Source organism: Aeromonas veronii bv. veronii, assembly GCF_000820225.1.
Lineage (GTDB): Bacteria > Pseudomonadota > Gammaproteobacteria > Enterobacterales > Aeromonadaceae > Aeromonas > Aeromonas veronii.
Genome location: NZ_CDDK01000044.1, coordinates 1 through 57,671, shown reverse-complemented (window position 1 = coordinate 57,671; position 57,671 = coordinate 1). Strand labels below are relative to the sequence as shown.

The 57,671-nt window shown below is 58.6% G+C and carries 52 protein-coding genes and 1 other annotated feature (1 of these 53 running past the window's edge); of the genes, 25 read left to right on the top strand and 27 right to left on the bottom strand.

Translation table 11 applies throughout. The features are described from left to right. The 7 genes from pheT to BN1139_RS19420 form a co-directional block, all read right to left on the bottom strand. On the bottom strand, positions 1–1,090 hold the beginning of the coding sequence (gene pheT / locus BN1139_RS19450) for a phenylalanine--tRNA ligase subunit beta (protein WP_005351970.1). It extends 1,298 nt beyond the left edge of the window; the window shows 1,090 of its 2,388 coding nt (coding positions 1–1,090); the start codon lies at positions 1,088–1,090; its stop codon lies beyond the left edge, outside the window. A gap of 12 nt (positions 1,091–1,102) precedes the next feature. After that, positions 1,103–2,086: a phenylalanine--tRNA ligase subunit alpha gene (gene pheS / locus BN1139_RS19445; RefSeq protein WP_005351972.1), complete on the bottom strand. Its 984-nt coding sequence runs from the start codon at positions 2,084–2,086 to the stop codon at positions 1,103–1,105. A gap of 379 nt (positions 2,087–2,465) precedes the next feature. Continuing rightward, positions 2,466–2,822 carry a 50S ribosomal protein L20 gene (gene rplT / locus BN1139_RS19440; RefSeq protein ID WP_005336687.1) on the bottom strand — a complete coding sequence of 119 codons (357 nt, stop codon included), beginning with the start codon at positions 2,820–2,822 and terminating at the stop codon, positions 2,466–2,468. 15 nt (positions 2,823–2,837) lie between these two features. Next, on the bottom strand, positions 2,838–3,035 hold the full coding sequence (gene rpmI, locus BN1139_RS19435) for a 50S ribosomal protein L35 (RefSeq protein WP_005336688.1): 198 nt from the start codon (positions 3,033–3,035) through the stop codon (positions 2,838–2,840). 86 nt (positions 3,036–3,121) lie between these two features. Beyond that, positions 3,122–3,652, bottom strand: coding sequence for a translation initiation factor IF-3 (gene infC, locus BN1139_RS19430; protein WP_196783562.1), 531 nt, complete (start codon positions 3,650–3,652; stop codon positions 3,122–3,124). A 21-nt stretch (positions 3,653–3,673) separates the two neighbouring features. Beyond that, positions 3,674–5,602, bottom strand: coding sequence for a threonine--tRNA ligase (gene thrS, locus BN1139_RS19425; RefSeq protein WP_005336690.1), 1,929 nt, complete (start codon positions 5,600–5,602; stop codon positions 3,674–3,676). Positions 5,603–5,834: 232 nt separating this feature from the next. Next, on the bottom strand, positions 5,835–6,422 hold the full coding sequence (locus tag BN1139_RS19420; protein WP_005352112.1) for a tetratricopeptide repeat protein: 588 nt from the start codon (positions 6,420–6,422) through the stop codon (positions 5,835–5,837). A 172-nt stretch (positions 6,423–6,594) separates the two neighbouring features. Here BN1139_RS19420 and BN1139_RS19415 point away from each other — a divergent pair, with 172 nt between their 5' ends. Beyond that, positions 6,595–7,650 carry a PA0069 family radical SAM protein gene (locus BN1139_RS19415; protein WP_005352114.1) on the top strand — a complete coding sequence of 352 codons (1,056 nt, stop codon included), beginning with the start codon at positions 6,595–6,597 and terminating at the stop codon, positions 7,648–7,650. A 158-nt stretch (positions 7,651–7,808) separates the two neighbouring features. On the opposite strand, the gene BN1139_RS21690 is transcribed toward BN1139_RS19415, so the two are convergent. Next, positions 7,809–7,964, bottom strand: coding sequence for a hypothetical protein (locus BN1139_RS21690; protein ID WP_005345370.1), 156 nt, complete (start codon positions 7,962–7,964; stop codon positions 7,809–7,811). Positions 7,965–8,225: 261 nt separating this feature from the next. On the opposite strand from BN1139_RS21690, the gene BN1139_RS19410 reads away from it, so the two are divergent. Then, the gene (locus tag BN1139_RS19410; protein WP_005352116.1) at positions 8,226–9,653 is read left to right on the top strand and encodes an alpha-amylase family protein; all 1,428 of its coding nucleotides are present in this window, start codon (positions 8,226–8,228) and stop codon (positions 9,651–9,653) included. Between the two features lie 77 nt (positions 9,654–9,730). Here BN1139_RS19410 and gyrA read toward each other — a convergent pair whose 3' ends face one another. Then, complete coding sequence (gene gyrA, locus BN1139_RS19405) at positions 9,731–12,478, bottom strand: DNA topoisomerase (ATP-hydrolyzing) subunit A (RefSeq protein ID WP_005352118.1); 2,748 nt, start codon at positions 12,476–12,478, stop codon at positions 9,731–9,733. Positions 12,479–12,676: 198 nt separating this feature from the next. Here gyrA and ubiG point away from each other — a divergent pair, with 198 nt between their 5' ends. The 5 genes from ubiG (at position 12,677) to yfaE (ending at position 18,513) form a co-directional block, all read left to right on the top strand. After that, positions 12,677–13,393, top strand: a complete 717-nt coding sequence (gene ubiG, locus BN1139_RS19400; RefSeq protein ID WP_005352120.1) for a bifunctional 2-polyprenyl-6-hydroxyphenol methylase/3-demethylubiquinol 3-O-methyltransferase UbiG — start codon at positions 12,677–12,679, stop codon at positions 13,391–13,393. After that, complete coding sequence (locus BN1139_RS19395) at positions 13,393–14,088, top strand: HAD family hydrolase (protein WP_005352122.1); 696 nt, start codon at positions 13,393–13,395, stop codon at positions 14,086–14,088. Before ubiG ends, BN1139_RS19395 begins: the two co-directional genes overlap by 1 nt. A gap of 623 nt (positions 14,089–14,711) precedes the next feature. Next, positions 14,712–16,979, top strand: coding sequence for a class 1a ribonucleoside-diphosphate reductase subunit alpha (gene nrdA, locus BN1139_RS19390; RefSeq protein ID WP_005352124.1), 2,268 nt, complete (start codon positions 14,712–14,714; stop codon positions 16,977–16,979). Between the two features lie 80 nt (positions 16,980–17,059). Next, positions 17,060–18,193 (top strand): class Ia ribonucleoside-diphosphate reductase subunit beta, encoded by a 1,134-nt coding sequence (gene nrdB / locus BN1139_RS19385; RefSeq protein ID WP_005336708.1) that lies wholly within the window; start codon positions 17,060–17,062, stop codon positions 18,191–18,193. Next, complete coding sequence (gene yfaE, locus BN1139_RS19380; protein WP_005352126.1) at positions 18,190–18,513, top strand: class I ribonucleotide reductase maintenance protein YfaE; 324 nt, start codon at positions 18,190–18,192, stop codon at positions 18,511–18,513. Before nrdB ends, yfaE begins: the two co-directional genes overlap by 4 nt. 127 nt (positions 18,514–18,640) lie before the next feature. Here yfaE and mltA read toward each other — a convergent pair whose 3' ends face one another. Beyond that, positions 18,641–19,792: a murein transglycosylase A gene (gene mltA / locus BN1139_RS19375; protein WP_005352128.1), complete on the bottom strand. Its 1,152-nt coding sequence runs from the start codon at positions 19,790–19,792 to the stop codon at positions 18,641–18,643. 150 nt (positions 19,793–19,942) lie between these two features. Here mltA and BN1139_RS19370 point away from each other — a divergent pair, with 150 nt between their 5' ends. Further along, entirely contained in the window at positions 19,943–20,194 is a 252-nt protein-coding gene (locus BN1139_RS19370) for a DUF1289 domain-containing protein (RefSeq protein ID WP_005352130.1), read from the top strand. A 132-nt stretch (positions 20,195–20,326) separates the two neighbouring features. Here BN1139_RS19370 and BN1139_RS19365 read toward each other — a convergent pair whose 3' ends face one another. The 4 genes from BN1139_RS19365 to apbC form a co-directional block, all read right to left on the bottom strand. Continuing rightward, positions 20,327–21,796, bottom strand: coding sequence for an inorganic phosphate transporter (locus BN1139_RS19365; RefSeq protein WP_005336717.1), 1,470 nt, complete (start codon positions 21,794–21,796; stop codon positions 20,327–20,329). A gap of 377 nt (positions 21,797–22,173) precedes the next feature. Then, positions 22,174–22,755, bottom strand: a complete 582-nt coding sequence (gene dcd, locus BN1139_RS19360) for a dCTP deaminase (RefSeq protein ID WP_005336719.1) — start codon at positions 22,753–22,755, stop codon at positions 22,174–22,176. Between the two features lie 63 nt (positions 22,756–22,818). Further along, the gene (udk, locus tag BN1139_RS19355) at positions 22,819–23,463 is read right to left on the bottom strand and encodes a uridine kinase (protein ID WP_005352133.1); all 645 of its coding nucleotides are present in this window, start codon (positions 23,461–23,463) and stop codon (positions 22,819–22,821) included. A 110-nt stretch (positions 23,464–23,573) separates the two neighbouring features. Then, entirely contained in the window at positions 23,574–24,656 is a 1,083-nt protein-coding gene (gene apbC, locus BN1139_RS19350; protein WP_005352136.1) for an iron-sulfur cluster carrier protein ApbC, read from the bottom strand. Between the two features lie 186 nt (positions 24,657–24,842). On the opposite strand from apbC, the gene metG reads away from it, so the two are divergent. Beyond that, positions 24,843–26,876 (top strand): methionine--tRNA ligase, encoded by a 2,034-nt coding sequence (gene metG, locus BN1139_RS19345; RefSeq protein WP_026034905.1) that lies wholly within the window; start codon positions 24,843–24,845, stop codon positions 26,874–26,876. Positions 26,877–26,986: 110 nt separating this feature from the next. On the opposite strand, the gene BN1139_RS19340 is transcribed toward metG, so the two are convergent. Next, on the bottom strand, positions 26,987–27,448 hold the full coding sequence (locus tag BN1139_RS19340; protein WP_005352139.1) for a CHAD domain-containing protein: 462 nt from the start codon (positions 27,446–27,448) through the stop codon (positions 26,987–26,989). Positions 27,449–27,463: 15 nt separating this feature from the next. Beyond that, positions 27,464–27,736: an acylphosphatase gene (locus tag BN1139_RS19335; protein WP_005345583.1), complete on the bottom strand. Its 273-nt coding sequence runs from the start codon at positions 27,734–27,736 to the stop codon at positions 27,464–27,466. An 82-nt stretch (positions 27,737–27,818) separates the two neighbouring features. Here BN1139_RS19335 and BN1139_RS19330 point away from each other — a divergent pair, with 82 nt between their 5' ends. The 3 genes from BN1139_RS19330 to BN1139_RS19320 all read left to right on the top strand — a co-directional run bounded on the left by BN1139_RS19330 (position 27,819) and on the right by BN1139_RS19320 (position 32,086). Continuing rightward, positions 27,819–29,249 (top strand): methyl-accepting chemotaxis protein, encoded by a 1,431-nt coding sequence (locus BN1139_RS19330; RefSeq protein WP_005352141.1) that lies wholly within the window; start codon positions 27,819–27,821, stop codon positions 29,247–29,249. A gap of 113 nt (positions 29,250–29,362) precedes the next feature. Further along, positions 29,363–30,556, top strand: coding sequence for a class I SAM-dependent methyltransferase (locus BN1139_RS19325; RefSeq protein WP_005352143.1), 1,194 nt, complete (start codon positions 29,363–29,365; stop codon positions 30,554–30,556). A gap of 345 nt (positions 30,557–30,901) precedes the next feature. After that, the gene (locus BN1139_RS19320; protein ID WP_005352145.1) at positions 30,902–32,086 is read left to right on the top strand and encodes an acyltransferase family protein; all 1,185 of its coding nucleotides are present in this window, start codon (positions 30,902–30,904) and stop codon (positions 32,084–32,086) included. A 34-nt stretch (positions 32,087–32,120) separates the two neighbouring features. Here the strand turns inward: BN1139_RS19320 and BN1139_RS19315 are convergent, their stop codons facing one another. Next, on the bottom strand, positions 32,121–32,549 hold the full coding sequence (locus BN1139_RS19315) for a GNAT family N-acetyltransferase (RefSeq protein WP_005352148.1): 429 nt from the start codon (positions 32,547–32,549) through the stop codon (positions 32,121–32,123). A 405-nt stretch (positions 32,550–32,954) separates the two neighbouring features. Between BN1139_RS19315 and selD the strand changes: the two genes are divergently transcribed. The 3 genes from selD to BN1139_RS19300 are packed head-to-tail and all read left to right on the top strand — an operon-like array spanning position 32,955 to position 35,771. After that, entirely contained in the window at positions 32,955–33,992 is a 1,038-nt protein-coding gene (gene selD, locus BN1139_RS19310; protein WP_005352150.1) for a selenide, water dikinase SelD, read from the top strand. Then, positions 33,989–35,104, top strand: coding sequence for a tRNA 2-selenouridine(34) synthase MnmH (mnmH, locus tag BN1139_RS19305; protein ID WP_013723740.1), 1,116 nt, complete (start codon positions 33,989–33,991; stop codon positions 35,102–35,104). Before selD ends, mnmH begins: the two co-directional genes overlap by 4 nt. Positions 35,105–35,126: 22 nt before the next feature. Then, on the top strand, positions 35,127–35,771 hold the full coding sequence (locus BN1139_RS19300) for an MBL fold metallo-hydrolase (RefSeq protein WP_005352154.1): 645 nt from the start codon (positions 35,127–35,129) through the stop codon (positions 35,769–35,771). A 189-nt stretch (positions 35,772–35,960) separates the two neighbouring features. Here BN1139_RS19300 and rnd read toward each other — a convergent pair whose 3' ends face one another. The 7 genes from rnd to BN1139_RS19265 all read right to left on the bottom strand — a co-directional run bounded on the left by rnd (position 35,961) and on the right by BN1139_RS19265 (position 43,602). Next, positions 35,961–37,073, bottom strand: coding sequence for a ribonuclease D (gene rnd / locus BN1139_RS19295; protein ID WP_005352156.1), 1,113 nt, complete (start codon positions 37,071–37,073; stop codon positions 35,961–35,963). Between the two features lie 108 nt (positions 37,074–37,181). Further along, entirely contained in the window at positions 37,182–38,858 is a 1,677-nt protein-coding gene (gene fadD, locus BN1139_RS19290) for a long-chain-fatty-acid--CoA ligase FadD (RefSeq protein WP_085942148.1), read from the bottom strand. A 198-nt stretch (positions 38,859–39,056) separates the two neighbouring features. After that, positions 39,057–39,935 (bottom strand): alpha/beta fold hydrolase, encoded by an 879-nt coding sequence (locus BN1139_RS19285; protein ID WP_005352159.1) that lies wholly within the window; start codon positions 39,933–39,935, stop codon positions 39,057–39,059. An 8-nt stretch (positions 39,936–39,943) separates the two neighbouring features. After that, a complete protein-coding gene (locus tag BN1139_RS19280) occupies positions 39,944–40,459 on the bottom strand; it encodes a Slp family lipoprotein (protein WP_041202708.1) in 516 nt (171 codons plus the stop codon). 118 nt (positions 40,460–40,577) lie between these two features. Next, a complete protein-coding gene (gene tsaB / locus BN1139_RS19275; RefSeq protein WP_005352165.1) occupies positions 40,578–41,279 on the bottom strand; it encodes a tRNA (adenosine(37)-N6)-threonylcarbamoyltransferase complex dimerization subunit type 1 TsaB in 702 nt (233 codons plus the stop codon). 90 nt (positions 41,280–41,369) lie between these two features. Continuing rightward, entirely contained in the window at positions 41,370–43,289 is a 1,920-nt protein-coding gene (locus BN1139_RS19270) for a DNA repair helicase YoaA (protein ID WP_005352168.1), read from the bottom strand. Positions 43,290–43,356: 67 nt separating this feature from the next. Then, complete coding sequence (locus BN1139_RS19265) at positions 43,357–43,602, bottom strand: hypothetical protein (protein ID WP_005352171.1); 246 nt, start codon at positions 43,600–43,602, stop codon at positions 43,357–43,359. Between the two features lie 188 nt (positions 43,603–43,790). Beyond that, positions 43,791–43,919 (top strand) — a sequence feature (His leader region). Positions 43,920–43,944: 25 nt separating this feature from the next. On the opposite strand from BN1139_RS19265, the gene hisG reads away from it, so the two are divergent. The 8 genes from hisG to hisIE are packed head-to-tail and all read left to right on the top strand — an operon-like array spanning position 43,945 to position 51,213. Next, the gene (hisG, locus tag BN1139_RS19260; RefSeq protein WP_005352174.1) at positions 43,945–44,841 is read left to right on the top strand and encodes an ATP phosphoribosyltransferase; all 897 of its coding nucleotides are present in this window, start codon (positions 43,945–43,947) and stop codon (positions 44,839–44,841) included. Between the two features lie 12 nt (positions 44,842–44,853). Continuing rightward, positions 44,854–46,179 carry a histidinol dehydrogenase gene (hisD, locus tag BN1139_RS19255; protein WP_005352176.1) on the top strand — a complete coding sequence of 442 codons (1,326 nt, stop codon included), beginning with the start codon at positions 44,854–44,856 and terminating at the stop codon, positions 46,177–46,179. After that, the gene (gene hisC, locus BN1139_RS19250) at positions 46,176–47,246 is read left to right on the top strand and encodes a histidinol-phosphate transaminase (RefSeq protein WP_005352181.1); all 1,071 of its coding nucleotides are present in this window, start codon (positions 46,176–46,178) and stop codon (positions 47,244–47,246) included. Before hisD ends, hisC begins: the two co-directional genes overlap by 4 nt. Before the next feature lie 15 nt (positions 47,247–47,261). Further along, positions 47,262–48,386, top strand: a complete 1,125-nt coding sequence (hisB, locus tag BN1139_RS19245) for a bifunctional histidinol-phosphatase/imidazoleglycerol-phosphate dehydratase HisB (RefSeq protein ID WP_005352185.1) — start codon at positions 47,262–47,264, stop codon at positions 48,384–48,386. After that, entirely contained in the window at positions 48,386–49,030 is a 645-nt protein-coding gene (hisH, locus tag BN1139_RS19240; protein WP_005352187.1) for an imidazole glycerol phosphate synthase subunit HisH, read from the top strand. The genes hisB and hisH overlap by 1 nt, the downstream gene beginning before the upstream one ends. Positions 49,031–49,035: 5 nt before the next feature. After that, entirely contained in the window at positions 49,036–49,797 is a 762-nt protein-coding gene (hisA, locus tag BN1139_RS19235; RefSeq protein WP_005352189.1) for a 1-(5-phosphoribosyl)-5-[(5-phosphoribosylamino)methylideneamino]imidazole-4-carboxamide isomerase, read from the top strand. Further along, complete coding sequence (gene hisF, locus BN1139_RS19230; protein ID WP_005352191.1) at positions 49,797–50,570, top strand: imidazole glycerol phosphate synthase subunit HisF; 774 nt, start codon at positions 49,797–49,799, stop codon at positions 50,568–50,570. Before hisA ends, hisF begins: the two co-directional genes overlap by 1 nt. Next, the gene (hisIE, locus tag BN1139_RS19225) at positions 50,563–51,213 is read left to right on the top strand and encodes a bifunctional phosphoribosyl-AMP cyclohydrolase/phosphoribosyl-ATP diphosphatase HisIE (RefSeq protein WP_005352195.1); all 651 of its coding nucleotides are present in this window, start codon (positions 50,563–50,565) and stop codon (positions 51,211–51,213) included. Before hisF ends, hisIE begins: the two co-directional genes overlap by 8 nt. 39 nt (positions 51,214–51,252) lie before the next feature. Here hisIE and BN1139_RS19220 read toward each other — a convergent pair whose 3' ends face one another. After that, on the bottom strand, positions 51,253–52,740 hold the full coding sequence (locus BN1139_RS19220; protein ID WP_005352198.1) for a KAP family P-loop NTPase fold protein: 1,488 nt from the start codon (positions 52,738–52,740) through the stop codon (positions 51,253–51,255). A 363-nt stretch (positions 52,741–53,103) separates the two neighbouring features. On the opposite strand from BN1139_RS19220, the gene BN1139_RS19215 reads away from it, so the two are divergent. Then, positions 53,104–54,393: a sensor domain-containing diguanylate cyclase gene (locus BN1139_RS19215; protein WP_005352201.1), complete on the top strand. Its 1,290-nt coding sequence runs from the start codon at positions 53,104–53,106 to the stop codon at positions 54,391–54,393. Positions 54,394–54,478: 85 nt separating this feature from the next. Here the strand turns inward: BN1139_RS19215 and BN1139_RS19210 are convergent, their stop codons facing one another. After that, entirely contained in the window at positions 54,479–56,101 is a 1,623-nt protein-coding gene (locus tag BN1139_RS19210) for an acyl-CoA synthetase (RefSeq protein WP_005352204.1), read from the bottom strand. Positions 56,102–56,335: 234 nt separating this feature from the next. After that, a complete protein-coding gene (locus tag BN1139_RS19205) occupies positions 56,336–56,524 on the bottom strand; it encodes a hypothetical protein (protein ID WP_005352208.1) in 189 nt (62 codons plus the stop codon). A 500-nt stretch (positions 56,525–57,024) separates the two neighbouring features. Here BN1139_RS19205 and BN1139_RS19200 point away from each other — a divergent pair, with 500 nt between their 5' ends. Continuing rightward, entirely contained in the window at positions 57,025–57,564 is a 540-nt protein-coding gene (locus BN1139_RS19200; protein WP_005352211.1) for a glycine zipper 2TM domain-containing protein, read from the top strand. Positions 57,565–57,671 lie beyond the last annotated feature (107 nt).

Below are 57,671 nucleotides of genomic sequence, written 5' to 3'. Positions count from 1 at the left end.
CCCCACGCTCGAAGCGGTGGGAAGAGTCGGTGTGCAGACCGTAGGCACGGGCACGGCCGGTGATGGAGAGCGGCGCGAAGAAGGCGCACTCCAGCAGGATGTCGGTAGTGGTCTCGGAAACACCGGTGCGATTGCCACCGAAGATACCGGCCATGCAGGCAGGACCTTTGGCATCGGCAATCACCAGGGTGGTCTCTTTGAGCTTCACTTCGTTGCCGTCGAGCAGGGTCATCGGCTCGTCAGCGTGGGCGCGACGCACCACCAGTTCCCCTTCCAGGGTAGCCAGATCGAAGGCGTGCATCGGCTGACCGTATTCCAGCAGCAGATAGTTGGTGATGTCGACGATGGCGTCGATGGAGCGAATGCCGCCACGGCGCAGCTTCTCTTGCATCCAGAGCGGGCTCTGGGCCTGCAAGTTCAGCCCCTTGATGACGCGGCCCAGATAACGGGGGCAATCAGCTGGTGCTTCAACCCGGATCGGGAAAGTTGCATCAATGGTGGCAACAGCTGGTGCCCAAGTCGGCTCGACCACGTCGACGCTGTTGAGCACGCCGATTTCACGGGCCAGACCGGCGATACCGAGGCAATCGGCACGGTTCGGAGTCAGATCCACGTCGATGGAGACGTCGTTCAGATTGAGGTAGTCACGAATATCGGTACCGATGGGGGCATCGGCCGGCAGCTCGATGATGCCATCGGCTTCAACGTCGATACCCAGCTCGCTGAAAGAGCAGAGCATGCCGTGGGACGGTTGGCCACGCAGTTTGGCTTTCTTGATGGTGAAATCACCAGGCAGGGTCGCCCCTACTTTGGCCACGCACACTTTCAAGCCCTGACGGCAGTTCGGCGCGCCACAGACGATGTCCAGCAGTTCGGCCTCGCCCACGTTGACCTTGGTCACCCGCAGCTTGTCGGCGTCCGGGTGCTGGGCGCACTCGACCACTTCACCCACCACCACATTGTTGAACTGGCCGGCAACCGCTTCCACGGCGTCCACTTCCAGACCGGCCATGGTGATCTGCTCGGCCAGTGCATTGTCACTCAACTCGGTGCGGACCCACTCCATCACCCAGGATTTACTGAATTTCATGTTCTCTCGCCCTTACTTGAACTGCTTGAGGAAGCGCAGGTCGTTTTCGAAGAAGGCACGCAGGTCGTTGACCCCGTAACGCAGCATGGTCAGGCGCTCAACGCCCATGCCGAAGGCAAAGCCGGAGTATTTTTCCGGATCGATACCAACCGAACGCAGTACGTTCGGGTGCACCATGCCGCAGCCCAGCACTTCCAGCCACTTGCCGTTCTTACCCATCACGTCGACTTCGGCACTCGGCTCGGTGAACGGGAAATAGGAAGGACGGAAGCGAATGGTCAGGTCTTCCTCGAAGTAGTTGCGCAGGAAGTCGTGCAGAATGCCCTTCAGCTCGGTAAAGCTGGCATGCTCGTCAACCAGCAGACCTTCAACCTGATGGAACATCGGGGTGTGGGTCATGTCGTAGTCGTTACGATAGACGCGGCCCGGTGCAATGATGCGGATCGGCGGCTGTTGCTGCTGCATGGTGCGGATCTGCACACCGGAGGTGTGGGTACGCAGCATCAGATCAGGATTGAAGTAGAAGGTATCGTGATCGGTACGCGCCGGGTGATGAGCCGGAATGTTCAGTGCATCGAAGTTGTGGAAGCCATCTTCAATCTCGGGACCACGGGCAACCTTGAAGCCCATCTCGCCAAACAGGCGCTCGATGCGCTCGATGGTGCGGGTTACCGGATGCAGACCACCATTCTCGATGCGACGGCCCGGCAGGCTGACATCGATGGTCTCGGCGGCCAGCTTCTGGTTCAGCACGGCGACTTCGAGCGCTTCACGACGCTCGTTCAGCGCATCCTGAACCTGTTGTTTTGCCTGGTTGATCACGGCGCCCGCGGCGGGACGCTCTTCGGCAGACAAGGCACCCAGGCCCTTCATCTGCTCGGTAAAAAAGCCCTTTTTACCCAGATATTTGACCCGGATTTCGTCGAGGGTCGCGATATCGCTCACGCCCTCAATTTCGGCTCTGGCTTGGCCGACTACTTCTTCAAGCTGTTGCATGTCTTCCTCGTCACCACTCCCGGTACAGGAGCCTTTAGGCTAAATAAGGTCAAGGGGGGAATAATACAAAAAAAGCCCCTTCGCTGACCATAGCTAAGGTTGGCTTTTCTCCCTACAAATCATTTTGTTATATCAAGCGAGTCTTATCGGTTCACCGTAACTCCTGAAATAATGGAACAAACATCTAGTTTGTTGGCATATAAACTATTTGTAGAACAGGTCATCTCGCACATATCACCTTGTGTGGAGAAAACTGTAGCGCGTGTAAAACAGTGGACAAAATATGGATGGGAGAAAGGGGAAAGTAATGTGAAACCGTGAATGACAAACACAAAAAAGGAGGCCTGAGCCTCCTTTTAGCGTTTATAACAGAACTGGATTAAACCAGAGCTGCTTTAGCTTTTTCAACCAGGGCGGTGAAAGCCATTTTGTCGTGAACGGCGATATCGGACAGGATCTTGCGATCGATCTCGATAGAAGCCTTCTTCAGACCGTTGATCAGACGGCTGTAGGACAGACCGTTCTGACGGGCTGCAGCGTTGATACGCGCAATCCACAGCTGACGGAACTGACGCTTTTTCTGGCGACGGTCACGGTAGGCATACTGACCAGCTTTGGTTACCGCTTGTACCGCTACGCGGTAAACACGGGAACGGGCGCCGTAGTAACCTTTGGCGGCTTTCATTACTTTCTTGTGACGAGCTCGAGCAGTCACACCACGTTTAACTCTTGGCATTTTTCACATCCCCCCTTATGCGTACGGCAGACAAGCGACAACACGTTTGTGGTCGGCAGCAGAAACCATGAATTTCGGCCCCAGCTGACGCTTACGCTTGCTGCTCTTCTTGGTCAGGATGTGACGCAGGTGGTTGTGCTTGCACTTGAAGCGACCCGAGCCAGTCTTCTTGAAGCGCTTTGCAGCACCCCGGTTGGTTTTCATCTTCGGCATTTCATACTCCGCATTGTGAGTGACAACAAAATCGCAAGGCGAACCAACTCATGGGGCAAGCCCCATGAGTCAATTTCTTGTGGGCCTTAAGATTTCTTCTTAGGTGCGAGAACCATCACAGCTTGACGGCCTTCGACTTTCGGGAACGACTCGACTACGGCCAACTCTTCCAGATCGTTCTTGACGCGCTCCAGAACCTTGATACCAAGATCCTGGTGGGCCATTTCACGACCACGGAAGCGCAGGGTGACCTTAGCCTTGTCCCCGTCTTCCAGAAAGCGAACCAGGTTGCGTAGTTTTACCTGATAGTCGCCTTCGTCAGTGCCAGGACGGAATTTGATTTCCTTGACCTGGACGACTTTCTGCTTTTTCTTCTGTTCTTTGGTTGTTTTGCTCTTTTCGTAGAGGAATTTGCCGTAATCCATGATCCGGCAAACGGGCGGCTCAGCATTTGGACTGATCTCTACCAGATCAACTCCGGCCTCTGCGGCCAAGTTCAGAGCATCCTGAATGGAGGTGATGCCAATGGCTTCACCATCCAGACCAGTCAGACGAACTTCTTTCAGACGGATCTCTTCATTGATCCGGTGAGCGCGGGCTTGCGGTTGCTTGCCCAGTTTTTTTCCGCCTTTTATAGCTTATTCCTCCACTTTCTTTTGTCCGCGGGTCTGAACTTCCTGGGTCAACAGAGCGATGAACTCTTCAACAGGATAAGTGCCCAGGTCAGCCCCTTTACGAGTCCGTACTGCAATCTTACCGGCTTCAACTTCTTTATCGCCGCAGACCAGCATGAAAGGTACTCGCTTCAAAGTATGCTCGCGGATTTTAAAGCCAATCTTCTCATTTCTCAAGTCCGCTTTTGCGCGAAGGCCCGCATCATTCAATGCTTTGGCTACTTTCACCGCATAATCGGCCTGATTGTCCGTGATATTCATGACCACAGCCTGAGTCGGTGCCAACCAGGTCGGGAACAGACCGGCGTACTCTTCAGTCAGAATACCGATGAAGCGCTCGATAGAACCCAGGATGGCCCGGTGGATCATCACAGGTACATGGCGATCGTTGTTTTCGCCCACATAAGTGGCACCCAGACGACCAGGCAGGGCAAAGTCGAGCTGCACGGTACCACATTGCCACGCACGATCAAGGCAATCGTGCAGGGTAAATTCAATTTTGGGACCGTAGAACGCCCCTTCACCCGGCTGCAGATCGTACTTCAGACCGTTGAGTTCCAGCGCTTCGGCCAAGGCTTTCTCGGCACGATCCCACATCTCGTCGGAGCCGATACGCTGCTCGGGACGAGTGGAGAGCTTGACCACGATGTTCTCGAAGCCAAAGGTACCGTAGACGTCATAGACCATACGAATACAGCCGGAGACCTCTTCCATGATCTGCTCTTCGGTACAGAAGATGTGAGCGTCATCCTGAGTGAAGCCGCGCACCCGCATCAGACCGTGAAGGGAACCGGACGGCTCGTTGCGGTGGCAGGAACCAAACTCGGCCATACGCAGCGGCAGATCGCGGTAGGACTTCAGACCCTGGTTGAAGATCTGGACGTGACCCGGGCAGTTCATCGGCTTGATGGCGTACTCGCGGTTCTCGGACTGGGTAGTGAACATGGCCTGAGCGTATTTCTCCCAATGACCTGAACGCTCCCACAGAACGCGATCCATCATGAACGGACCTTTCACTTCCTGATAGTCGTACTCTTTGAGCTTGCCGCGGATAAAGGTTTCCAGCTCACGGAAGATGGTCCAGCCATCGTTGTGCCAGAACACCATACCGGGTGCTTCTTCCTGCATGTGATACAGGTCGAGCTGCTTGCCGATCTTGCGGTGATCGCGCTTGGCGGCCTCTTCCAGACGCTGCAGATAGGCCTTGAGCTGCTTCTTGTCAGCCCAGGCGGTACCGTAGATACGCTGCAGCATCTTGTTGTTGGAGTCACCGCGCCAGTAGGCGCCGGACATCTTCAGCAGCTTGAAGTGGTGGCAGTGACGCATGTTGGGCACGTGCGGGCCGCGACACATGTCGATGTACTCTTCGTGATGATATAGACCTGGCTGGTCATCACGGGCAATGTTCTGATCCAGGATTTCGACTTTGTAAGACTCGCCGCGCGCCTCGAATACATCACGAGCTTCTTGCCAGGAGACTTTCTTCTTGATGACGTCGTAATCCTTGGCTACCAGCGCCAGCATGCGCTCTTCCAGGGCAGCCAGATCTTCATCGGTCAGGGTACGGTCAAGATCAACGTCATAGTAGAAGCCGTTGTCGATGACAGGACCGATGGCCATCTTGGTCTGGGGCCAGAGTTGCTTGATAGCATGACCCAGCAAGTGGGCGCAGGAGTGGCGCAGGATGTCCAGACCTTCTTCGTCTTTGGCGGTGATGATGGCCAGCGCAGCATCGGCTTCGATCAGCTCGCACGCATCTACCAGTTCACCGTTTACCCGACCGGCAATGCACGCCTTGGCGAGGCCGGGACCGATGTCCGCAGCCACATCCATGACGGAAACAGAGTGGGCAAATTGACGTTGGCTGCCGTCAGGCAGAGTAATGATTGGCATTATGTGTTTCCTTATACAGTGGTGACCCCTACCAAAGGTCACATGCGGGATGGAAAAGAGATTCAAAAAGGTGATGTTTTGGTTCTCCACAGCACTTTGCGAAGACGGCCTGACACGTAAACCACATGTCTAACGTGACAAACCAAGCCAAAACGGTCCCATGCTACCAGAAGTTGGGCGTGCTGTATCGGATTTGCAGATATTTTCTACAGTCAAATGAGTCGCCTGCCGACTATTCGCCAAGCAGGGATTGCCAGTTGAAGTCAAAGTCACTGCTCCCCTCCTCTGCCAGCGCCAGCTCTTGCAGCACCTGAAGCGCCAGCTTGTTGCCCTTTTGTGCCGCCTGATAGAGCCACTGTTTCGCCTGAGGCAGATCGACCCTGCCGCTGACCCCCATCAGATGAAGGACGCCGACTTTCAGCATGGCCGGGACATCACCATTGCGGGCAGCCTGATCCATCCAGTGAAAAGCTTGGCGCAGATCTCGCTTGACCCCGACACCGCGCAGATAGAGCTCTGCCAGCCGATATTGGCCGAAGGGATCCCCTGCCTGCGCCGACTGGCGATAGAGGCTGATGGCCTGATGGATATCCTGCTCGCTCCCCTGCCCCACTTCATGGCTCCAGCCCATGAGTGCCTGCGCCCGAGGTTGGCCTTGATCGGCCAGTGGCAACCAGATCCGGGTCGCCTCATCGAAGTGACCGGTACGCCAGGCACGGTTGGCGGCAGCCATCTCCTGCTCGGTGGAGAGCGGAAGCAGACGCCAGATAACGAGGGCAAGCAGACAGATAAACAGCCAGCGGGAAGTGGTGGGGCTCATGATGATTTCCGTGATCCAGTTCTCATTTCGTCTATGTAAACGAAATGTAGCGTTGCGATCAAGCAAGAGATCCCTGCGACAACCCTTTTGCACCCGGTCGATCAGCAGTAGTTGTCATTTATCCGGGGCACCTGCAAAATAACTGTATGTATAAACAGTATTGGTGCACACCATGGCAGGACGAGGCAGCCCCCACAATATCGATCACCGTTTTAGCGGCCCCCTTGTTGAAGCGGTCGATGACGGCTGGCAATCGTCCGATTGGGATGCCGCATTCACCCCCTCTGTGCCTGGCACCGAGGTGCGGGAGATCGATGCACGCAGCATTATCAGCTACAACAACTCGCCGGATGTGCCTTTTGGTCGCTCCATCAACCCCTATCAGGGGTGCGAACACGGCTGCATCTACTGCTATGCCAGACCCAGCCATGCCTATCTGGAGCTCTCCCCCGGTCTCGATTTCGAGAGCAAGCTGTTTGCCAAACGCAATGCAGCCGACCTGTTGCGCCGGGAGTTTGCCAAACCGGCCTATCAGCCACAGAACATCTTCATTGGCGCCAATACCGACCCCTATCAACCCATCGAGCAGCGCTATCGCCTCACCCGCCAGTTGTTGGAAGTGATGCTGGCACACCGCCACCCGGTCGGACTCATTACCAAGAGCGCCATGATCTTGCGCGACCTCGATCTGTTGACCGAGCTGGCCAGGGAGGGGCTTTGTCAGGTGATGGTGTCGGTGACGACCTTGAACGAAACCCTGCGCCGACAGCTGGAGCCCCGCGCCAGCACGGGTGCAGGCCGCTTGAAAGTGATCGAGAAGCTGGCCAACGCTGGCGTGCTGGTGGGGGTACTGGCCGCCCCCATGATCCCGCGGCTCAATGAGCCGGAGCTGGAGCAGATCATCAAATCGGCGGCCGAGGCAGGCGCCAGTTGCGCCGATTACATCCTGCTGCGGTTACCCCACGAACTGGCGCCGCTATTTGGGGACTGGCTCGATACCCACTATCCGGGCCAGAAGGAAGCTATTTTGAATCAGTTGCGAGCCAGCCGCGGTGGCGGGCTCAACAGTACCGCCTTCGGTACCCGCATGCGCGGTGAGGGGCACTTTGCCGATCTGCTGGCCCAGCGCTTTCGCCTCATCAGCAAGCGCCTCGATCTGGGCAAACGTCATATTCAGCTCAGGCTGGATGGGTTTATCCGCCCCGGGGAGCAGCTGTCGCTCTTCTAATCCCCCTGCTCACGCCCTTCACACATCAGGCGTGCCAAGAGGTTGAGAGGAAGGCCTGCCGCAACACATCCTGTGGAAACCCCGCTTTTCAGAATTTTCCAACGAAGTAGCCATGTCGCGACAAGAAAGCGCTACCCGGTAAAGAGAGGGCTAACGCCTTAGCCTGCGCGCTGATCCCGACCCTGCTGCACCATTTCAACCGGTAGTCGCGAGGGTTCATGGGCCACTTCGTGCTCATCCTCTTCATACAGCGGCACCTCTGACTCGCCCCATACCCGGCTCCACCAAATTTCCCACGTGATCCAACTGGTCATATGCAGCTCCTGACGGTGAAGGTGATGGCAACAACGCACCACTCGCCTGGCAGGATAGCGGCTGGGAATGACAGGGAAATGACAAAAAATCACTTGTAAAAAGGCAACTGGCGGTGGTGAGGAAAAGCCGAAACAGTTCACATATTCGGCGAAATCATCCTGAAATCGGTCACAAATCTGCAGGTTGTGGATTGCAGCTCACTCTGTTCCCGCCAAAGCTGGCTTGCCCATTCAGGCATCTATAAAAACAGGGACACAATAATGAAACACACAGCGGGAATATGGGCGATCGCAGGCATGCTGATCGCCCCCTTGGCGCACGCCGACGTCATACTTCACGCCTTCAACTGGAAGTACAGTGAAGTGACCGCCAAAGCCGACCTTATCAAGTCGGCCGGTTACAAACAGGTACTCATCTCGCCGCCTCTCAAGTCATCAGGCAACGAGTGGTGGGCTCGTTACCAGCCGCAGGATCTGCGTCTTGTCGACTCCCCTCTTGGCAACAAGCAGGATCTCGATCAGCTGATCACCGCCATGAAGGCGCGAGGTATCGCCGTCTATGTCGATGTGGTGCTCAACCACATGGCCAACGAAAGCTGGAAACGCAGCGATCTCAACTATCCCGGCAACGAGCTGCTGCAGAGCTACGCCAGCAACCCGGCCTATTTCGAGCGCCAGAAACTGTTTGGCGATCTCGGGCAAAACTTCCTCTCCGGTCAGGATTTTCATCCCAAAGGATGCATCAGCGACTGGAATAATCCAGGCCATGTCCAGTATTGGCGTCTCTGTGGCGGTGCCGGTGACAAGGGGCTGCCGGATCTGGATCCCAACAACTGGGTGGTAAGCCAGCAACAGACCTATCTCAAGGCGCTCAAGGGGATGGGGATCAAGGGTTTCCGGGTCGATGCGGTCAAACACATGAGCGATTACCAGATCAATGCCGTGTTCACCCCCGAAATCAAACAGGGGATGCATGTGTTTGGCGAGGTGATCACCACTGGGGGTGCTGGCAGTACCGATTACGAGCGCTTCCTCAAACCCTACCTCGACAGCAGCGGCCAGGGAGCCTATGACTTTCCGCTGTTTGCCTCCCTGCGCGGCGCGCTGGGGTATGGCGGCAGCATGAACCTGCTGGCGGATCCGGGCGCCTACGGTCAGGCACTGCCGGGCAGTCGTGCCGTCACCTTTGCCGTGACCCACGACATCCCCACCAACGACGGCTTCCGCTATCAGATCTTAAGCCAGACTGACGAGAAGCTGGCCTATGCCTACCTGCTCGGCCGCGATGGTGGCTCGCCGCTGGTCTACTCCGATCACGGCGAGACCCAGGCCAAGGATGGACTGCGCTGGCAGGATTACTACCAGCGCGCCGATCTCAAGGGGATGATCCGCTTCCACAATGCTGTGCAGGGCCAACCGATGCAGTTGGTCGGCAGCGGTGACTGCTTCGTGCTGTTCAAACGGGGCAAACAGGGGCTGGTCGGCATCAACAAGTGCGACTATGAGCAGGAGTACTGGCTCGATACCGCCAGGTTCGAGATGAACTGGTATCGCAACTATCGGGACGTGCTCGACCAAGGCGCCGTGGTCAACGTGCAGAGCCAGTGGGTACGGGTCGCCATTCCCGCCCGCAGCGCCAGAATGTGGCTGCAGGAGTGCTCCAGCCGTAAGATCAGCGGAGAGTCATAAAAAGCAGACAAATAAAAAGAGCGACCACCAGGGTCGCTCTTTTTGCTCAGAGACGTTGCTCGGGTAACAGGTGACGATTACTCGTCGCCCGCTTCCCCAGCATCGACTGCATCAGTGCCGGTCGCGGTATCGGTACCTTCAGATACCTCACCGTCAACGGCCAGCGCGTCGTTCTCGTCTTCGTCGCTCTCGGCGATGCGCTGCAGGCCAACCACGGTCTCGTCTTCACCGGTACGGATCAGACGGACACCGCCGGTGTTACGGCCAATAACGCTCACCTCGGCAACACGGGTACGCACCAGGGTGCCGCCGTTGGTGATCAGCATGATCTGGTCAGTATCTTCGACCTGGATCGCATCGATCACCTTGCCATTGCGCTCATCCACCTTGATGGAGATAACGCCCTGGGTACCACGGCTCTTGGTCGGGTATTCGGCCAACGCAGTCCGCTTGCCGTAACCGTTCTCGGTGGCGGTGAGGATGGCACCTTCGCCGCGCGGAACGATGAGGGAAACCACCTTGTCACCGGCGCCCAGCTTGATGCCACGGACACCGGCGGCGGTACGACCCATCGGGCGCACGCCCTTGAAGGTGCCCTTGCTTTCGGTGCCTTCGCCGTTGTCGCTGCCATCATCGTCATTGCCGGCATCGTCGTCGGTTTCAACGTCATCGCTGACATCAGCATCAGCGCGACCGCTGCCTTCCGCGAAGCGAACGACTTTACCCGCGTCGGAGAAGAGCATGATCTCGTTGCTGCCATCGGTGATATCCACCCCGATCAGCTCATCACCCTCTTTGAGGTTGATGGCACGAATACCGGAGGAGAGCGGACGGCTGAAGTCAGAGAGGCTGGTCTTCTTCACGGTACCGTTGGCGGTGGCGAAGAACACATACTTCTCGGCGTCATATTCCTTCACCGGCAGGATAGCGGTGATACGCTCACCCTCTTCCAGCGGCAGCAGGTTGATGATCGGACGACCACGGGCGCCACGGGAGGCTTCCGGCAGCTGGTAAACCTTGAGCCAGTAGACCTTGCCACGGGTGGAGAAGCACAAAATGGTGTCGTGGGTGTTGGCCACCAGCAGACGCTCCACAAAGTCCTCTTCCTTGATCCGGGTGGCCGACTTGCCACGACCACCGCGGCGCTGGGCCTCGTAGTCGGAGAGCGGCTGATACTTCACATAGCCCTGGTGAGACAGGGTAACCACCACATCTTCCGGGGTGATCAGATCTTCGATGTTGATCTCGGCACTGGACATGCTGATCTCGGTGCGACGCTCGTCGCCATACTGCTCACGCACGGCCAGCAGTTCATCGCGGATCACTTCCATCAGACGAGCCGGGCTCGCCAGGATGTGCAGCAACTCGGCGATCAGATCCAGCAGAGATTGGTACTCTTCCAGGATCTTCTCGTGCTCGAGGCCGGTCAGCTTGTGCAGACGCAGGTCAAGGATGGCCTGGGCTTGCTGTTCGGTCAGGAAGTATTGACCTTCACGGATACCGAACTCGGGCTCCAGCCACTCTGGCCGTGCCGCGTCGTCGCCCGCTTTTTCCAGCATGGCGGCCACGTTGCCGAGTTCCCAGCCCTTGGCAACCAGGCCCGCTTTCGCGTCGGCCGGGGTCGCGCTGTGGCGGATCAGCTCGATGATGGGATCGATGTTGGCCAGCGCAACCGCCAGACCTTCCAAAATGTGCGCCCGATCCCGCGCCTTGCGCAGTTCGAACACGGTCCGGCGAGTCACTACTTCACGGCGGTGCAGCAGGAACGCATCCAGGATCTCTTTAAGGTTCATCACCTTGGGCTGGTTGTTATCGAGCGCCACCATGTTGATGCCGAACGTGGTCTGCATCTGGGTGTGCTTGTAGAGATTGTTCAGCACAATCTCGCCGGACTCGCCGCGCTTGATCTCGATAACGATGCGCATGCCGTCTTTGTCAGACTCATCGCGCAGGGCACTGATGCCCTCGATCTTCTTCTCTTTGACCAGCTCGGCGATCTTCTCGATCAGTCGAGCCTTGTTCACCTGATAGGGGATCTCGTGAACGATGATGGTCTCGCGACTGGTCTTCTCGTCCACTTCCACTTCAGCTTTGGCCCGCACATAGATGGAGCCACGACCGGTACGGTACGCCTGCACGATGCCGGAACGACCGTTGATAATGCCGCCGGTGGGGAAATCCGGGCCGGTGATGTAGGTCATCAGCTCGTCAATGGTGAGGTCGCCGTTTTCGATCAGCGCCAGGCAGCCATTGACAATCTCGGTGAGGTTGTGAGGCGGAATGTTGGTCGCCATGCCCACCGCGATACCGGAGGAGCCGTTGACCAGCAGGTTGGGAACCTTGGTAGGCATGACCGCCGGGATCATCTCGGTGCCGTCATAGTTCGGCACCCAGTCCACGGTCTCTTTGTCCAGATCAGCCAGCAGCTCGTGGGAGATGCGGGCCATCCGCACTTCGGTATAACGCATCGCAGCGGCGCTGTCGCCGTCGACTGAACCGAAGTTGCCCTGACCATCGACCAGCATGTAACGCATGGAGAAATCCTGCGCCATCCGGACAATGGTGTCATACACAGCGCTATCGCCGTGCGGGTGATATTTACCGATTACGTCACCGACCACACGGGCCGATTTTTTATAGGGCTTGTTCCAGTCGTTCCCCAACTCGTTCATTGCAAACAGAACGCGGCGGTGAACCGGTTTCAAGCCATCACGCACATCCGGCAGAGCTCGTCCTACGATCACGCTCATGGCGTAATCAAGATAGGAACTCTTGAGCTCTTCTTCGATGTTGACCGGCGTGATCTCTCTGGCCAGATCGCTCATAGAAAGCCTTATCCCTAATTAGTTGTTCTTTGGCTTAAACAGCGCGACATGGTAACACACTGAGCCAAATACCTTAAGCCACAAATCGGGTATCAGATCGGGCTGGTGTGACAAAGTCCGTCCGTTATAATGCCCGCCAGGACAATAGATTGCGCCCATGACTCAGAAGCGGGCGCCCTGCCACAGGATCTTCGAAAAATGAACAGTGATGCCAATGTCGATCTGACAGAAATCGCCAAGTTTGAAGCCATCGCCTCCCGCTGGTGGGATATGGAAGGTGAATTCAAACCCCTGCATCAAATCAATCCGGTACGCCTTGACTGGATCACCGACAAAAGTGGCGGTTTGTTTGGCAAGCGCATTCTCGATATCGGATGTGGTGGCGGCATTCTCTCCGAGAGCATGGCCCGCCGTGGCGCCAAGGTCACCGGCATCGACATGGGCAAGGAGCCCCTCGGCGTCGCCCGCCTGCACGCCCTGGAGCAGGGTGTCGAGCTCGAGTACCGCCAGATCACTGCCGAAGCCCATGCCGCCGAAGTACCGGGCCAGTATGACGTGGTCACCTGCATGGAGATGCTGGAGCATGTGCCGGACCCCGCCTCCGTGTTGCGCGCCATCGCGACTCTGGTACGCCCGGGCGGCCGGGTGTTCGTCTCCACCATCAACCGCAACCCCAAATCCTATCTGATGATGATCATCGGGGCCGAGTACCTGATGAAGATGGTGCCCAAGGGTACCCACGATCACAAAAAATTCATCACCCCGGCCGAACTGTGTCGCATGGGGGAAGCAGCTGGCCTGCTGGTGCGGGACATGAGCGGCGTCCACTACGCCCCCCTCACCAACCAGTTCAAGCTCGGCAAAAATGTCGACGTCAACTATATGGTGGAGTTTGTCCGCCCGGAGCACGGTTGATGAGCGCCTCTCACCCTCTGCCCCTGCACGGTGTGCTGTTCGATCTGGACGGCACCCTGCTCGACACAGCCCCGGATCTGGGGGCCGCCGTCAACCATGTACTGATCAGCGAAGGCTTTGCGCCGCTCTCTGACGACATCATTCGTCAGACCACCTCCCACGGGGCGCTCGGGCTGCTGAAAGCGGGCCTCGGCGACGAACTGCTTGAGGAGCTGGGGGCCACCCGCCTGCGCAATGCCCTGCTCGACTACTACGCCGCCAATCTCTGCGTCGGTACCCGTCCCTATGAGGGAATGGTGGATCTTATCGAGTGGCTCGACGAGAAACAGCTCCCCTGGGGCATCGTCACCAACAAGCCGGCCTTTCTCACCGAGCCGCTGCTGGCAGCCCTGCCACAGCTTGCCAGCTGCGGCGTCACCGTCAGTGCCGATACCCTGCCAGTACGCAAGCCCAACCCCGCCCCCATGTTTTTTGCCTGTGAGAAGCTGGGGGTCGAGGCGGCTCACTGCCTCTATGTGGGGGATCATGTGCGGGATATCGAAGCGGGCCGCAACGCCGGCATGCGCACCGCGGTCGCTGGCTGGGGCTATCTCAATGATGAGGAAGATCCCGCCCAGTGGGGCGCCGACCTGCACTTTGATACCGTGCAAGCCCTGCACCACTGGCTGCGCTATGAGTTGACGGCCAAAGCGTAACGCGCAGCCTTACCGGCAGATATGCGATAACGGGGCGAAGAGACTCTTCGCCCCTTGCATCTCTTCCTTTACGCTCCCGCGTCCTGCGCCACCATCACGCCTCTATTCATGGATAATAAAGGCAGCTTTCTGCCTGTTGGATACCCATTTGACAAGCTCGCAGCCGTCACAAAGCGGCGACAAACCACCGTCATCTGATGCAAAGCCCTTGCCACGCTGAGCCCGCGGCTGCGACAACTGGACAGCTTTTGACCCTTGTTGCATAAGGGATAATCAGCCGCCGTTTGCTAGTAAAAAGCCCCCCGTTTCGCAAGTAAAAAAAGTTATTTAAATTTTCCATCTTCGATCGGGAGACTTGCATTTAGCGGAGCGGACGAATGAAAACCCGCTCACTGTGAGCGGTCACTAACTGATGGGGCAAGACTCACAATTTATCCACAGCTCGTCACTTATCCACACATTGCAATGGCGGGCTGACCTCACTATCTTGTAGCTCGAACTTAAAATAACACTACATCTTGTGATTCATCGCACAATCTCTACCCAACTCCCGCACACCGCCGGGGCCTGGGTGGCGCCATTGTGCGATGGTTTTTCGGGAATCAACTGAAGGTCATCAGCCAATGAACTTGTTTGTGACGAAGCGTAACGGACACAAAGAACCCATCGATCTGGATAAAATTCACCGCGTGCTGGACTGGGCCGCCGAAGGGCTCGACAACGTGTCGGTCTCCCAGGTAGAGCTCAAATCCCACATCCAGTTCTATGACGGTATCCGTACCGCCGACATTCACGAAACCATCATCAAGGCGACGGCTGACCTCATCTCCGAGCAGACCCCGGACTACCAGTACATGGCAGCCCGTCTGGCCATCTTCCACCTACGCAAGAAGGCCTACGGCCAGTTCGAACCGCCCCACCTCTACCAGCACGTGGCTCGTCTGGTGGACATGGGCAAGTACGACAAGCACCTGCTGGAAGACTACACCCAGGCCGAATTCGAAGAGCTGAACACCCATCTGGATCACTGGCGCGACATGGATTTCTCCTACGCGGCAGTCAAACAGCTGGAAGGCAAATATCTGGTCCAGAACCGCGTCACCGGCGAGATCTACGAGAGTCCGCAGTTCCTCTACATCCTGGTAGCGGCCTGCCTCTTCTCCAAGTATCCGAAAGATACCCGTCTGGACTACATCAAGCGCTTCTATGATGCGGTCTCGACCTTCAAGATCTCCCTGCCGACACCAATCATGAGCGGCGTGCGCACCCCGACTCGTCAGTTCAGCTCCTGCGTACTGATCGAATGCGACGACAGCCTGGACTCCATCAACGCCACCGCCAGCTCCATCGTGCGTTACGTTTCCCAGCGCGCCGGTATCGGCATCAACGCCGGTCGCATCCGCGGTCTGGGCAGCCCCATCCGTGGTGGCGAAGCGTTCCACACCGGTTGCATCCCCTTCTACAAATACTTCCAGACTGCCGTGAAGTGCTGCTCCCAGGGCGGCGTGCGCGGCGGTGCTGCGACCCTGTTCTACCCGCTGTGGCACACCGAAGTGGAAAGCCTGCTGGTGCTCAAGAACAACCGCGGCGTGGAAGAGAACCGTGTTCGTCACATGGACTACGGCGTGCAGATCAACAAGCTGATGTACCAGCGCCTCATCAAGGGCGGTGACATCACACTGTTCTCCCCGTCCGATGCGCCAGGTCTGTACGATGCCTTCTTCGCCGATCAGGATAAGTTCGAAGAGCTCTACGTCAAGTACGAGCAGGATCCGGCCATTCGCAAGAAGACTCTGAAAGCGGTAGACCTTTTCTCCCTGATGATGCAGGAGCGTGCCGGTACCGGTCGCATCTACATCCAGAACGTGGATCACTGCAACACCCACAGCCCGTTCGACCCGAGCGTCGCGCCGGTACGCCAGTCCAACCTCTGCCTCGAGATTGCGCTGCCGACCAAGCCGCTCAACAACATCGACGACGAGAGTGGCGAAATCGCCCTGTGCACCCTCTCCGCCTTCAACCTCGGTGCCATCGAGAAGCTGGAAGATCTGGAAGAGATGGCCGATCTGGCCGTGCGTGCCCTCGACGCCCTGCTCGACTATCAGGACTACCCGATTGCCGCCGCCAAGAAGGGCAGCATGGGTCGTCGCACCCTGGGGATCGGCGTCATCAACTACGCCTACTACCTGGCCAAAAACGGTGCCCGTTACTCCGACGGCTCCGGTTTGGCACTGACCCACCGCACCTTCGAGGCCATTCAGTACTACCTGCTGAAAGCCTCCGTGCAGCTGGCCCGCGAGTTCGGCCCCTGCCCGCTGTTTGGCGAGACCACCTATGCCCAGGGCATCCTGCCCATCGACACCTACAAGAAGGATCTGGATGCGCTGTGCAACGAGCCGCTGCATCTGGATTGGGAAAGTCTGCGTGAAGAGATCAAGTCCGTGGGCTTGCGCAACTCAACCCTGACCGCCCTGATGCCGAGCGAGACCTCCAGCCAGATCTCCAACGCCACCAACGGCATCGAGCCGCCGCGCGGTCTGGTCTCGGTCAAGGCCTCCAAAGACGGCATTCTCAAACAGGTGGTGCCCGAGTATGATCGCCTGAAAGATCAATACGAATTGCTCTGGAAGCAACCGAGCGTTGACGGCTACCTGCAGCTGGTCGGTATCATGCAGAAGTTTGTGGATCAGGCGATCTCCGCCAACACCAACTACGACCCTGCCCGTTTCGAAGGCAACAAGGTCCCGATGAAACAGCTGCTCAAGGACTTGCTGACCGCCTACAAATACGGTCTCAAGACCCTGTACTATCACAACACCCGTGATGGTGCAGACGATGCCCAGACCGACCTGCAAGATGACGGTTGCGCTGGCGGGGCTTGCAAAATCTAAGTCGCGGCAAGAACTGATAACCGGGCGGGAGCATGAAGCTCCCGCTCTCCTGTTTTCTCTATTCACATATTCTGGTAACCATGGCCTATTCAACTTTCTGCCAAACCCAAAACGACCAGCTCAAAGAGCCGATGTTTTTTGGCCAATCGGTCAACGTAGCCCGTTATGATCAACAAAAACACGAAGTGTTCGAGCGGCTGATCGAGAAGCAGCTCTCCTTCTTCTGGCGCCCGGAAGAGGTGGATGTCTCCCGTGATCGCATCGACTATCAGGCCCTGCCACCCCACGAGCAGCATATCTTCATCTCCAACCTGAAGTACCAGACTCTGCTGGACTCCATTCAGGGCCGCAGCCCCAACGTGGCCCTGCTGCCGCTGGTCTCCATTCCGGAGCTGGAAACCTGGATTGAGACCTGGGCCTTCTCCGAGACCATCCACTCTCGCTCCTACACCCATATCATCCGCAATATCGTCAACACCCCCGCCCAGGTGTTCGACGACATCGTGACCAACGAGCAGATCTTGAAGCGCGCCGGCTCCATCAGCCACTTCTACGACGACCTGATCGAAGCAACCGCCCTCTACAACCTGCACGGTGAAGGGACCCACACCGTCGCTGGCCGCGAAGTGACCATTACATTGCGCGAGCTCAAGAAGAAACTTTATCTGTGCCTGATGAGTGTCAACGCGCTGGAAGCAATTCGCTTCTACGTCAGCTTCGCCTGCTCCTTTGCCTTCGCCGAGCGCGAACTGATGGAAGGCAACGCCAAGATCATCAAGATGATCGCCCGCGACGAAGCGCTGCACCTCACCGGCACCCAGCACATGCTGAACCTGATGCGCACCGGCCAGGATGACCCGGAGATGGCCGAGATCGCTGCCGAATGCGAACAGGCCTGCTTCGAGATCTTCAAGGAAGCGGCCATTCAGGAGAAAGAGTGGGCCGAGTACCTGTTCCAGGACGGCTCCATGATCGGCCTGAACAAGGACATCCTCTGCCAGTACGTGGAGTACATCACCAACCTGCGCATGAGTGCGGTCGGCCTGCAGCCAGCCTTTGCCGGCACCAAGCAAAACCCGATCCCCTGGATCAACACCTGGCTGTCATCCGACAACGTACAGGTTGCCCCGCAAGAGGTAGAGGTCAGCTCCTATCTGGTTGGTCAGATCGACAGCGAAGTCAATGCCGACGACCTGGGTGATTTCGAGCTGTGAGTGACGCCACCAACACGCTGACCCCTGCCCCGCACGCACCTGCCGAACAGCAGGCGGTCGTGGCACCACGGGTACATACCCGGGATGGTGCCGTGCTGCACGCCCACGCCGGCGAAAGCGTGTTGGAGACCCTGGAGCGCCATGGTCATCATGTGGAATTTCAGTGTCGCAGCGGCTATTGCGGCGCCTGCCGCACTCCGCTGATGGCTGGCAAGGTGCACTATCCTGCGGTGCCCTTGGCATTCGTCGCCCAGGGGGAGTGCCTCCCCTGCTGCTGCAAACCGGTCGGCGCCATCCGGCTGGATATCCAGAAGAGCTGACGCAGCCACCAGCTGCCACTCGCACAAAATAGAAAGCCGCCGGAGCAATCCGGCGGCTTTTTTGTCTCTTCATCTTTGCTCGGGTTTGCTCGGGCGCCCGATGACAGACGCCCAAAGCCTCAGAGGATTACAACCAGGGGGCAGCGGTCGGCCCGTGGTGCAGGCCCAGCTTCCAGACCCGGCCAAAGTGCTTGTAGTGACCGGCCGCTACACCGGCCTTCTCACCCATGCCGTGGTAGAGATCGAGGTGGCCCTTCTTCACCGCCCCGCCCACATCCAGCGCAATCAACAAGCGCAGCTGATGCTTGCCGGTCCAGTTGCCCTCTTTATCGAGCAAGGGGACTTCGGCGAGGATCGGCGTCCCCATCGGTAGCAGGGTCTTGTCGGCAGCAACAGCCGCCAGCGGCAGCAGCGGGATACCGGCGGCGCCGATCACGTCATTGGTGGGGCGACGCTCGAAGAAGACATAGGAGGGATTCTGCTCCACCAGCTCCTTGACGGTCTCCTCCGGTTGACGGTTGGCCCATTCCTTGATGGCCTTCATCGACATCTGCTCTTTGGGCACTTCACCGCGGTCGATCAGTACCCGGCCGATACTGACGTAACCGTGGCCGTTCTTGCCGCTGTAACCCAGATATTGCAGCCGATCGTCATCCCCGTAGTGGACAAAGCCGGAGCCCTGCACATCCATCAGGAAGTTGTCGATAAGGGATTTGCTGTAACCCAGCTCCAGCCCGCGATTGGCCAAGGCCCCCTGATGGATCTCGGCCCGGGTCGGACAGCGACCGCCACATTTGGGCATGGCATAGATGGGATATTTGTACTTGGCATCCGGGCGGTGGCGCACCTCCAGCACCGGTGAGTAGTAACCGGTAAACAGCACGTTACCCATGCGATCGGCGCCGCCCAGCTGAGCGAGGCTGATACCGTAACGGGTGATGTCGGCAGGATTGCCGCCGCCCGCCACCCAGCGGGAGAGCTGGTGATAGAGCTCGCCATAACGGCGGGTCATTTTGCCGGAGCGCTCCAATACCAGTCTGCTTTGCGGGCCAAATTTGCTGTAGTCGGCACGCGCACGGCTATTGACCCGCTCCACCCTCACCAGATCCTCTGGCAAGGTCCCGTCCAGATACTGCTTGCCCAGATTTTCCGGCACCTCGCAGTTAAGAAAGCATCTGTTGTCGGTCTGTTTTTTGGGCACTTCTGCTTTGTCAGAGTTGCCCGCACAACCGGCCAGTCCCAGCACTGCGGCGGTCAGCCAGTACGCGTGTTTGTTCATATGTCCTCATATAACGCCAAGAGCCATGCTCGGCGGGGAAGATGCCAAATTTGCAGGGGGAAAGCAAACGACATCAATCACTTGAAGCAGGATTTCTCCAAAGGGGATCCGCTGGGTTATAACAAGGTGACAGGATGTGCGAGGTGATGGATGGAACAGCTCGAAATATTCCCGCTGCAGAGCCCCTGCATCGGGGTCTGCGAAGTGAACAACAAGGGCTACTGCAAGGGGTGCCTGCGCAATCGCGAAGAGCGTTTCAACTGGCTCACCATGACCCCTGCCCAGCAACAAGAGGTGATGCGCCTGTGCCGGGATCGCAAACGCCGGGTCGAGGCTGCGCGGCGCAAGGCTCGCGAAGGCGATCAACCTGAACCGATGCCGCAATCTGGCTGGGATTTCTGACCCGCTCCTAACATCCCTGCAAGCCATATTCCTGCGCTCACGAGACACGACCTATCCAGCATATAAAAAATGCCGCCCGATCTTTCGACCGGGCGGCATTGTCATTGTGATGCGCGTTATGAGCGCGGCAGATCAACCAAACAGATGGTGGCTGACGATGAACAGACCACCGGAGAGCAGCATGGTCAGCGGCAAAGTCAACACCCAGGCCATCAGGATGGTCTTGATGGTCTGGCTCTGCAGGCCAGATTTGTTGGCTACCATGGTCCCCGCCACCGCAGAAGAGAGGATGTGGGTGGTGGACACCGGCATACCGGTCAGACTGGCGACCCCGATGGAGGTTGCAGCAGTGATCTGGGCCGCAATGCCCTGGCTGTAGGTCATGCCGGTGGTGCCGATCTTCTCGCCCACGGTATGGACGATACGACGCCAGCCCACCATGGTGCCACAACCGAGCGCCAGTGCGATGGAGACGATTACCCAGGTCGGTGCGTATTCAGCGGTCGCGGTCAGATCCTTGCGCCATTTGGCCAGATCGGTCAGCTCCTTGGCTGGCAGCGGCAGCTTGGCAGCCTTGCGGGCGGTGTCATCGATACAGAGCAGCAGACGACGCACTTCGCGGCGGTCGGTCAGGCTCATCTGATCATAAGTACGCACGGCACCCAGACGGGCATCCAGGGTGGCCATCGCCTGCAACACGCCATCGGCGGAGCAGTGAGTCATCAGCTCTTCCTGAGCCGTTGCCGGTGCAGAGAAGTTGATGACGCCAGAGAGGGCGGACTGGTTGCGCTGGTAGATCTCCATGATGCGCTGGTTGGCATCCTGGGTCCGATCCAGGTCATAAGCGCGGCTGTTCATGTCCAGGGCGAAATAGGCGGGCGCCATGCAGATCAGCACCAGCATCACCAGACCGATACCCTTCTGGCCATCGTTAGAGCCGTGCACGAAGCTGACGCCCATGGCCGAGGCCACCAGGGTCAGACGCGCCCAGAATGGCGGGTGCTTCTTGCCATCCACCAGCTGACGCTCTTCCGGTGTTTTGTGGATCTTGTTGCTGGTCCAGATGCGTTTCATCGCCAGAAGCAGCAGTGCCGCTATGATGAAGCCGATGGTGGGAGAGATGATGAGGGAAAGCATGATGTCGATCGCTTTGCCCACGTTGATCCCTTCTGTCACCGGTTTATGGGTGATCCAGGCATAGGCGCCGCCTACCCCCAGAATGGAACCGATCAAGGTATGTGAACTGGAGGCCGGGATCCCGAAGAACCAGGTGCCCAGGTTCCACACGATGGCGGAAAACAGCAAGGAGAAGACCATGATCAACCCTTGGGTGGAGTCCATCCCAAGCAGCAGGTCGATGGGCAGCAGATGGACAATGGCATAGGCCACACCCAGACCGCCGAACATGACGCCAAAAAAGTTGAAGATCCCCGATGCAACGACCGCCAGGTGAGCTGGCATCGCCTTGGTATAGATAACCGTTGCTACCGCGTTGGCGGTATCGTGAAAGCCGTTGATAAATTCATAGGCAAGCACAAAAAAAACGGCCAATACCAAACCGATTGACCACCACAAACCCAAACCACTAAACATTTCAAACATAAAAAAAAGCCTGTTTATGAGTTGCGGCGGATTATGCCAGATGGCGGCCAACACCATAGCCACCATTGAAATATTTCAGCCATAAAAAAAAAGAGCTTTTTGGAAAAAAATATCCTAGAGCCAGTCATCATGCGGCTTGCCATCGATTAATTAAAGCCATCAATGATTGCGGGAAAGGGCAAAAATAGCTGACAATTAAGCCAATAATTTCATTTTTATGACGTTTTTATGACAGAAAAACGGGCGGAAGTGGTGATAAAACGTCCCAGCCCCACCAATCTCATCCGACCAGCACCATCAACCCCATATCCGTTTGATTCCAGATGCAAAAAGGGAGCACCTTGTGCTCCCTCGAATCATTGCCGTGTTGCCAGTTATCAGTCCTGATTGATGCGGCTGGCAACGGCGCCCTGCTGGCTCTTGTACTTGGCATTTTCCCGCTTGTTGTAGGGACGGGCCGCGACGCCCGAGAGCATCTCGAAGTTCAAGGCGCCGATCTTCATCTTCGGACGCAGCGCCAGCGGCAGTTTGCCGCCGTTGTAGAACTCCAGCACGATGCGACCGGACCAACCCGGATCGATGCGGTGCGCGGTCACGTGCACCATCAAACCCAGGCGCGCCAGTGAAGAGCGGCCATCCAGCCAGCCGACGATATCGGCAGGCAGGGTGACGGATTCGTAGGTCACCGCCAGCGCCAGCTGACCCGGGTGCAGGTAGAAGGCTTCGCCATCGGGGATGTGGATCTCGTCACTCATCACCCGATCGATGGCATCGGCCATCTCGCTGCTCGGGCCGCTCAGGTCGATATAGGGCGCGGTATGATCGCGAAACACCCGAAACTCGTTACCCAGCAGCACATCGACACTGACACCACTGATCCGCTCTACCCCGGGCCGTGGCTCAATGACGATCTTGCCTTCATCCAGATGGCGTTCAATATCGGTATCACACAGACGCATTGGGCGACTCTCCTGACAAATTGTGCTTTTAAAAAAGCCGGGCATCACCCGGCTTGTTTCATCTTAACCGATCAACATGTGGCGGATACGCGCCTTGAGCATGTCGATGGCGATGCGGTTCTTGCCACCACGGGGCACGATCACATCGGCATACTGTTTGGACGGCTCGATAAACTGCAGGAACATCGGACGCACCGTCTTCTGGTACTGCTTGAGCACGGAGTCCATGGTACGGCCACGCTCCTGCACATCACGCACCAGACGGCGCAGCAGGCAGATGTCGAGCGGGGTATCCATAAAGATGGAAGCATCCATCAGATCCCGCAGACGGCTGTCGGTCAGCAGCAGGATCCCTTCCAGAATGATCACCCGGCGCGGCGCAAACGGGGTCACTTCGTTCATCCGGGTGTGTTCGGTGTAGGAGTACTGGGGAATGGCAACCGCGTCACCTTTGACCAGCTGGCTCAAATGCTGTACCAGCAAGTCGTGATCCAGCGCGTTGGGGTGGTCATAGTTGGTCTTGACCCGCTCTTCCATGGTCAGGTGGGTCTGATCACGGTAGTAGCAATCTTCGGTGATCACACCAATCTGACCTGCGCCCAGTTCGGCCACCAGCTCTTCATAAATGGTCTGGGCTATAAGACTTTTGCCAGACGCAGATGCGCCCGCAATACCGATGATCACACACGAATGTTGAGTATCAGACATGACAAATACCTAAAAGAGAAGAGCAGTGGGGATGGTTTAAACCGATCCATTATATAAAAAAGGGTGGGTCATGCCCACCCTCAATTCCCTTTCAAGTGACCGACCGCCGATTATTCATCCAGCGCCATGGCATAGAGGGGGGTCGCAATCGGTTTTGCGCTGAAAAAGAGTTCAGCCCCTACCCTGCGCGCCAGCTTCAAATAGGCCTGAGCCAGGCTTCCTTCCGGTGCGCCGAACACCGTCGGGCAGCCATCATCCATGTGTTGGCGGATATCGATGTGCAGCGGTAATTGACCAAGCAGTGCCACTTGATACTGCTCTGCCATCTTCTGGCCGCCACCGGTACCAAACAGCGGCTCATGATGACCACAGGCGCTGCAGACGTGGTAGCTCATGTTCTCGATGATGCCGAGCACTGGCACATTGACCTTGTTGAACATGGCGATCCCTTTGCGGGCATCGGCCAGCGCCACATCTTGCGGGGTTGTGACGATCACCGCCGCCGAAGTCGGCACCTGCTGGGCCATGGTGAGCTGGATATCGCCAGTGCCCGGCGGCATGTCTACCACCAGATAATCCACCTCGCCCCAGCGGGTCTCATGGAGGATCTGCGCCAGCGCCTTGCTCGCCATGGGGCCGCGCCAGATGGTGGCATCCTGCTCGGAGACCAGATAGCCGATGCTGTTGCTCTTGAGGCCGCAGGCCATCACCGGCTCCATCAGCTTGCCGTCATGGCTGACCGGGCGCTCTGTGAGGGTGCCCATCATGGTGGGAATGGAAGGGCCATAGATATCGGCATCGAGAATAGCGACCCGCGCACCCTCTTTTTGCAGGGCCAGCGCCAGATTGACTGCGGTGGTGGACTTGCCTACCCCGCCCTTGCCGGAAGCAACCACGATGATGTTGCGAATGCCCTGCACGGCATTGAGGCCCTGCGCCCGCGGCATGCTCGCGACGTCAATTTCCAGTGCCCAGTCGATACGGGCAGCACCGGTGGCGCTGCGCAGTCTGGCATCGTAGTTCTCTTTGAGCTGATCTAGCAGCGAGAGACCGGCAAACGGCAATACCAGCCGGATAGTAAGCCCCTGACCCTGATTGATGATCTCGCGAACGAATCCGGCATCCACCAGATCCTTGTGCCAGCCTGCTGGCTTAAATTCGGCGAGGATCTGTTTTACTGAATCAATCACCATTAACTCCTCATTATCTTGTCATTATCTTGAGGTGAACGGTTACCGCACACAAATCAGTGGCTTGCCTGCCATCGTAACAGCAGGTGCTGCCAAGGTTGGCATAGCCACAACCCTAGGCAGGCTACCCCCAATTCGGGTAACATGCACGGCACTCTATCATCCCAACAAGCACATCAAGAACGTAATATGGCAACTGATCCTCGTAAAATGCTGGTAACCTGCGCCCTCCCCTATGCCAATGGCTCCATCCATCTTGGCCACATGCTGGAACACATCCAGGCCGATATCTGGGTTCGTTATCAGCGAATGCGCGGTCATCAGGTGCACTTCATCTGTGCCGATGATGCCCACGGCACCCCGATCATGCTCAAGGCGCAACAGATGGGGATCACCCCGGAAGAGATGATTGCCGCTGTCTCCAAGGAGCACCAGGCCGATTTCGCCGGGTTCAACATCAGCTTTGACAACTATCACTCCACCCACAGCGACGAGAACCGCGAGCTGGCGGAGCTGATCTATGGCCGCCTGAAAAATGGTGGCTTTATCAAGAGCCGCACCATCTCCCAGCTGTTCGATCCGGAAAAATCCATGTTCCTGCCGGATCGTTTCGTCAAGGGAACCTGCCCCAAGTGCAAATCTCCGGAGCAGTATGGCGACAACTGCGACAGCTGCGGCGCCACCTACAGCCCGACTGAGCTGATCGATCCGAAATCTGCTGTCTCCGGCGCGACTCCGGTAATGAAGGACTCCGAGCACTTCTTCTTCGACCTGCCGCAGTTTGAAAAATGGCTCTCTGAGTGGGTGCGCGGCTCCGGTGCCATTCAGGAAGAGATGGCTAACAAGATGCAGGAGTGGTTCGAAAGCGGCTTGCAGCAATGGGACATCACCCGTGATGCCCCCTACTTCGGGTTCGAAATTCCCGGCGCCCCGGGCAAGTACTTCTACGTCTGGCTGGATGCGCCCATCGGTTACATGGCCTCTTTCAAGAACCTGTGCAACAAGCGTGGCGACATCGACTTTGACAGCTACTGGAAAGCGGACTCCGACGCCGAGCTCTACCACTTCATCGGCAAGGACATCGCCTACTTCCACTGCCTGTTCTGGCCGTCCATGCTGGAAGGTGCCAACTTCCGCAAGCCGACCAAGGTCAACGTGCACGGCTATGTGACCGTCAACGGCGCCAAGATGTCCAAGTCCAAGGGCACCTTTATCAAGGCATCCACCTACCTGAACCACCTGGATCCGGAGTGCCTGCGTTACTACTACGCCGCCAAGCTCAACAGCCGCATCGATGATCTGGACCTGAACCTCGAAGATTTCGTGCAGCGCGTCAACGCCGACGTGGTCAACAAGCTGGTCAACCTCGCCTCCCGCAACGCCGGTTTTATCGCCAAGCGTTTTGGCGGCAAGCTGGCGGCAACCTGCGCCGAACCCGAGCTCTACGCCGAATTCGCCAATGCTCGTACCGCCATTGCCGAGGCTTATGAGAGCCGTGAATTCAGCCGCGCCATCCGCGAAATCATGGCGCTGGCCGACAAGGCCAACCGCTACGTGGACGACAAGGCGCCCTGGGTCATCGCCAAGCAGGAAGGCGCTGACGCCGAGCTGCAGGCGGTCTGCTCTGTTGGCATCAACCTGTTTCGCGTGCTGATGGCCTACCTCAAGCCCGTCATGCCGCTGCTGGCCGAACGAGCCGAAGCCTTCCTGGCCGAAACCCTCAGCTGGGATGGCATCGAGATGCCGCTGGTCGATCACACCGTTGCCCCGTTCAAGGCCCTCTTCTCCCGCATCGAGCCGGCGAAGATTGAAGCCATGATCGAGGCCTCCAAGGAAGACTTGGCCAAGGAGCAGGCACCGAAAGTGACCGGCCCCCTGGCTGATGACCCCATCAGCGAAACCATCACCTATGACGATTTTGCCAAGATTGACCTGCGCGTCGCGCTGATCAAGAAGGCCGAAGCGGTACCGGAAGCCGAGAAGCTGCTCAAGCTGCAACTGGATATCGGCGGCGAAACCCGTCAGGTGTTTGCCGGTATCAAGTCCGCTTACAACCCGGAAGATCTGGAAGGCAAGCTGACAGTGATGGTGGCCAACCTGGCGCCGCGCAAGATGCGTTTCGGCATGTCCGAAGGCATGGTGCTGGCTGCAGGCCCGGGCGGCAAGGATCTCTGGATCCTGGAGCCGCAGGAAGGCGCCCAGCCAGGTATGCGCGTCAAGTAAGCGCATCGACCCGATAAAAAAGAGGCCTGCGGGCCTCTTTTTTTGTCACTGCACTCTTTTAAGCCACTGCAACTCTGCGGATTGTTCCCATTGAGCATCCGGCAAGATGGTTAGAGCGGGCTATCCAGTATCGCCACCTTGAGCCCCACCAGTTCTGCCTGCTGGCAATCGAGGCGGCGGGCAAGGTGGCGCCGGTAGTGACGAGCCAGCCCTGAGGTATCGGGAGTTTGCTCCAATGCATCCAGCCAGCGGGCAAGCATGCCCGAAAAAAGGGGAACCGTCACCTTGGGCAAGACGATTGTGGATGACGCACCAAAGCGCGCGGCGTAAACCTGTGCGTCGCGCAGGGCCGAGAGTCGGCCAATGGCCCGCTGCAGCCGTCGTTCCAGTTTTGAATGACAAAGGGCGGGTCGCCACAATGCGAGCAGCGCCTGCATGCGGCGCGCAGCAATGCGGTAACCATGGACATGGGTTTCGCTCGCTTCACGGCGCACCGCGCGAGCAGCATGGCGGTAGCTGGCAACCAGCACCCGGGCCTGCGCCAGCAAGGGATCACGCGTATCGGCAACCATGATGTACCCGGCAGATCAGTTGGTGTGAAAGCCCTGGCCGGTGGGCGGCAGCGCCTCTTCATACTCCATCCGGGTCACCCTGGCGGTGCGCGGGCCATGCTCCAGCCAACCCAGCATCATCTGCACCCCCTGCGCGGGGCCGCTGATGAGGATCTCCACCGAGCCATCCTCCAGGTTGTAGGCATGGCCCCGCAAACCCAGTTGCAGCGCCCGCTCACGGGTGAAATAGCGAAATCCCACCCCCTGCACCTGCCCCCACACCCGAATGACAAACGATTGCTCTCCCATTTCTCACACCTTCCGCTTAAGAAAAAAATTCCCGAGACGATAATGTGCCCGACACTCTATCTCTGCAGGATGCAGCTCCATTATGAAAGAAGTTAAATTCCGGTGGGTTGACCGCTATCTCATTCACCTCACCATCAGTGAAAAATTCCATATCGCGTTCTGGTTACCTCTCTTCATCATCGCCTTTCTCAGCTGGTATATGCTGGCGGCCAGCCATCAGCAGGAGATCTCCCTGCGGGTAGCGCAGTTGCAGCAACGGGTCGAGACCACGGCGCAGCTGGTCAGCCAGCAGCCCACTCTGGTGTTGCCTGCTGATCTGCGTCTGGCCCGGCAAGGCAGCAGCGGGTTGCAGCAGCAAGGAGATCACTACCTCTTTAGCGCGCCAGCGGGTCAGGCAGGCTACGTCACCGGTGATCTCGATACCAGCAACCTCTCCATGTGGGAGGGTCAGGGCTCGACCCTGCTCCTCATCGGCGCGCTGGCCGCCCTGATGGCACTGGTGATCCACTACATGATGACCTTTGTCTCCGGCGCCCTGTACTCCACCAACAAGGCGCTGCAAACCGTGGCGGACGGGGATCTCACCTTCCGTCTCAACTTCTTCCCGGTGCGGGACGAGTTCTCCACCCTGGCGGGCAGCATCGACCGATTTACCGACCGCCAGCACCAGATCGTCAAACTGGTGGAGGAGTCTGCCGAAGCGCTGACCATGGCCGCCGACGAGTTTCGTGACCATGCCCGCGAAGGCGAGAGCATGGCGCGTTCCCAGCGCCAGCACATGGATTCGCTGGCCACCGCCATGGAGCAGATGTCGGCGGCGATCCGCGAAGTCGCGCGCAATGCCAACGACACCCTGCAACAAACCCACCAGTCGAGCGAAGAGGCGGCCAATGGCGCCAACCGGGTAGCCCGCACCATAGAGGCGATCCGCACCCTGGCCGACGAGATTGGCAACGCCTCCGGCGCGGTCGAGCGGCTCACCCACAACGCCAACCGGATCAACGAGGTGGTCAACGTCATCAACGCCATCTCCCAGCAGACCAACTTGTTGGCCCTCAACGCCGCCATCGAAGCGGCCCGTGCCGGTGAGCAGGGTCGCGGCTTTGCGGTGGTGGCAGATGAGGTGCGTACCCTCGCCAGCCGTACCCAGCAGGCGACGGTGGAGATCCAGCAGATGATCGAAGAGCTGCAGACCGGTACCGGCGCGCTGAACGAGATCATGGAAAAGACTGTAGGGCGCGCCGCCAGCAGCCAGCAGCTCATCAGCGAGGTGGGGCTCGATATCGAGAAGCTCAGCAACCACAGCGATGCGGTGCTGGAGATGAGCACCCAGATCGCCACCTCCAGCGAAGAGCAGAGCTCGGTCGCCGCCGAGATCACCCACAATCTGGATCAGGTACGCCATGAAGCGGCACAGGTGGAAGAGTCTGCCAGCGCCTCGGTGGCTGGCACGCAAGGGCTCAAAGCCACCGCCAGCGAACTGGCCCAAGCACTCAAGGGGATTAAGCTCTGACCATATGAGGTGTCAGATCAGGGCAACCCCATCCATTACACAGGGTTGTTTGAGTTTTACCTGCGGGCCACATAGAATGTGGCCCCTTTTCTTTCTACCATCGGCAAACATCCATGAGCGCTTCCATCTATCTCGTCAAAGGCCGCGAAAAATCCCTGCTGCGTCGCCACCCCTGGATCTTCTCCAAGGGGATTGAGCGGGTTCAGGGCAACCCCATTGACGGCGATACCGTCGAGATCTATGCCAACGATGGCAAGTGGCTCGCCCGTGGCGCCTGGTCAGGCAGCTCCCAGATCCGTGCCCGGGTCTGGACCTTCGACAAGGATGAAACCGTCGATCTCGACTTCTTTATCCGTCGTCTCAAATATGCGCAGGAGTCTCGCGATCCGCTGATCAAGCGTCAGGGTCTCACCGGCTATCGCCTCTGCGCCGCCGAATCCGACGGCCTGCCGGGTCTGACCATCGACCGTTATGCCGATTTTCTGGTGTGCCAGATCCTCTCTGCCGGTGCCGAGTTCCAGCGTGAGCTGATAACGCAAGCACTGCGTACCCTCTACCCAGAGTGCAGCATCTATGAGCGCTCCGATGTGGCAGTGCGCAAGAAGGAAGGGCTGAAAGAGCGCACCGGCGTTATCTATGGCGAGACCCCGAACGAGCCGGTGGTCATCGAGGAGAACGGTGGCGTCAAGATCCTGGTGGATATTCGTAACGGCCATAAAACCGGCTTCTATCTGGATCAGCGGGATAACCGTCAGGCAGCTGCCAAATACACCGAAGGCAAGCGGGTGCTCAACTGCTTCTGCTACACCGGTGGGTTTGGCGTTTATGCCCTCAAGGGCGGCGCCAAGGAAGTGGTCAACGTCGATCTCTCCCAGAATGCACTGGATATTGCCCGCCAGAATGCCGAGCTGAACGGGCTGGATACCAGCAACACCCAGTTCGTCCGTCACGACGTGTTCAAGCTGCTGCGTGAATATCGCGAGAAGGGCGAGAACTTCGACGTCATCGTGCTGGATCCGCCCAAGTTCGCCGAGAGCAAGGCCCAACTGCTGGGTGCCTGCCGTGGCTACAAGGACATCAACATGCTGGCGTTCCAACTGCTGGCGCCGGGTGGCGTGCTCTTGACCTACTCCTGCTCCGGCCTGATGGAGCAGAGCCTGTTCCAGAAGATCGTTGCCGATGCGGCGCTCGATGCCGGTCGCGATGCCCAGATCCTGGAGCTGCTCTCCCAGGCCTCCGATCACCCCATCGGTACCGCCTATCCGGAAGGCTTCTACCTCAAGGGACTGGTGGTACGCGCCCGCTGATCGGCAACCACCCTCTCCTTGTGATCAATCAGGCCCCTTGCGGGCCTGATTGCTTTGCATCGTATGGTGCCTGAGCCTGACGCTCGCCCCGATTCCCCCTCTCTGCTTTATTGGTGTTTCCTCTCCTCCTCTTTTGCTGCCAGCGCCCCACTTCTTCTCTGTTTAAATTACTTTGCACAATAACTGCACATTTATGATTCAAATCACACCCGTATGACTCTCTTTTCCGTAGTGTGATCCCGCCTGCGGCAGACAAGCCGGGGCAACCGACCCGTCAGGAGTGATAGGCGGTACAACAACAAAAATCGATGTCAGGCCAAGCTGAACATCACAAGGGATCCCGATATGAATCAATCATTGCCGCTGTTAACGCCGCTGCGGGGCATCGCTGCCCTGATGGTGGTGCTGTTCCATGCCCGCTTGCTGCTCTTTCCCCAGTGGATGGAGTCGATCGCAGGCCACACCCAACTCATCGAGAATGGCTACCTCTGGGTCGACCTGTTCTTTATTTTGAGCGGCGTGGTGCTGGCACATGTCTATGGGGAGGCCTTCACCCGCACGCCCCGCACCGTGGGCTATGGCCGCTTTCTCTGGCTGCGGCTGACCCGCGTCTACCCCCTCTATCTGGTGACCCTGCTGTTGCTGGTCGGCTGGGAACTTTACAAGGCGCAGCACGGAGTAGGCTTCTATGCCGGCCCCTTGTTCAAGATGTGGGAGTGGGAAGGGATGCCGCCTTTCGGTTCGCCCTTCACGCCAGCCGAAGCGCTGCCCAGCGCCTTACTGCTGCTGCAGGTGGTAACCGATCACGGGTTGACCTGGAACTTCGCCGCCTGGTCCCTGAGCGTAGAGTGGATAAGCTACCTGCTGTTCCCGCTGCTTATTCCGCTGGCGGTCACCCGCAGTCGCTGGAGCCATCTCGCCCCCCTGCTGGCGCTGACGGTGCTGGCCTTTATCGTGCACAGTCGCGGCACCCTGGATGTCACCAGCGGCGCGCTGGCGGTGGGGCGCGGGGTGAGTGAATTTGTGCTCGGCCTCTGGCTGCTGCCGAGGGTCAAGGCCGCGAAAAACTTCCCCATGATGAAGCGAGACCTGCCGCTGCTGGTCGCCTTTGTGCTGCCCTTCGCGCTGATGCAGTTCACCATGACGCCACAGCTGACTCTGCTTCTGATCGGCTCCTACATAATGCTGATCTGGATTGCCGCCGCCCAAGGGGAGCGCCGGAGTCCGCTGCTGCACCTCCTGGATAACCGCTTCACCAACTGGCTGGGGGATCTCTCCTACTCCATCTACCTGCTCCATGCGCTGGTGCTACTCACCGGCTGCGAGCTCATCCACTATCTGGCGCCGGGGATCACCGAGTGGTGGTATGGCCAGACCAACCCGCTGCTGGGGATAGTGGCCACCTTGCTGATGCTGGCGGTGCTGATCAGCCTCTCTGCCTTGAGCTACCACCTGCTGGAGCGGCCATTGCAGCGGCGCCTGCGCCGCTGGGGCAAGTCACGGCAACCGGCGCTGGAGCGAGCCGGATAAGTTAACCCCACCCTGTCTGGATGAGTTGACGGGCTTATGCCAACTCATCCAGCACCAGTTCATCCAGACCGCTCATCACCCAAGCACTCGGGTGCTGGCTAAATCCGAGCTTGGGGTAGTACGCCACCGCCTGCGGCGCGGCCAGCAGGATCAGCTTGCAGCCGGGCTGCAATTGCAAAAACGTCTCGCGAATAAGGGCTTTGCCAATCCCCTGCCCCTGCACTGACTCGGCTACCGCCAGATCCGAGAGGTAACAACAAAAATGAAAATCGGTCACTGAGCGCGCCACACCGACCAGGGTCTCGCCCTGCCAAGCGGTGATCAGCAAATTGGCGTGATCCAGCATGCCCTGCAGGGTAGCTGGATGCTCCAGCGGCCGTCTCGCCCCCAACGAGGTCTGCGCCAACAACGCCGCAAACTGCGCCGTGGTGATGGGGTGGTTAACCAAAAATGTGGTGGTCACTAAGCTCTCCTGTTGTAGATCGGCGGTTGCGTGCTGTTGGTCTCTTTGGCGTTCTTTTTGCTGCATCTGTACTGCTATCAATCAGTCAGCGCTGGCTCCAGCCCGATGACAGGCAAGTGCGGGCAATTCCCTGCTGTTTATGTGAATTCCTGTTCGAACCCCAAGGGGCAAATGTGGCATAATGCCCCGTCCTGTGGCCCTTGGCGGGGCTGCGCTGGCGCACCTTGTCGCCCTTTTCTTCCCCGTCCGGCCTGGCAGTCTTTCATAACTGCCAGTCATCGCTGCCCCTGTTGGCACCGAGGCCACCCATATTTGCGGCTTCTTGTCTTCCTCACTACAAGGCCGCCCATTGACCAAGACGGCTCCACAGAGCCTCTGCTCTGTTTGCAAATAAAAGGGGTAAGTATGTCTTCCATTCGTCTGACCCAATACAGCCACGGCGCTGGCTGCGGCTGCAAAATCTCTCCCAAGGTACTCGACACCATCCTCAAGAGCCAGATCCCGGGCTTCAACGACCCGACCCTGATCGTTGGCAACAGCAGCAAAGATGACGCGGCCGTGGTCGATATCGGCAACGGTCAGGGCATTGTCTCCACCACCGACTTCTTCATGCCCATCGTCGATGACCCCTTCACCTTTGGCCGCATCGCCGCCACCAACGCCATCAGCGATATCTACGCCATGGGGGGCAAGCCCATCGTCGCCATCGCCATCCTCGGCTGGCCCATCAATACCCTGCCCGCCGAAGTGGCCCAGCAGGTGATCGACGGCGGCCGTCAGGTGTGCCATGAGGCGGGCATTTCGCTGGCCGGTGGCCACAGTATCGATGCCCCCGAGCCCATCTTCGGCCTTGCGGTGACCGGTATCGTGCCTCTGGATGCCATCAAGCAAAACGACACCGCCAAGGTGGGTGACACCCTCTATCTGACCAAGCCCCTTGGTATCGGTATCCTCACCACGGCCCAGAAGAAGGGCAAGCTCAAACCCGAACACGAGCAGCTGGCCCCCAACGCCATGTGCACCCTCAACAAGATTGGCCAGCGCTTTGCCGAGCTACCGGGTGTCCACGCCATGACCGACGTCACCGGTTTTGGTCTGGCGGGCCATCTGCTGGAGATGTGTGAAGGCTCTGGCGTCAGCGCCAGCCTTGACTTCAAGGCGCTGCCGCTGCTTGATGAGGTGGATTACTACCTCTCCGAGGGCTGCGTACCGGGCGGTACCCTGCGCAACCACGACTCCTACGGCCACAAGCTGGATGCCATGGACGATCGCACCCGCAACATCATGTGCGACCCACAAACCAGCGGCGGCCTGCTGGTCGCCGTGGGTAAAGAGAGCGAAGCCGAGCTGCTCGCCATCGCGCAAGAAGTTGGGCTAGAACTCTCGCCCATCGGTCAGATCAAGCCCCTTGATGGCTCCCGCTTTATCGAGATTGTCCAATGAGTGAATTGCCACTGGCCACGGACTACGCCCAGATTTTTTTAGGCGATGTGCCGTTGATTGATGTGCGCGCCCCCATCGAGTTCAAGGAGGGGGCCTTCCCCTGCTCGACCAGCCTGCCCTTGATGACAGACGATGAGCGCGCCCAGGTGGGGACCTGCTTCAAGAAGCAGGGTCAGGCCGCCGCCATTGAGCTTGGACACAAGCTGGTGGGGGGAGCAGTACGTGCCGAGCGACTCGAAAGCTGGCTGGCGCAGTTGCGCCAGCAGCCCGATGCCGTGCTCTACTGCTTTCGCGGCGGCCTGCGCTCGCAAACCGTGCAACAGTGGCTGGCTGAAGCGGGAGTGACTCGCCCCCGCGTCGCCGGTGGCTACAAGGAGCTGCGCCGTTTCCTGATCGACACCCAGGACAAGGCCTCTGCCGAGTGTCACTGGAGCGTGCTGACCGGCATGACCGGCTCCGGCAAGACCCATATGCTCGATCAGGTGACCCAGGCGGTGGATCTGGAGGGGCATGCCCATCACAGGGGCTCGTCGTTTGGTCAGCTGCCCGGCGGCCAGCCCAGCAACATCAACTTTGAAAACAACATGGCCATCGAACTGCTCAAACGCCGCCATCGCGGCGAGCATGCCTTCGTGGTCGAGGACGAGAGCCGGCTGATTGGCCGCTGCTGCCTGCCCCTCTCCCTCCATGAGGCCATGAGTCAGGCACCGCTGGTGGTGGTGGATGTGCCGCAAATCGATCGGGCCGAGCAGATCCGCGAAGATTACGTGCACGATCTCTGGCTGCGCTATCAAGCCATGTATGGCCAGGAAGCCGGTTGGCCGCTGTTTGCTGCCTACCTCACCGATGCGCTGGCCCGTCTCAAGCGCCGCCTCGGCGATCTGGTCCACCGCGAGCTGGATGCCCTGATGCAGACCGCCCTCACCGAGCAGGAAAAAAGCGGCGATACCGCGCTGCATCTGGCCTGGATCACGTTGCTGCTGACCCGCTACTACGACCCCATGTATCTCTACCAGCTTGGCAACAAGCAGGAGCGCATCGTGTTTCGCGGTGACAAACAGGCCTGTCTCGACTATTTCGCCGAGCAGCATGCCAGCGCGCTGCGCAGCTGACCCATCCCAAGAGAGGAACTCTATGTTGAAATTCGAGGTGATCCCGGTCACCCAGTTCGCCCAGAACTGCTCCCTCATCTGGTGTGACGAGACCCATCAGGCGGCCCTGATCGATCCGGGCGGCGAGGCGGACAAACTGCTGACCGCCATCGCCAAGCGCGGCCTGACCCTAACCCACATCCTGCTGACCCACGGTCATCTGGATCATGTGGGTGCAGCCGCCGAGCTGCGGGAAAAGACCGGCGTCGCCATTACCGGCCCCCACAAGGAGGACACCTTCTGGCTCGACATGCTGCCCCAGCAGAGCCAGATGTTCGGCTTCGCTCATACCCCCGCCTTCACGCCGGATCGCTGGCTGGAGCAGGGTGACAAGGTGCAGCTTGGCCAGTGCGAGCTGGATGTCTACTTCTGCCCCGGCCACACCCCGGGCCATATCGTGCTGCTGAACCAGGCCGAAAAACTCGCCTGGGTTGGCGACGTGCTGTTTGCCGGCAGCATCGGCCGCACCGACTTCCCCCGTGGCGATCACGGCACGCTGATCAAGTCGATCAACGAGACCCTGCTGCCGCTGGGGGACGAAATCGTCTTTATCCCAGGCCACGGCCCTAGCTCCACCTTCGGTCGCGAGAAGGTGAGCAACCCCTACCTGACCCAGCCTATCTGGTGATCAAAAAAGGCAGCGGTGTTAGCCGCTGCCTTTTCTTCTCTGCTCTCTTTTTCATTCTCGACTCCCGCCATCCGGCCAGCCATGTTCCACCTGCGTTCCACATTTCAGCATGCCCATTTGTCTCTTTCGCCCAATAAAAATCCCCACCCGGGGGTGAGGATTTATTTATAGATGCAACCGTCTGGTGGCTTATTGTGCCAGCAGGTGACCGACCAGCTCATGACGCCACCCTTGCAGCAACATCGGCTTGTCGCTGCGGGCCCGCTCTTCGTCATTCATCCGCCAGCTCCAGGTGAAGTACTGGTGGATGATCTTCTTGCTGGCAATCAGCTCGGGCGGAATATTGCTCGCCTTGGCCTTATCTTCCACCATGGCCTTGATGCGCTTGAGCTCGGCCTTGTACTGGGGGAAGTCCACCAGCCGGCGAATGGGCTCGGGCCAGCTGTCAGGAGCGCTCTGCTGCGCCTTGGCGAGGATATCGAGCATCCGTTTGCCGTGGATCTTGATCTCGATGGGCGAGAGGCCGAGCTCGTTGAGATCCCGCAGGGAGGCAGGACGACGCTCCGCCACCTTGAACAGGTGCAGCTCTTTCACCACAAAATTGAGGGCCAGGTCCCGGCGCACCGCCTCTTGCTGGCGCCAGGCGGCCAGCTCGCGCAGAATGGCGAGCTCGCGGCGACCCAGTTGCCAGGCGTTGACGATTTCAAGATATGCCTGACGGGGATCGCTACCCTGGGTCTTGCGGGCGGAGTGGTTTTGGCACTCCTGCTCGAACCAGGCAAACTTGCCGCTTTCCCGCAGTTTGGCCATCACCTTCTCGTAGAGCGGCATCAGGTAGAAGACATCCGCCGCCGCGTATTCGAGCTGACGTGGCGTAAGCGGGCGGGCCAGCCAATCGGTGCGCGCCTGATCTTTTTCCAGCTCGACCCCGAGGAATTCATTCACCAGCGCACCAAAGCCGACCGAGACGCCGTAACCGAGAAAGGCGGTAGCAAGCTGGGTGTCGTGCATCTGGTTGGGCAGGTGGCCCGCCTGATGCTGGATAAGCTCCAGATCTTCGCCAGAGGCGTGCAGGATGGCGATCTGCCCTGCTCGGCCCAGTCGTTGCCAGAGGGCGGAGAGATCCAGGGTCAGCGGATCCAGCAGCGCCAGATGCTCGCCGTCATAGATCTGGAACAGACCAAGCTGGGGGTAGTAGGTACGGGTGCGAACGAATTCAGTATCGATAGCCAGGGGAACGTCGGCCAGAGAAGCGAGATACTGCTCAAGTTCGTCTTGCTGAGTGATAAGTTGATAGTGCATCTGTGCCTGCGCGGTTGATCAGGGCCAAAAAGAAAAAACCGTGGGATGACCCACGGTTTTGCATAACGACGGTGCTGGTTTGCAGAGGCTTCTGCAGCCGCAGTCCGGTTATTGCTTGGCAATCTCCTCGTCGCGCAGTACGCGGCGCAGGATCTTGCCCACATTGGTCTTGGGAAGTTCGTCACGAAATTCTACCAGTTTCGGCACCTTATAGGCAGTCAGATGTTTGCGGCAGTGGGCAATAATCTCATCCTCCTGCAATTTTGCATCTTTCTTGACCACAAAGATCTTCACCAGCTCGCCGGAGACCTTGTGCGGCACGCCGACGGCAGCCACTTCCAGCACTTTCGGGTGCAGGGCAACGACATCTTCGATCTCGTTCGGGTAGACGTTGAAACCGGAGACCAGGATCATGTCCTTCTTGCGGTCAACGATCTTGAAGAAGCCCTGCTCGTCGCACACGGCGATATCACCGGTACAGAGCCAGCCATCCTGCATCACTTCGGCGGTCGCCTCGGGGCGCTGCCAGTAGCCCACCATCACCTGCGGGCCGCGCACCTGCATTTCGCCCGGGGTGCCGAGGGCGTGGATCACCTGACCGTTGTCATCCACCAGCCGGATCTCGGTAGAGCAGACCGGCAGACCGATGGAGCCGTTGTAATCGGTCAGATCGTAGGGGCAGACGCTCACCAGTGGCGAACACTCGGTCAGGCCATAGCCTTCCAGCAGCGGGGTGTCGGTCAGTGTCTTCCACTTCTCCGCGACCGCGCGCTGCACCGCCATGCCGCCACCGATGGTCAGCTTGAGCTTGTCAAAGGCGATCCCCTGAAACTCTTCATTGTTGACCAGCGCATTGAACAGGGTGTTCACGCCGGTAATGCAGGTAAAGGGGTACTTCTTGATCTCTTTGACAAACCCCGGGATGTCGCGCGGGTTGCTGATCAGCAGGTTGTAACCGCCGATACGCATAAACAGCAGGCAGTTCACGGTCAGGGCAAAGACGTGGTAGAGCGGCAGCGCGGTGACCACGAACTCCTTGCCACGCTCCAGCATGGGGCCATAGACGCCGAGGCACTGCTCGACGTTGGCAATCATGTTGCGATGGGTCAGCATGGCCCCTTTGGAGAGGCCGGTGGTGCCGCCGGTGTACTGCAGGAAGGCGAGATCGTCGTTGGTGATCTCCGGCTTGATGTACTGCAGGAAACGCCCCTTGGAGAGGGCCTGACGCATGGTGGTGGCGTGGGGCAGATTGTATTTCGGCACCAGCTTCTTGACGTACTTGACCACGAAGTTGACCAGGGTGCCCTTGGCCAGCCCCAGGTTGTCACCCATCCGGGTCAGGATAACGTGCTTGATCGGGGTGTCGTAGACCACTTTTTCCAGGGTATGGGCGAAGTTGGAGACGATGACGATGGCTTTGGCACCGGAGTCCTTGAGCTGATGCTCCAGCTCGCGCGGGGTATAGAGCGGGTTGACGTTGACCACTATCATGCCGGCGCGCAGGATGCCGAACACGGCGATGGGGTATTGCAGCAGGTTAGGCATCATCACCGCAACCCGATCCCCTTTCTCCAGCTTCAGCTCGTTTTGCAGGTAGGCAGCAAAGGCGCGGGACTGCTCTTCCAGCCGGCGGTAGGTGATGGTTTGGCCCATGTTGACGAAGGCGGGCTGATCGGCAAACTGGGTCACCGAGGATTCGAACATCTCGACCAGGGAGCTGTATTGGTCTGGATTGATCTCGGCGGGGACCCCTTCCGGATAACGTTTCAGCCAGACTTTTTCCACAAACTTCTCCTGCATAACTAGCACCTGTGCGCTCACTGTGTTGCCTCCGTCCCGGTTCACATCCATTTTAATCGGTTGTTTTAAGCTGATGCTCTAATGCCGCCCATATTTACACAGCGCAACATCAATTAACAGCAAATTAACAACAGAAAAATGTGAGGGAGAAAACAAACCTGGAATTATTGAAAGCTGGCGATTCTACCGAACTTGACAAAACTTTACGATACAAACGGCCGTATCAACCGAATTTTCCATATGAAAATGGTGGTTCCCACCCAATATGACCCGCTCGATCTGCTGGAAGGCATCCTGACGGGCCTGCCATTGGGCTTCAAGTGCAGCAAAGCCCTGCTCCCCCTGAATCAACAGCACAGGACAACGGATAGCCGCCATCAGCGCCCGGGCTTGCCCTTCGCTCATTCTCAGGGGCGACAGATCCCGCAAACGGGGATCGCTGCGCCAGTGCCAGCGCCCTGCCCGCTCTTCAAGCTGCCGTTCACAGATAAGACGCGCCGCCTGCGGCGTGATATCCGCCACTTTGCAACGGGCGGCGACAGCCTCATCGATGGAGGCAAAGCCGTTGGCACTGCGCTCCCGGGTGCGACTGCGGTTTAAAATTGCACGTCGCAGCTGCGCAGGTACCTCCTCATCGGGCTGGCTCAGCGGCCCCAGCCCCTCCAGCATGATCAACCGCTCCACCTGTTCGGGGAACACCCCGGCATAGGCGGAGGCGATCAACGCCCCGAGGGAGTGACCGAGCAGAGTGAAGCGCGACCACCCTGCCGCCTGCACGATCTGGTAGAGATCGTCCAGCCAGTCGACAAAGACATAAGGGGTGGTTTTGTGATCTGAGTGACCGTGCCCCGGCAGATCGACACAGATAAGGTGAAAATCCCCCAGATGCTGCGCCAGCGGCAAGAAGCTGGCGCTATTGTCGAGCCAGCCATGCAAGGCGATCAACAGGGGTTTGCCCTGTTGATCATGCTCAGCGGAGTGGTTCTCCAACAGGGCTACCCGCCGCCCATCTGCCAGGGTGAGCAGACGTTCGTGCAGAGTGCTTTTGATGCTCTTGATCATGGCAAGCCTTAGCGACGCAGCGGCCGTCTCGGCCAGAAGGGATCATAGAAGGGGTCGTAGAAGTAGGGGTCCATATAGCGCACCTCCACCTCCTTGACTGGCGGCCACAGCTTGCTGCCCGTCACATTGAGCACAGAGAAGCGGTACTTGTGCTCGCCAATCTGGCTATCCACCGGTTTGCCTATGGTGCCAAGCACCGTCAGGCTACGCCCCTTGGCGTAGAGGGTCGGATCGACAAAACCCTTCATGATGGCCAGAAAACGGCCCGGGCTCTGCTCGGTCTGCTCCGGCACACCGTTGGACTTGAGCGGCAGATAGACCACTTCAATAACGCTCTGATCCGCCTTGTTGTGCACCGCCGAGATAACGCCGCTCCAGCGGGCCGGTTTGCCCTCCATTCCGCCAAGGGCGGGTTGATAGGCCACCAGCTGGTTTTCTGGCTCATAAGCCAGCTCTTTGGGGACCGAGCTGCAGGCCCCGAGCAGCAGGGCCAGCGCCCCGACCACCATCCCGCGTTTCATCATGTCGCTTCTGCTATTACGCATCATGTCACTCTCCTGTTGCCGGCGTGGCCCGTCGGGCCATCCGCTTTTATTGCAGCTGATGAGCGGCAAGAGCGACATGACGTCAGTGCTCCTGCCCTTATTCGCGACCCGGCAGCTTTTTCCAGGTCACCTTGTCACGCAAATAGACCGGCGTTGCTTGTTCAACCGGTACTGTCTCCCCCGCCAGCCAGGCGGCGCGGGCCAGCGGCAGCATGTCCTCTGCCGCCGGGAAGCGCACCTGACTCTCCGCCAGCTCATCGGCCAGACCACTCAGGGTCTCGCCATAGGTTTCAAAACCGGTGCCGACGCAGGTCACAGGGCCCGCCAGCTTGCCACGGACGTCAACCAGTGCCGCGGGCTCGCTCACCACCTCGTCCCCCACCAGCTGCATGCGGCCATCAATCAGCTCATAGCGGCCGAAATAGACCTCGTTCATCCGCGCATCTATGGCGGTCAGCACCTGCTGGGCGCCATCCAGTCGATAGGCGCCTTGCGCCATGGCGGCCAGCGTCGAGATGCCAATCAGCGGGACACCCGCACCAAACGCCAGACCTTGCGCCACACTGATGCCGATCCGCACGCCGGTAAAGGAGCCCGGGCCGCGACCGAACGCGATGGCATCGAGGTCACTCAAACTTATCCCGGCATCCTCTAACACAGCCTGAACCATGGGCAGGATTTTTCGGGTGTGATCCCGTGGCGCCTCCTCCCAGCGGGAGAACAGCTTGTCACCCACCAGCAAGGCGGCGGAGCAGGCTTCGGTGGCGGTATCAACGGCCAGGATCTTCAACTCGTTCATGCTTTCCAATCTCTATAAAATCAGTCAATTACATAACCGGCAAGCGAGATATGCTCACCCGTTGTTCAAATCTGTTATCTGGCGGCACACTTATTCACCGCGTTCAGTGCGATCGAAAAAGCTCCCCAGCGTTCCCAACTCCCGGGTGCGAGGGATGGCGGGCAGACTCTTGATAAAGGTGGCGCCGTAAGGTTTGTTGACCATGCGTGGATCACAGATAACCAGCACCCCGTGATCACTGCGATCACGAATAAGCCGCCCCACCCCCTGCTTGAGCGCAATCACCGCCTTGGGCAACTGCAGCTCGGCGAAGGGATCCCCCCCCTTGAGCTTGCAATCATCCACCCGCGCCTTGAGCAGCGGATCATCGGGGCTGGCAAACGGCAGTTTGTCGATGATAACACACGACAACGCCGCCCCTCTCACGTCGATCCCCTCCCAGAAGCTGCTGGTCGCCACCAGTACTGCACGGCCATTCTCGACAAACTCCTTGAGCAACCGTTGCTTGTTGTCCTCCCCCTGCAACAAGACGGTACGGCCAATCTCCCGGCGCAGCACCTCGGCTACCTGACGCATCACCTGATGGCTGGTGCAGAGGAAGAAACAGCCCCCCGGCGTCTTGTTGATGAGCGGGATCATCAGATTGGCCAGCAGCTCGCCACGGCCAAAGGCGTTGGGCTCCGGTAGATAACGGGGCACACAGAGCCGCGCCTGCTCGCCATAGTCGAACGGACTGTCGAGGATCAGCTCGGCGCTGCCCGCCAGCCCCAGCTCGGCTTTGAAGTGATCAAACCGCATATCCACCGTCAGGGTGGCGGAGGTGAAGACCCAAGCTACTTCCGGTCTTTGCACCTCGGCACTGAATCGCTCAGCCACCGATAGCGGCGTCAGATTGAGGGTGAAATGAAGCCGCGAGCAGTCATACCAGTAGGAGAAACCAGTCTGGTTGACCGCCAGCACTTCACCCAGGCGGGTGCGCAGTTCACTGATGCGCTCGAAGGCGTGATCCAGCTGCTCGCCCCGGCCAAGAGCGAGTTTCAGCACCTCGTAGCAGAGCCCGATGGCATCGTTAAGACGAGCCAAGGCCTGCCCCCAGAGCGGCTGGCGCAGCATGTCGCGGGTATTGCCGCGACCGCCATCCACCCCGAAGGCGAGACGCAGATCCTGACTGGCGATAGCGAGCCGGTCCGCCGCCTTGCCGAGCTGGGCCATATCGTGGGCCTCGGCCCGATAGGCCAGCTGGATATCCTGCGCCAGATCCTGAATCGTTCGGCTGCCTACCGACTTGCCGAAGTAGTTGGTGGCGATCTCCGGCAGCTGGTGTGCCTCGTCAAAGACATAGACTTGCGCTTCGGGCACCAACTCGCCAAATCCGGTGTCTTTCACCGCCATATCGGCGAAGAAGAGGTGATGGTTGATCACCACCACCTGGGCATCCATGGCGCGGCGTCGAGCCACCACCAGATGGCAGTCGTCGTAATAGGGGCAGTCGCGGCCGAGGCAGTTGTCGTTGGTGCTGGTGACGTGGGCGAGGATCTCGGCGTTCTCCTGCAATCCCGGAATATCCCCCACATCGCCGTTATCGGTAGCAGTGGACCAGGATTTGACCTTCACCAGATCGTTCAGGATTTCAGGCTTTTGCAGATGGGATTCGCTCAAGAGCCGGTTCATCCGCTCGATGCAGAGATAGTTGCTGCGTCCCTTGAGCAAGGCCACCGGCGGGGTGTAGGAGAGCGCCCCTGTGATGGTCGGGAGATCCCGATAGAAGAGCTGCTCCTGCAGGTTCTTGGAGCCGGTACTGATCACCACCCGCTTGCCGGACTCCAGCGCAGGCACCAGATAGGCATAGGTCTTGCCGGTACCGGTTCCTGCCTCCACCAGCAGACGGCCACCACTTTTGATAGCGCGTGCGACCGCTTCGGCCATCTCCAGTTGGGGAGCGCGGGCTTTGAAACCGTCGATATGGCTGGCCAGAGGGCCATCTGGCTTGAACAGGGTCTGGATGGTCAAAAGAGCGTCCCGCAGCAAAAGCGGCCATTATGCCAAAAGCGCGGCAAAAGCGGGACAGATAATCTGCCTAGACGAACAGATCGATCTGATGCTCGGGGTCCGGCTTGTGATCGTCCTCCTCCGCCTTGGGCTGATCACGCTTGGCGGGCGTGCTATACGCCTGCTGGCGCTGCTGGGAGTCACTGTTGTCAGTGCTGGTCTTGCGCAGCTGGTGCTTTTTGCTGATCTGGTTCACTTCCCGCTTGATCTCTTCGCTGCCGGGCGCGGCGGGCGCCCGGGGCAAAATGGGGAACAACAGGTCCTGGCTGGGCATGATGGCGACTCCTGCAAGGGATTATTGTCTAGTTATCGGCCAGAAAACCGTTTTCACCACTTTAATCGATCAAATCACAATTTCGGGTTGCATTTTCTGTCAAGGCAGGTAGTTTAAATCAGGCGTCAATTACGACATCTTATTTTGTAAAGGATTGATTACATGAAGTTCACCACCCTGAAGACTCATCACCACCATCATCATCCCGACTAGTCTTTCAGGAGGTTGACTGCTGGAAGACACTTAACTGGTGACTTCCAAAAGGACCGCAAGATTCATAAACCCTCGGAAGCACCCACTTCCGAGGGTTTTTTCGTTTTTGACTAGAAGGAAATCGAGCAAATGGAAACACAACGTCTGCGTATCGCCATGCAAAAGTCCGGTCGTCTGAGCCAGGACTCCCAAGCCCTGTTCAAGAGCTGCGGCCTGAAAATCAACCTGCGCGAGCAGCGCCTTATCGCCCATGTCGAGAACATGCCCATCGATATCTTGCGGGTGCGCGATGACGACATCCCGGGTCTGGTGATGGAAGGGGTGGTTGACCTTGGCATCATCGGCGAGAACGTGCTGGAAGAGGTGCAGCTTATTCGCGCCTCCCAAGGCCTCCCCTTCGAGGTCAAAACCCTCAAGCAGCTGGACTTTGGTGGCTGCCGCCTCTCGCTGGCGGTGCCGGAAGATGTGACCTACACAGGGCCACAGAGCCTGGCCGGCAAGCGCATCGCGACCTCCTACCCCGGGCTGCTCAAGCGCTTCTTTGACGAAAAGGGGCTCGGCTTCAAGAGTGTGATGCTGGGCGGCTCGGTGGAAGTGGCGCCCCGCGCGGGCCTGGCCGATGCCATCTGCGATCTGGTCTCCACCGGCGCGACCCTGGAAGCTAACGGCCTCAAAGAGGTGGAGGTGATCTACCGCTCCAAGGCGGTACTGGTCCAGGCCCCCAACCCCTTGTCCGATGCCAAGCAGAAGCTCATCGACAAACTGCTGCCCCGCATTCAGGGGATGCAGCAGGCCCGCGAGAGCAAGTACATCATGCTGCACGCCCCCAAAGACAAGCTCGATGCCATCACCGACCTGCTACCGGGTGCCGAACGTCCCACCATCATGCAGCTGGCCGGTGACACCAATCAGGTGGCGCTGCACGTCGTCTCCAGCGAGACCCTGTTCTGGGAGACCATGGAGCAGCTCAAGGCTCTGGGTGCCAGCTCCATTCTGGTGCTGCCCATCGAAAAAATGATGGAATAAGGAAGGGACATCATGCAGACCCTGATCTGGAAGACCCTCTCCCCCGCCCAGCAGGCCGATGTGCTGACCCGACCGGCCTTGAGTGACGAGGCCGATATTGGTGCCGTGGTGCGGGATATCATTGCAGCGGTACGCAGCCGGGGCGATGAGGCCCTGCGCGAGCTGAGCCAGCGCTTCGAGCGCGCTCCCCGTGAGCAGTTGCGCGTCAGCGAGGCCGAGATTGAAGCTGCTTGCGCGCGGCTGGATGACGGCATCAAAAGCGCCATCGAAGCAGCGATTGCCAATATTCGCACCTTCCACGCCGCCCAAGTGCAGCAGGTAGTGCGGGTAGAAACCCAGCCCGGGGTGGTGTGCGAGCTGCGCACCCAACCCATCAGTCGGGTCGGCCTCTATGTGCCGGGGGGCAGCGCACCGCTCCCCTCTACCGTGATGATGCTGGCCATTCCGGCACGCTTAGCCGGTTGCCGTGAAGTGGTGCTCTGCACCCCGTCCCCCGCCAGCGACGAGATCCTGTTTGCCGCCCGCGCCTGCGGCGTCGAGAAGGTGTTCGCCATCGGCGGTGCCCAGGCCATCGCCGCCATGGCTTACGGCACAGAAAGCATTCCCAAGGTGGACAAGATCTTCGGCCCGGGCAACGCCTATGTGACCGAAGCCAAGGGGCAGGTATCCCGCGACTGGCGCGGCGCCGCCATCGACATGCCCGCCGGCCCCTCCGAGGTGCTGGTGATTGCCGACGAGAGCGCCAACCCCGCCTTCGTGGCAGCGGATCTGCTCTCCCAGGCCGAGCATGGCCCCGACAGTCAGGTAGTGCTGGTGACCACCTCGCCGCTGCTGGCCGATGCCATCGCTGGCGAAATCAAGAGCCAGCTGGCCAAGTTGAGCCGCCGCGATATCGCCGCGCAGGCGCTCGGCAGCAGTCTGGTGATCCTCTGTGACGATCTGGCCGAAGCGTGTGCCATCTCCAACGCCTACGCGCCGGAGCACCTGATCGTGCAGACCCGAGCCCCGCGCGATCTGCTGGACCTGCTTGAAAATGCCGGTTCCATCTTTCTGGGCGCATGGACGCCGGAATCGGTCGGCGATTACGCCAGCGGCACCAACCACACCCTGCCCACCTATGGCTATGCCCGCACCTGCTCCAGCCTTGGCCTTGCCGATTATCAGCGCCGCTACACGGTGCAGGAGCTGAGCGCCGAAGGTATTCGCGGCCTTGGCCCTATAGTCGAGCGCATTGCTCAGGCCGAAGGGCTCGATGGCCACAAAAATGCCGTGACGCTGAGATTGAATGCCTTGGCCACCGCGCCCCAACCAACAGCACAGCAGAAGGATTTGTCATGAGCATTGCCAATCTGGCGCGCCGCGTGGTGCGGGCCCTCACCCCTTATCAATCCGCCCGCCGCATCGGCGGCAAGGGCCACGTCTGGCTCAACGCCAACGAGGCGCCACAGGCCTATCCCTTCACCATCGAGGGGAGCCGCCTCAACCGCTACCCCGAGTGCCAACCGGCCGAGGTGGTGAACGGCTATGCCGCCTATGCCGGGGTTAATCCCGATCAGGTGCTGGTGAGCCGCGGCGCCGACGAGGCCATCGAGCTGCTTATTCGCACCTTCTGCGAAGCGGGTGAAGATCAGATCCTCATCTGCCCGCCCACCTACGGCATGTACGCCATCAGCGCCGAGACCTGTGGCGTCGGCATCGTCGAGCAGCCGCTGACCACCAGCCGCCAGCCCGACTGGCCCGCCATTGCCGATCGCCTCAGTGACGTGAAGCTGGTGTTTCTCTGCTCCCCCAACAACCCCACCGGGGATCTGGTGGGGCGTGACGGCCTTATCGCCCTGCTGGAAAAAGCCCGGGATCGCGCCATCGTGGTGGTGGACGAGGCCTATATCGAGTTCTGCCCCGAGGCGTCCGTGGTGGACCTGCTGGCCCGCTTCCCCAATCTGGTGGTGACCCGTACCCTCTCCAAGGCTTTTGCCCTGGCGGGGATCCGCTGCGGCTTTACGCTGGCAAGCCCCGAGGTGATCGCCATGCTAGCCAAGGTGATCGCCCCCTATCCCATCCCCGAGCCCATCGCCCAGATCGCAGCGCAGGCACTCTCCCCCATGGGGCTGGAGCTGATGCGCGAGCGAGTGATGGAACTCAACAAGCAAAAAGCCGCCTTCAAAGCAGAGCTGACAACGCTTGCCTGCGTGAAGGAAGTATTCGAGGACAAGGGCAACTTCGTGCTGGTGCGCTTTGTGGATGGCGCCACCGTCTTTGCTGCCATGAAGGCCGCCGGCATCATACTGCGGGATTTCTCCAGCAAGCCGGGTCTGGACAACAGCATTCGCGTCACCATCGGCTATCAGGGCGAGATGGATGCCGTGCTGGCCGTGCTGCGTGACCTGCCCTCTCCCACTTTGTAAGACAAGGATGTAGCGATGAAGACCCCGTTTTTGTTTATCGACCGCGACGGCACCCTGATTGAAGAGCCAGTGACCGACAAGCAGGTGGATAGCCTCGCCAAGCTGCGCTTCGAGCCCATGGTCATTCCGGTGCTGCGCGAGTTGCAGGCCGCCGGTTACGTGCAGGTGATGGTGACCAACCAGGACGGACTGGGCACTGCCAGCCTGCCGCTGGAGAACTTCCAGCCGCCCCATGATCTAATGATGCACCTGTTTGAATCGCAAGGGGTGAAGTGGGAGCAGGTGTTGATCTGCCCGCACTTCCCCACCGACGGCTGCAGCTGCCGCAAACCCCACCTCGGGTTGGTGAAAGAGTATCTCGCCTCCGGTCGCATCGACTTTGCCAACTCCTTCGTGATTGGTGATCGCCAGACCGATCTGCAGCTGGCCGAGAACATGGGCATTGGCGGTATTCGCTATCACCCGCAGGATCACAACTGGCTCGCCATCCGTGATCAGCTGTTATCCAAGGGTCGCGTAGCCTCGGTGGAACGCTATACCAAAGAGACCCGCATTCAGGTAGCGGTTGATTTGGACCCTTCTGCCACCAACAAGTGCGGCGGCAACCAGATCGCCACCGGTATCGGCTTCTTTGATCACATGCTGGATCAGATAGCGACCCACGCCGGTTTCCAGCTCAAGCTGAACGTCAGCGGCGATCTGTATATCGACGATCACCACACGGTGGAAGATGTGGGGCTGGCGCTGGGTCAGGCGCTGCGTCAAGCCCTTGGCAACAAGCGCGGTATCGGCCGCTTCGGCTTCGTGCTGGCGATGGACGAGGTGCAGGCGGTGATCGATGCGCGCCCGCTGACCGAGCAGGAGGTGAGTACCGCGCTGGATCTCAGCGGTCGCCCCTACTTCGTGTTTGACTGCCCGAGCGGCTTTGGCCGCGACAACGTGGGCGAGATGGCCACCGAGATGGTGCCTCACTTCTTCCGCTCCCTCTCGGACGCCATGGCAATCACCTTGCAGATGAAGGTGGGCAGCGGCAACACCCACCATCAGGTGGAGGCGCTGTTCAAAGGCTTTGGCCGCGCCCTGCGTCAGGCCATTCGGGTGGAAGGGAGCGAGCTTCCCTCCAGCAAGGGAGTGCTGTGATGGATGTGAGCAAGCAGAAGCTGGTCATTATCGACACCGGCTGTGCCAATCTGGCCTCGGTGCGCATGGCATTCGAGCGCCTCGGCGTGCAGCCGCTGGTCTCAAGCCAGGCCGCCGATATCGAGCAGGCGGACAAGCTGATCCTGCCCGGTGTCGGCACTGCGGTGGCCGCCATGAACAACCTCAACGAGCGCGGGCTGGTGCCCCTTATTCGCGCAGCCAAGCAGCCGCTGCTGGGCTTTTGCCTCGGTATGCAGATGCTGGCAGAGGCCTCCGAAGAGAGCATGGGTACGGATGACTCGTCAGAGCGGCTTATCGACTGCCTTGGCATAGTGCCGGGCAAGATCCGCCTGATGGAGGTCGGCACCTTACACCAGTCAAGCATGCGCCTGCCCCATATGGGCTGGAACCAGATTGAGCACGACGAGACCCATCCTCTGCTCAAGGGGATCCCGAGCGGCAGCTACTTCTACTTCGTGCACTCCTATGCGCTGGAGGTGACCGAAGCGACGCTGGCGACCTGCGACTATGGCCAGCCGTTTACCGCCATCGTCGGTCGTGACAACTTCTTTGGCGCCCAATTCCACCCGGAGCGTTCAGGCGCAGCCGGTGCCCGTTTGCTGCAAAATTTTCTGGAGCTGTGACTAGCATGATCATTCCCGCAATTGACCTTATCAACGGTCAGGTAGTTCGCCTCTATCAGGGGGATTACGAGCAGAAGACCGAATACAGCAGCAGCCCGCAGGCGCGCTTCGATGAATATGTCTCCCAAGGGGCGGTGCAGCTCCATCTGGTGGATCTGGACGGTGCCAAGGATGCCAAGGCGCGCCAGCTGCCCCTGCTGACCCAACTGCTGTCGGCCACCGAAGCACCGGTGCAGGTCGGTGGCGGCGTGCGCACCGAACAGGATGTGGCGGATCTGCTGGCCGCCGGTGCCAGCCGGGTGGTGATCGGCTCCACCGCCGTCAAATCCCCTGATCTGGTAGCGAGCTGGATGGAGAAATATGGCCCCGAGCAGATCGTGCTGGCGCTGGACGTCAATATCGATGAGCAGGGCAATCGCCATATCGCTGTGGCAGGCTGGCAGGAGAACAGCGGTGTGACCATCGAGGCGCTGATCGAGCGCTTTCTCCCCGCCGGGCTCAAGCATGTGCTCTGCACCGACATCAGCCGTGACGGCACCCTGGCTGGCACCAACGTCGAGCTCTATCGGGATCTCTGCGCACGCTACCCGAGCGTTGCCTTTCAGGCCTCCGGCGGCATTGGCGGCATCGAAGACATCGAGGCGCTCAAGGGCTCCGGCGTCAAGGGGATCATCCTTGGCCGCGCCCTGCTGGAGGGCAAATTCTCGGTGGGTGACGCCATCGCCTGCTGGCAAGCCCCCGCGGCCGTTACCACAGGAGGCAACTAATGCTGGCAAGACGCATTATCCCCTGCCTCGACGTGAAAGATGGCGTGGTGGTCAAAGGGGTGCAATTTCGCAACCACGAGGTGATGGGCGGCATTGTCGAGCTGGCGCGCCGCTACGCCGAAGAGGGCGCTGACGAGCTGGTGTTCTATGACATCACCGCCTCCAGCGATGCCCGGGTAGTGGACAAGAGCTGGGTGAGCCGGGTAGCGGAGGTGATCGATATCCCCTTCTGTGTCGCCGGTGGCATCAAAAGTGTCGAGGATGCCCGCCAGATCCTCGAATTTGGCGCCGACAAGATCTCCATCAACTCCCCTGCCCTTGCCGACCCGACCCTGATCAGCCGACTGGCCGAGCGCTTTGGCGTGCAGTGCGTAGTGGTGGGCATTGACTCCTACTTCGATGCCGAAACAGGCCACTATCAGGTCAAACAGTTTACCGGTGACGAGAGTCGCACCCGCACCACCGCCTGGCACACCCTCGACTGGGTGCAGGAGGTGCAAAAGCGCGGCGCGGGCGAAATCGTGCTGAACGTGATGAATCAGGACGGCATGCGCCAGGGTTATGATCTCGACCAGCTCAAGCTGGTTCGCAGCGTCTGCAAGGTGCCGCTGATTGCCTCCGGCGGCGCCGGTGCCATGGCGCACTTTCGCGATGCCTTTACCCTCGCCGATGTGGATGGGGCACTGGCCGCCTCTGTGTTCCACAAGGGCCTTATCCCCATTCCCGAATTGAAACGCTGGCTGAAAACCGAAGGAGTCGCCATCCGTGAATAACTTCTCTGAAAATGCACAAACCACCGCCAGCGCGCGCCCTCTTGCCGAGCAGCTCGACTGGGAAAAATGCGATGGCATGATCCCCGCCATCGTCCAGCACGCCGCCAGCAGCGAGGTGCTGATGCAGGGCTTTATGACCCGTGAAGCGCTGGAAAAGACCCAGACTACCGGTCAGGTCACCTTCTTTAGCCGCAGCAAACAGCGGCTTTGGACCAAGGGCGAAAGCTCGGGCAATGTGCTCCAGCTCGTGGCCATCAGCACCGACTGCGATCAGGACTCCCTGCTGATCGCCGCCAACCCCGTCGGCCCCACCTGTCACAAAGGGACGACCTCCTGCTTCCATGGTCACCCGGTGCCACCACTCGGTTTTCTGGCAGAGCTGGAACAGGTGCTGGCAGCCCGCAAAGGGGCCGATCCGGCCACCAGCTACACCGCCAGCCTCTACGGCAAAGGGACCAAGCGTATCGCCCAGAAGGTAGGTGAGGAAGGTGTTGAAGTGGCGCTGGCCGCCATGGCCAAGGATCGGGAGGAGCTCATCAACGAATCCGCCGATCTGCTCTACCACCTGACCGTGCTGCTGCAAAACGAAGGGCTGGGATTACAGGATGTCGTTCAGCGGCTTTACGAGCGGCATAACAAATAAAATTTCTTATTGATTAACGGGCTATTCAGCCCGTTAATCTCAGTCAAATGACATCGCTAACTCAACCCAGTTTCTATATACCGACATATCTAATCTGGATTTTTCGTATAGCTCTGTATTTAAAATGTAGCACTTCAATTTCTCGGAATGTTCCTCTCCAGTAATCCGAGGGTACTTCTGAATTAAGTTTTTATTTTGATCGATTAATGTTGAAGAGGCATTATCGTGCTCCCCTAGATAGCTCAAAAGATAGTTTTTTACTAAACTTTTGATTTCTACACTATAACTACCCATAATAAAGTCGACACAATAATTCGTTTTCATTGAGATATTTATTGAGCCTTGCATTTCATTCAACGCTCTGAAGTTTACATTTCCTATCTTAATATTTTCTAGTTTTTGTCTACTTCTTGCCATTGTGATTATCAATTCATAATCTGAAGGTTTTATCTCATGCAATGCAAGCATATAAGCCAAGAAGACCACATTAACATCATCTTTCTCTAAATTTAAAAGTACCAATACCATACGATCAATTAACTTCTCAATACTTCGCAAAGATAGGTGGCATGCATCAGATATAGATGACAATACTGTGGTAATAGCTTCTATATTTAACCCTTTAGGCCAAACCTTATCAAAAGAATGATCTACAAGTACACTATTAGATAAATTGCTTTCTATAAAAAGTCGTTTTGAACCCGCTAACAAGCTAAAGCGTCTACTAAAAAACCGACTTAAATATGTATGTGCATTAAAGTCAGCACCGTAAATAACCTTCACTGCATGTTGCAATTGCTCTGTATCCGTAGCCAATACAAAAACAACTTTAGGAATATCGAAAATATGCTTTATGGTTTCCAGCATTTCCACTGCATATGAGGGTCGGCAGCGATCCAGTTCATCAATCAAAATAAATGCGGGATAATCCAGTTCTCCTTCACTTAAACCAACAGCCCCTTCCACCCATTGCCGGATCTCTTGTTTAAGATACTGGATAGATTCATAACGCTCTTTGTGATTGCTGCAAAGTGTATCAACCAGCTTATCTACGTCTTCGCCTTCCATAGAAAAGTCACCATCTTCAAGTCCAGCTTTTTTAATGGCAGACTTGAGCACCAATTTTCCACCCACCTTTAGCAACCCCAATAGCTTGGACTTGACGCCATCAGGTATTGCAACCTTATTTCCTGTTGCATCTTTCAATTGATCGATAATCGACGAAATCACCGTCAACAAGGGATCATCGGAAAAATCCTGCTGCCAGGCATCGATATAAACGGTGGGATAATGCGCTTTCAGCTCCATATACCAGCGCTTGATAAACCAGGTTTTACCCGCCCCCCATTCGGCATTGAGGTTAAGCACATAGTTGCGCTGCTTGCCTTCGGCGGCGAGGTAGTTGGTGAGAAATTCAGCATAGCGGGCGCGTTCAAGCCGATCACCTGCCAGCTCTTCACCCCCCGCAATAGCCCCCGGCCCGTCCCACTGAACTGCGTCATCCCAATTAAACGGTGCCACTGCCATCTCGTACCTCTCCATATTGCGTTGCTGAGGATGATATCAGGGGCACAGTGAAAATAGTTTGATTAAAGACCTGTTTGTTGCCCTTTCTGCCGCTCGGGGTGGCGCATTTGATTGCTGATTAATTTATTTGGTGCTAACCAATAATGCCGGGCCGATAAAGGGGGGAACGCGGTGATCTGTACAGCGACAGACTAGGTTGATTGCCTTTGAGCTCGCCAACGATGACAACCGTGTGACATGGCGCAGAACTTGCGGAAATAAACGCGAAACCTGACCTGTTCAGTGCTTTATTTAAAACTGTTGATCTCTATTGCGCGTCTTGTTCAACCGACCCATCGTAGCGACCCAAGGATGGCTAGCCCCATGAAGGATGAACCCTTCTCTATCCAGTTACAGCATGAGCTGGATCACCTCAAAGCCATCTTCAACGAGACGGACGCCTACATGTTTACCAAGGATCTGGCGGGCCGTTACACCTATGCCAATCAGGCGGTGCTGGATCTCTTTGGCTGTACCCTCGCCGAGTTGCAGGGGCAGGATGATCGGGCCTTTTTTGATCTCGAATTCTCCGACACCATTCAACGCAACGACCGGTTGGTACTGGAGCAGCAACTCGCCATCGCCCAGGAGGAGATCAACTACCTCAAATCCACCGGGGAAAAGCGCTGCTACTGGACAGTTAAAAAGCCCATCCATGACAAGGATGGCAACCTGATCGGCCTGTGCGGCATCTCCACCGATATCACCGAACACAAGCTGATTGAGGCCCGCATGGCGGAGCAGCATCAACTGCTGGAAATCATCCTCGCCAATGTAGATGCCCATATCTATATGAAGGACAGCCTGCACCGCTTTCTCTACGTCAACCAAAAGGTCGCCGATCTGCTGGGCCTTCCTGCCGAGCAGATCATCAACCGGCGCGATGACGAGGTGATCCCGGCTGCCAGCGCCTGCCAGCTGTGGCGGCTGGACAACCGGGTATTCGAAACCGGCGAGCTGCAAGCCGGGGAAGAGATGCTGACCGATCCCGAAGGCAATCAGCACTATTACTGGTCGGTCAAGGTGCCCTTTCTGCTGGGGGATGGCACCCCCACCCTGATCGGTATCTCCTCCGACATTACCGAACTGCACCAGCTCAAGGAGCAGTTGCACCAGCAGTCGGTGCGTGATGGCCTCACCGGTCTCTACAACCGCCGTTTCTTTTTCGAGATGTGCGAGAAGAACCTCAGTCTGGACATGCGCCACCACCTCACCTCGGTGCTGATGGTGCTGGATGTGGATCAGTTCAAGTGCATCAACGATCGCTTCGGTCACCCCCTTGGGGATAGCGCGCTGGTGCATCTGGGCAGGGTGATGCAATCGGTGCTGCGCAGCGAAGATGTGCTGGCCCGCATCGGCGGTGACGAGTTTGCCATCTTGCTGCCCAACACCACCCTCTCGGCCGCCGCATCCCTGGCCGAGCGGCTGCGCCTGCAGGTGATGCAAAGCCCGCTCCCCCTACCCGATGGGGATAAACTGGTCATCACCATCAGCGCCGGACTGGTGGAAAATGGCGAGGGGGAGCTGATGGAGAGCCTCTACGCCCGCGCCGATCAGATGCTCTATCAGGCCAAACAGAGCGGCCGCAACTGCGTCGCGTGCAAGGCTCCCTAGCACACCACGGGAGGGCCATCAGCCTTCCAGACCCCTTGTATCTCCCTCCTATGAATGGCTGTGCTGGCTCCTTACGAACAGGCTGCTACCCCAGCTGTTTGCGCAGCACAAACTTTTGCACCTTGCCGGTCGAGGTCTTCGGCAGCGGGGTGAAGATGATGCGTTTGGGGGCCTTGAAGTGGGCCATCTGCTCCCGGCAAAAGGCGATCAGCTCCGCCTGGGTGGTCTCTCGCCCCTCTTTCAATTTCACGAAGGCGCAGGGTACCTCCCCCCACTTCTCATCGGGCATGGCGATCACCGCCGCTTCGTCCACATCGGGATGGCGATAGAGCACATCTTCCACCTCCAGACTGGAGATGTTCTCCCCGCCGGAGATGATGATGTCCTTGGATCTGTCCTTGATCTCCACATAACCATCCGGGTGCCATACCGCCAGATCGCCACTGCGAAACCACCCCTCCGCCATCGCCTCGGCGCTGGCCGCCGGATTTTTTAGATAGCCCTTCATCACCACATTACCGCGCAGCACTATCTCCCCCATGGTTTTGCCATCCTTAGCCACCGGCTCGCCACTGACCGGATTGATGACCCGCATCTCCCCCTGCAGGGGCGACGCAACACCCTGCCGTGCCTTGAGGCGGGAGAGCGCCGTGGCATCCTGACCTTGCCAGCTTCTTTGCGGCTCGCACAACACGCAGGGGCCATAGGTTTCGGTCAGGCCATAGACGTGGGTCACGGCGATCCCCATCGCCTCCATGCCGGCGATCACGGTGGCGGGGGGCGCAGCCCCGGCGGTCATCACCTTGATGGGGTGATCCAGCCCCTGCTTGAGCGCCGGATCGGCATTGTTGAGCATATTGAGCACGATGGGCGCCGCACAAAAATGGCTCACCCTGTGCTCGTGCAGCGCCTCATAAATGGCGGCGGCCTGCACATGACGCAGGCAGACGCTCACCCCGGCGGTGGCCGCCAGCGTCCAGGGGAAGCACCAGCCGTTGCAGTGAAACATCGGCAAGGTCCAGAGATAGACGGGATGCTTGGGTAGCTCCCAGGAGAGCACATTGTTGATGGCGTTGAGGTGGGCGCCGCGATGGTGATAGACCACCCCCTTGGGGTTGCCGGTGGTGCCGGAGGTGTAGTTAAGGGATATCGCCTGCCACTCATCTTGCGGCAACCAGCCTGGCTCATCGCCACTCCCTTGCGCAAGGAACTGTTCATAGTCGAGGTCACTGACAAGCGCCCCCTCCCGGTAGATGGGATCATCGATGGCGATGACCAGCGGTTGGCTCTCCAGCAGATCCAGCGCCTTGCGCACCACGGCGCCGAACTCCCTGTCCACCAGCACCACCTTGCTCTGGGCATGCTGGAAGATAAAGGCCATCGACTCGGCATCGAGCCGGGTATTGATGGTGTTGAGCACGGCGCCGCTCATGGGCACCCCGAAGTGAGCTTCAAACATCGCAGGGATATTGGGCGCAACGATGGAGACGGTATCCCCCTCCCCAATACCGCGAAGCCGCAGGGCCGAGGCAAGCTGGCGGCAACGGCGGGCGGTCTCGCCCCAGCTCTGGCGCAGCGAGCCGTGGATCAGCGCCGGATAGTCGGGATAGACCCGCTCCGCCCGCCCCAAAAAGCTGATGGGGGTCAGGGCCTCGAAATTTGCGGCGGTTTTGGCAAGGTCACGCTCATAGATGTTCTGCACTGTCATCGGATTCCTTCCTCACAGGTGGCACAAAACGGGCTATTTCTGGATCAATCAGAGCTCAGCAAGCGACATGGGCATCCTGCCCGTCACTGGTCTCTTATGGGGATGACAGCCTAACAGTGAGCCTGCGGCGGCAGGTATTAGCAAAACGTCTTAGAGGAAGAGCGGAAGAGGTATTCGGTGCGAGGACAGGCAAGCGAGCCCCCGCCAATGGCGAAGGCTTTACCTCAATCATCGTTAGTGGCGCACCCGCCCCTGCTGGCGGAAGCAGTAGAGTTTAAGGCTGATGTCGACGATATCGGCGGGAAGCTCCTCTCCCTGCTCGGCCAGGGGCCGGTAGAGAGATGAGAGCAGACGCTCGGCCTGCTGCACCGTAATGATGTTGGCCTGGATGGCTGGGGTGATCCAGCTGGGTAACATTGACATATCTCCCCCTCGTTGATCCGGTGATCTCGGGTGAACATCTTTATTTCGGTCTTACGCCGTTGTCTGCCGACCCGTTCACCCTCTGCTTCACCCAATCAAAGCAAAATGCTTGCCGTGATCTCTTATCGGCCAACATCCGATGGGGCTGGAGCCATTTATCAACCACTTGCGTGGCCATATCAACGAACAGAGCCCTTGTTCAAGACTTCCCTTGACCTGCCCCCGTCAGCACTTTGCCACTCTGGCATTCTGCTCACCGCCCGCCTTGCAAATTGCGACTCGAATTGCTCCTTATCGCACTGACAGAGTCCACCATACGCCGGAAATTGGTCACTTTTAGTCCGTTGTCGCCAAAGCCAGACACTTTTTCATGGTGGCTATTTTTTGACCTTGCCAGTGCCTGTCGCAGGCCCATCCCCCTCGCCTTGTCCGGCCAACCGGTTGTGACAAGATGGCGCCAGATTGGAACAGCCCGTGTGGGTATGCAGGAGAACAACAAGATGAACAGATCCATGATGGCAGGTATCGGTATTGGTATCGCCTCGGCCCTGGCGCTCTCGGCCGCGGCCAGCGGCTCCCTCTTTACACCCCAGCCCACCTTTGCCGAGGTGATCGCCAGCAAGCCGATCACCGAGACCATCAAGACTCCCCGACAGGAGTGTCGCAACGTCACCGTGACCCACCGCAAGCCGGTACAGGATGAACACAAGATCCTCGGCACAGTGGTTGGCGCGGCGCTGGGTGGCGTGGTTGGCCACCAGTTTGGCGGCGGCAGCGGCAAGAAGGTGGCCACCGCAGCCGGGGCGGTCGCAGGGGGTTATGCCGGCAATCAGGTGCAGGGCAATATGCAGGCGGGCGATACCTACACCACCACCGAGCAGCGCTGCCAAACGGTGCAGGATACGAGCGTCAACACCATTGGTTATGACGTGACCTATCGCCTCGCAGGTCAGGAGGGGGTGATCCGCATGAAGCAAGCCCCCGGCGCCACCATTCCGGTCAAGGATGGCAAACTGGTGATCGACCAGCCAAAAGTGTGATTTCTCCTGACCCCACTCAGCAGCAGGCCCGCCTCTTTCGAGGCGGGCCTGTGTTTTTGGGCGGCTTTTTTCCTTTCTCTGTCCCGACCTGAATATGGTTTACACCT

Bases quoted from the DNA above. Each gene is read 5' to 3' on its own strand.
- BN1139_RS19265 (WP_005352171.1), bottom strand. From the start codon at position 43,602: ATGCCCAGCCAGGACCTGTTGTTCCCCATTTTGCCCCGGGCGCCCGCC.
- hisG (WP_005352174.1), top strand. From the start codon at position 43,945: ATGGAAACACAACGTCTGCGTATCGCCATGCAAAAGTCCGGTCGTCTG.
- pheS (WP_005351972.1), bottom strand. From the start codon at position 2,086: ATGCAACAGCTTGAAGAAGTAGTCGGCCAAGCCAGAGCCGAAATTGAG.
- BN1139_RS19340 (WP_005352139.1), bottom strand. From the start codon at position 27,448: ATGGTTGCCGATACGCGTGATCCCTTGCTGGCGCAGGCCCGGGTGCTG.
- rnd (WP_005352156.1), bottom strand. From the start codon at position 37,073: ATGCACTATCAACTTATCACTCAGCAAGACGAACTTGAGCAGTATCTC.
- mltA (WP_005352128.1), bottom strand. From the start codon at position 19,792: ATGAACAAACACGCGTACTGGCTGACCGCCGCAGTGCTGGGACTGGCC.
- BN1139_RS19365 (WP_005336717.1), bottom strand. From the start codon at position 21,796: ATGTTTGAAATGTTTAGTGGTTTGGGTTTGTGGTGGTCAATCGGTTTG.
- nrdA (WP_005352124.1), top strand. From the start codon at position 14,712: ATGAACTTGTTTGTGACGAAGCGTAACGGACACAAAGAACCCATCGAT.
- thrS (WP_005336690.1), bottom strand. From the start codon at position 5,602: ATGCCAATCATTACTCTGCCTGACGGCAGCCAACGTCAATTTGCCCAC.
- BN1139_RS19205 (WP_005352208.1), bottom strand. From the start codon at position 56,524: ATGTCAATGTTACCCAGCTGGATCACCCCAGCCATCCAGGCCAACATC.
- BN1139_RS19395 (WP_005352122.1), top strand. From the start codon at position 13,393: ATGAGCGCCTCTCACCCTCTGCCCCTGCACGGTGTGCTGTTCGATCTG.
- BN1139_RS19220 (WP_005352198.1), bottom strand. From the start codon at position 52,740: ATGGCAGTGGCACCGTTTAATTGGGATGACGCAGTTCAGTGGGACGGG.
- BN1139_RS19325 (WP_005352143.1), top strand. From the start codon at position 29,363: ATGAGCGCTTCCATCTATCTCGTCAAAGGCCGCGAAAAATCCCTGCTG.
- BN1139_RS19420 (WP_005352112.1), bottom strand. From the start codon at position 6,422: ATGAGCCCCACCACTTCCCGCTGGCTGTTTATCTGTCTGCTTGCCCTC.
- hisH (WP_005352187.1), top strand. From the start codon at position 48,386: ATGGATGTGAGCAAGCAGAAGCTGGTCATTATCGACACCGGCTGTGCC.
- hisC (WP_005352181.1), top strand. From the start codon at position 46,176: ATGAGCATTGCCAATCTGGCGCGCCGCGTGGTGCGGGCCCTCACCCCT.
- dcd (WP_005336719.1), bottom strand. From the start codon at position 22,755: ATGCGTCTGTGTGATACCGATATTGAACGCCATCTGGATGAAGGCAAG.
- BN1139_RS19330 (WP_005352141.1), top strand. From the start codon at position 27,819: ATGAAAGAAGTTAAATTCCGGTGGGTTGACCGCTATCTCATTCACCTC.
- apbC (WP_005352136.1), bottom strand. From the start codon at position 24,656: ATGGTGATTGATTCAGTAAAACAGATCCTCGCCGAATTTAAGCCAGCA.
- BN1139_RS19280 (WP_041202708.1), bottom strand. From the start codon at position 40,459: ATGATGAAACGCGGGATGGTGGTCGGGGCGCTGGCCCTGCTGCTCGGG.
- BN1139_RS19410 (WP_005352116.1), top strand. From the start codon at position 8,226: ATGAAACACACAGCGGGAATATGGGCGATCGCAGGCATGCTGATCGCC.
- rplT (WP_005336687.1), bottom strand. From the start codon at position 2,822: ATGCCAAGAGTTAAACGTGGTGTGACTGCTCGAGCTCGTCACAAGAAA.
- BN1139_RS19300 (WP_005352154.1), top strand. From the start codon at position 35,127: ATGTTGAAATTCGAGGTGATCCCGGTCACCCAGTTCGCCCAGAACTGC.
- hisB (WP_005352185.1), top strand. From the start codon at position 47,262: ATGAAGACCCCGTTTTTGTTTATCGACCGCGACGGCACCCTGATTGAA.
- BN1139_RS19335 (WP_005345583.1), bottom strand. From the start codon at position 27,736: ATGGGAGAGCAATCGTTTGTCATTCGGGTGTGGGGGCAGGTGCAGGGG.
- mnmH (WP_013723740.1), top strand. From the start codon at position 33,989: ATGAGTGAATTGCCACTGGCCACGGACTACGCCCAGATTTTTTTAGGC.
- BN1139_RS19415 (WP_005352114.1), top strand. From the start codon at position 6,595: ATGGCAGGACGAGGCAGCCCCCACAATATCGATCACCGTTTTAGCGGC.
- rpmI (WP_005336688.1), bottom strand. From the start codon at position 3,035: ATGCCGAAGATGAAAACCAACCGGGGTGCTGCAAAGCGCTTCAAGAAG.
- hisD (WP_005352176.1), top strand. From the start codon at position 44,854: ATGCAGACCCTGATCTGGAAGACCCTCTCCCCCGCCCAGCAGGCCGAT.
- BN1139_RS19210 (WP_005352204.1), bottom strand. From the start codon at position 56,101: ATGACAGTGCAGAACATCTATGAGCGTGACCTTGCCAAAACCGCCGCA.
- BN1139_RS19370 (WP_005352130.1), top strand. From the start codon at position 19,943: ATGGAACAGCTCGAAATATTCCCGCTGCAGAGCCCCTGCATCGGGGTC.
- tsaB (WP_005352165.1), bottom strand. From the start codon at position 41,279: ATGAACGAGTTGAAGATCCTGGCCGTTGATACCGCCACCGAAGCCTGC.
- ubiG (WP_005352120.1), top strand. From the start codon at position 12,677: ATGAACAGTGATGCCAATGTCGATCTGACAGAAATCGCCAAGTTTGAA.
- selD (WP_005352150.1), top strand. From the start codon at position 32,955: ATGTCTTCCATTCGTCTGACCCAATACAGCCACGGCGCTGGCTGCGGC.
- BN1139_RS19320 (WP_005352145.1), top strand. From the start codon at position 30,902: ATGAATCAATCATTGCCGCTGTTAACGCCGCTGCGGGGCATCGCTGCC.
- BN1139_RS21690 (WP_005345370.1), bottom strand. From the start codon at position 7,964: ATGACCAGTTGGATCACGTGGGAAATTTGGTGGAGCCGGGTATGGGGC.
- BN1139_RS19200 (WP_005352211.1), top strand. From the start codon at position 57,025: ATGAACAGATCCATGATGGCAGGTATCGGTATTGGTATCGCCTCGGCC.
- udk (WP_005352133.1), bottom strand. From the start codon at position 23,463: ATGTCTGATACTCAACATTCGTGTGTGATCATCGGTATTGCGGGCGCA.
- hisA (WP_005352189.1), top strand. From the start codon at position 49,036: ATGATCATTCCCGCAATTGACCTTATCAACGGTCAGGTAGTTCGCCTC.
- BN1139_RS19285 (WP_005352159.1), bottom strand. From the start codon at position 39,935: ATGATCAAGAGCATCAAAAGCACTCTGCACGAACGTCTGCTCACCCTG.
- hisF (WP_005352191.1), top strand. From the start codon at position 49,797: ATGCTGGCAAGACGCATTATCCCCTGCCTCGACGTGAAAGATGGCGTG.
- metG (WP_026034905.1), top strand. From the start codon at position 24,843: ATGGCAACTGATCCTCGTAAAATGCTGGTAACCTGCGCCCTCCCCTAT.
- BN1139_RS19215 (WP_005352201.1), top strand. From the start codon at position 53,104: ATGAAGGATGAACCCTTCTCTATCCAGTTACAGCATGAGCTGGATCAC.
- nrdB (WP_005336708.1), top strand. From the start codon at position 17,060: ATGGCCTATTCAACTTTCTGCCAAACCCAAAACGACCAGCTCAAAGAG.
- gyrA (WP_005352118.1), bottom strand. From the start codon at position 12,478: ATGAGCGATCTGGCCAGAGAGATCACGCCGGTCAACATCGAAGAAGAG.